The sequence below is a fragment of the Spiroplasma endosymbiont of Polydrusus pterygomalis genome (assembly GCF_964030825.1).
GTDB lineage: Bacteria > Bacillota_I > Bacilli_A > Mycoplasmatales > VBWQ01 > Spiroplasma_E.
This window is the reverse complement of sequence record NZ_OZ034964.1, coordinates 519,043-576,713: the sequence shown is the minus strand read 5'-3', so window position 1 is coordinate 576,713 and position 57,671 is coordinate 519,043. Positions and strand designations below refer to the sequence as shown.

The 57,671-nt window shown below is 23.4% G+C and carries 61 protein-coding genes (1 of these 61 running past the window's edge); 13 read left to right on the top strand and 48 right to left on the bottom strand.

Annotated elements, in window-relative coordinates; all coding sequences use genetic code 4:
- Positions 1-441 precede the first annotated feature (441 nt).
- Entirely contained in the window at positions 442-1,230 is a 789-nt protein-coding gene (locus tag ACQH25_RS02870) for a hypothetical protein (protein WP_425381728.1), read from the top strand.
- Positions 1,231-1,412: 182 nt separating this feature from the next.
- On the top strand, positions 1,413-3,710 hold the full coding sequence (locus tag ACQH25_RS02865) for a hypothetical protein (RefSeq protein ID WP_425381727.1): 2,298 nt from the start codon (positions 1,413-1,415) through the stop codon (positions 3,708-3,710).
- Positions 3,711-3,986: 276 nt separating this feature from the next.
- Here the strand turns inward: ACQH25_RS02865 and ACQH25_RS02860 are convergent, their stop codons facing one another.
- The 20 genes from ACQH25_RS02860 to ACQH25_RS02765 form a co-directional block, all read right to left on the bottom strand.
- Complete coding sequence (locus tag ACQH25_RS02860) at positions 3,987-4,922, bottom strand: DHH family phosphoesterase (protein ID WP_425381726.1); 936 nt, start codon at positions 4,920-4,922, stop codon at positions 3,987-3,989.
- 20 nt (positions 4,923-4,942) lie between these two features.
- The gene (locus ACQH25_RS02855) at positions 4,943-5,881 is read right to left on the bottom strand and encodes a DHH family phosphoesterase (protein ID WP_425381725.1); all 939 of its coding nucleotides are present in this window, start codon (positions 5,879-5,881) and stop codon (positions 4,943-4,945) included.
- A 17-nt stretch (positions 5,882-5,898) separates the two neighbouring features.
- Positions 5,899-7,272, bottom strand: a complete 1,374-nt coding sequence (locus tag ACQH25_RS02850) for a PhnE/PtxC family ABC transporter permease (protein ID WP_425381724.1) — start codon at positions 7,270-7,272, stop codon at positions 5,899-5,901.
- A gap of 47 nt (positions 7,273-7,319) precedes the next feature.
- A complete protein-coding gene (locus ACQH25_RS02845) occupies positions 7,320-8,720 on the bottom strand; it encodes a PhnE/PtxC family ABC transporter permease (RefSeq protein WP_425381723.1) in 1,401 nt (466 codons plus the stop codon).
- Positions 8,713-9,504 carry a phosphonate ABC transporter ATP-binding protein gene (gene phnC, locus ACQH25_RS02840; RefSeq protein WP_425381722.1) on the bottom strand — a complete coding sequence of 264 codons (792 nt, stop codon included), beginning with the start codon at positions 9,502-9,504 and terminating at the stop codon, positions 8,713-8,715. Before phnC ends, ACQH25_RS02845 begins: the two co-directional genes overlap by 8 nt.
- Before the next feature lie 103 nt (positions 9,505-9,607).
- A complete protein-coding gene (locus ACQH25_RS02835) occupies positions 9,608-10,075 on the bottom strand; it encodes a PhnD/SsuA/transferrin family substrate-binding protein (protein ID WP_425381721.1) in 468 nt (155 codons plus the stop codon).
- 17 nt (positions 10,076-10,092) lie between these two features.
- On the bottom strand, positions 10,093-10,824 hold the full coding sequence (locus ACQH25_RS02830; protein ID WP_425381720.1) for a hypothetical protein: 732 nt from the start codon (positions 10,822-10,824) through the stop codon (positions 10,093-10,095).
- 144 nt (positions 10,825-10,968) lie between these two features.
- The gene (locus tag ACQH25_RS02825; RefSeq protein WP_425381719.1) at positions 10,969-11,145 is read right to left on the bottom strand and encodes a hypothetical protein; all 177 of its coding nucleotides are present in this window, start codon (positions 11,143-11,145) and stop codon (positions 10,969-10,971) included.
- On the bottom strand, positions 11,139-11,264 hold the full coding sequence (locus tag ACQH25_RS02820) for a hypothetical protein (protein ID WP_425381718.1): 126 nt from the start codon (positions 11,262-11,264) through the stop codon (positions 11,139-11,141). The genes ACQH25_RS02825 and ACQH25_RS02820 overlap by 7 nt, the downstream gene beginning before the upstream one ends.
- A gap of 60 nt (positions 11,265-11,324) precedes the next feature.
- Positions 11,325-11,462, bottom strand: coding sequence for a hypothetical protein (locus tag ACQH25_RS02815; protein WP_425381717.1), 138 nt, complete (start codon positions 11,460-11,462; stop codon positions 11,325-11,327).
- A 39-nt stretch (positions 11,463-11,501) separates the two neighbouring features.
- A complete protein-coding gene (locus ACQH25_RS02810; protein WP_425381716.1) occupies positions 11,502-12,131 on the bottom strand; it encodes a hypothetical protein in 630 nt (209 codons plus the stop codon).
- Positions 12,132-12,319: 188 nt separating this feature from the next.
- Positions 12,320-12,463, bottom strand: a complete 144-nt coding sequence (locus ACQH25_RS02805) for a hypothetical protein (protein ID WP_425381715.1) — start codon at positions 12,461-12,463, stop codon at positions 12,320-12,322.
- Positions 12,464-12,503: 40 nt separating this feature from the next.
- Complete coding sequence (locus ACQH25_RS02800; protein ID WP_425381714.1) at positions 12,504-14,489, bottom strand: hypothetical protein; 1,986 nt, start codon at positions 14,487-14,489, stop codon at positions 12,504-12,506.
- A 461-nt stretch (positions 14,490-14,950) separates the two neighbouring features.
- Positions 14,951-15,235 carry an HNH endonuclease signature motif containing protein gene (locus ACQH25_RS02795; protein ID WP_425381713.1) on the bottom strand — a complete coding sequence of 95 codons (285 nt, stop codon included), beginning with the start codon at positions 15,233-15,235 and terminating at the stop codon, positions 14,951-14,953.
- A gap of 86 nt (positions 15,236-15,321) precedes the next feature.
- A complete protein-coding gene (locus ACQH25_RS02790; protein WP_425381712.1) occupies positions 15,322-17,721 on the bottom strand; it encodes an extracellular solute-binding protein in 2,400 nt (799 codons plus the stop codon).
- A complete protein-coding gene (gene potB / locus ACQH25_RS02785) occupies positions 17,721-18,818 on the bottom strand; it encodes a spermidine/putrescine ABC transporter permease (RefSeq protein WP_425381711.1) in 1,098 nt (365 codons plus the stop codon). The genes ACQH25_RS02790 and potB overlap by 1 nt, the downstream gene beginning before the upstream one ends.
- 1 nt (position 18,819) lies before the next feature.
- The gene (gene potA / locus ACQH25_RS02780) at positions 18,820-19,872 is read right to left on the bottom strand and encodes a spermidine/putrescine ABC transporter ATP-binding protein (RefSeq protein WP_425381710.1); all 1,053 of its coding nucleotides are present in this window, start codon (positions 19,870-19,872) and stop codon (positions 18,820-18,822) included.
- Positions 19,873-19,893: 21 nt separating this feature from the next.
- Positions 19,894-20,427 (bottom strand): helix-turn-helix domain-containing protein, encoded by a 534-nt coding sequence (locus ACQH25_RS02775; protein WP_425381709.1) that lies wholly within the window; start codon positions 20,425-20,427, stop codon positions 19,894-19,896.
- A 335-nt stretch (positions 20,428-20,762) separates the two neighbouring features.
- Complete coding sequence (locus ACQH25_RS02770) at positions 20,763-21,767, bottom strand: NAD(P)-dependent oxidoreductase (protein ID WP_425381708.1); 1,005 nt, start codon at positions 21,765-21,767, stop codon at positions 20,763-20,765.
- 33 nt (positions 21,768-21,800) lie between these two features.
- A complete protein-coding gene (locus ACQH25_RS02765; RefSeq protein ID WP_425381707.1) occupies positions 21,801-23,009 on the bottom strand; it encodes an AEC family transporter in 1,209 nt (402 codons plus the stop codon).
- Positions 23,010-23,814: 805 nt separating this feature from the next.
- On the opposite strand from ACQH25_RS02765, the gene ACQH25_RS02760 reads away from it, so the two are divergent.
- Positions 23,815-23,982 carry a hypothetical protein gene (locus ACQH25_RS02760; protein ID WP_425381706.1) on the top strand — a complete coding sequence of 56 codons (168 nt, stop codon included), beginning with the start codon at positions 23,815-23,817 and terminating at the stop codon, positions 23,980-23,982.
- Positions 23,983-24,241: 259 nt separating this feature from the next.
- Here ACQH25_RS02760 and ACQH25_RS02755 read toward each other — a convergent pair whose 3' ends face one another.
- Positions 24,242-25,363: an Mbov_0401 family ICE element transposase-like protein gene (locus ACQH25_RS02755; RefSeq protein ID WP_425381705.1), complete on the bottom strand. Its 1,122-nt coding sequence runs from the start codon at positions 25,361-25,363 to the stop codon at positions 24,242-24,244.
- A 339-nt stretch (positions 25,364-25,702) separates the two neighbouring features.
- On the opposite strand from ACQH25_RS02755, the gene ACQH25_RS02750 reads away from it, so the two are divergent.
- From ACQH25_RS02750 to ACQH25_RS02740, 3 genes are read left to right on the top strand one after another with little or no spacing between them, the layout of a single operon-like run.
- The gene (locus tag ACQH25_RS02750; protein WP_425381704.1) at positions 25,703-27,151 is read left to right on the top strand and encodes a hypothetical protein; all 1,449 of its coding nucleotides are present in this window, start codon (positions 25,703-25,705) and stop codon (positions 27,149-27,151) included.
- A gap of 44 nt (positions 27,152-27,195) precedes the next feature.
- Positions 27,196-27,351 (top strand): hypothetical protein, encoded by a 156-nt coding sequence (locus ACQH25_RS02745; RefSeq protein WP_425381703.1) that lies wholly within the window; start codon positions 27,196-27,198, stop codon positions 27,349-27,351.
- Between the two features lie 20 nt (positions 27,352-27,371).
- Positions 27,372-27,536 (top strand): hypothetical protein, encoded by a 165-nt coding sequence (locus ACQH25_RS02740; RefSeq protein WP_425381702.1) that lies wholly within the window; start codon positions 27,372-27,374, stop codon positions 27,534-27,536.
- On the opposite strand, the gene ACQH25_RS02735 is transcribed toward ACQH25_RS02740, so the two are convergent.
- The 24 genes from ACQH25_RS02735 to ACQH25_RS02620 all read right to left on the bottom strand — a co-directional run bounded on the left by ACQH25_RS02735 (position 27,533) and on the right by ACQH25_RS02620 (position 44,681).
- Positions 27,533-29,548: a hypothetical protein gene (locus ACQH25_RS02735; RefSeq protein WP_425381701.1), complete on the bottom strand. Its 2,016-nt coding sequence runs from the start codon at positions 29,546-29,548 to the stop codon at positions 27,533-27,535. The genes ACQH25_RS02740 and ACQH25_RS02735 overlap by 4 nt on opposite strands.
- Positions 29,549-29,780: 232 nt before the next feature.
- Entirely contained in the window at positions 29,781-30,740 is a 960-nt protein-coding gene (locus ACQH25_RS02730) for a hypothetical protein (protein WP_425381700.1), read from the bottom strand.
- A gap of 16 nt (positions 30,741-30,756) precedes the next feature.
- Positions 30,757-30,879, bottom strand: coding sequence for a hypothetical protein (locus tag ACQH25_RS02725; protein ID WP_425380804.1), 123 nt, complete (start codon positions 30,877-30,879; stop codon positions 30,757-30,759).
- Between the two features lie 4 nt (positions 30,880-30,883).
- The gene (locus tag ACQH25_RS02720; RefSeq protein WP_425381699.1) at positions 30,884-33,385 is read right to left on the bottom strand and encodes a hypothetical protein; all 2,502 of its coding nucleotides are present in this window, start codon (positions 33,383-33,385) and stop codon (positions 30,884-30,886) included.
- Between the two features lie 3 nt (positions 33,386-33,388).
- The gene (locus ACQH25_RS02715) at positions 33,389-35,086 is read right to left on the bottom strand and encodes a hypothetical protein (protein WP_425381698.1); all 1,698 of its coding nucleotides are present in this window, start codon (positions 35,084-35,086) and stop codon (positions 33,389-33,391) included.
- A 14-nt stretch (positions 35,087-35,100) separates the two neighbouring features.
- Positions 35,101-36,282 carry a hypothetical protein gene (locus ACQH25_RS02710; RefSeq protein WP_425381697.1) on the bottom strand — a complete coding sequence of 394 codons (1,182 nt, stop codon included), beginning with the start codon at positions 36,280-36,282 and terminating at the stop codon, positions 35,101-35,103.
- 18 nt (positions 36,283-36,300) lie between these two features.
- A complete protein-coding gene (locus tag ACQH25_RS02705) occupies positions 36,301-36,678 on the bottom strand; it encodes a hypothetical protein (RefSeq protein WP_425380725.1) in 378 nt (125 codons plus the stop codon).
- Positions 36,679-36,691: 13 nt separating this feature from the next.
- Entirely contained in the window at positions 36,692-36,886 is a 195-nt protein-coding gene (locus ACQH25_RS02700) for a hypothetical protein (RefSeq protein ID WP_425380726.1), read from the bottom strand.
- Between the two features lie 17 nt (positions 36,887-36,903).
- A complete protein-coding gene (locus tag ACQH25_RS02695; protein ID WP_425381696.1) occupies positions 36,904-37,719 on the bottom strand; it encodes a hypothetical protein in 816 nt (271 codons plus the stop codon).
- An 11-nt stretch (positions 37,720-37,730) separates the two neighbouring features.
- Positions 37,731-37,967: a hypothetical protein gene (locus ACQH25_RS02690; protein ID WP_425380728.1), complete on the bottom strand. Its 237-nt coding sequence runs from the start codon at positions 37,965-37,967 to the stop codon at positions 37,731-37,733.
- A complete protein-coding gene (locus ACQH25_RS02685; protein WP_425380729.1) occupies positions 37,967-38,221 on the bottom strand; it encodes a hypothetical protein in 255 nt (84 codons plus the stop codon). Before ACQH25_RS02685 ends, ACQH25_RS02690 begins: the two co-directional genes overlap by 1 nt.
- Positions 38,214-38,339: a hypothetical protein gene (locus tag ACQH25_RS02680; protein ID WP_425381695.1), complete on the bottom strand. Its 126-nt coding sequence runs from the start codon at positions 38,337-38,339 to the stop codon at positions 38,214-38,216. The genes ACQH25_RS02685 and ACQH25_RS02680 overlap by 8 nt, the downstream gene beginning before the upstream one ends.
- Positions 38,340-38,450: 111 nt before the next feature.
- Positions 38,451-38,744, bottom strand: a complete 294-nt coding sequence (locus tag ACQH25_RS02675; RefSeq protein WP_425380730.1) for a hypothetical protein — start codon at positions 38,742-38,744, stop codon at positions 38,451-38,453.
- The gene (locus ACQH25_RS02670; RefSeq protein ID WP_425380731.1) at positions 38,734-39,171 is read right to left on the bottom strand and encodes a hypothetical protein; all 438 of its coding nucleotides are present in this window, start codon (positions 39,169-39,171) and stop codon (positions 38,734-38,736) included. Before ACQH25_RS02670 ends, ACQH25_RS02675 begins: the two co-directional genes overlap by 11 nt.
- 193 nt (positions 39,172-39,364) lie before the next feature.
- Entirely contained in the window at positions 39,365-39,526 is a 162-nt protein-coding gene (locus ACQH25_RS02665; protein WP_425381694.1) for a hypothetical protein, read from the bottom strand.
- Between the two features lie 725 nt (positions 39,527-40,251).
- Positions 40,252-41,007, bottom strand: a complete 756-nt coding sequence (locus tag ACQH25_RS02660) for a hypothetical protein (RefSeq protein WP_425381693.1) — start codon at positions 41,005-41,007, stop codon at positions 40,252-40,254.
- 159 nt (positions 41,008-41,166) lie between these two features.
- Positions 41,167-41,298: a hypothetical protein gene (locus ACQH25_RS02655; RefSeq protein WP_425381692.1), complete on the bottom strand. Its 132-nt coding sequence runs from the start codon at positions 41,296-41,298 to the stop codon at positions 41,167-41,169.
- A 23-nt stretch (positions 41,299-41,321) separates the two neighbouring features.
- On the bottom strand, positions 41,322-41,660 hold the full coding sequence (locus tag ACQH25_RS02650; RefSeq protein ID WP_425381691.1) for a hypothetical protein: 339 nt from the start codon (positions 41,658-41,660) through the stop codon (positions 41,322-41,324).
- Between the two features lie 181 nt (positions 41,661-41,841).
- Complete coding sequence (locus ACQH25_RS02645) at positions 41,842-42,060, bottom strand: hypothetical protein (protein WP_425381690.1); 219 nt, start codon at positions 42,058-42,060, stop codon at positions 41,842-41,844.
- A 162-nt stretch (positions 42,061-42,222) separates the two neighbouring features.
- The gene (locus ACQH25_RS02640) at positions 42,223-42,702 is read right to left on the bottom strand and encodes a hypothetical protein (RefSeq protein WP_425381689.1); all 480 of its coding nucleotides are present in this window, start codon (positions 42,700-42,702) and stop codon (positions 42,223-42,225) included.
- Between the two features lie 51 nt (positions 42,703-42,753).
- Positions 42,754-43,089 (bottom strand): hypothetical protein, encoded by a 336-nt coding sequence (locus ACQH25_RS02635; RefSeq protein WP_425381688.1) that lies wholly within the window; start codon positions 43,087-43,089, stop codon positions 42,754-42,756.
- Between the two features lie 394 nt (positions 43,090-43,483).
- A complete protein-coding gene (locus ACQH25_RS02630; RefSeq protein WP_425381687.1) occupies positions 43,484-43,951 on the bottom strand; it encodes a hypothetical protein in 468 nt (155 codons plus the stop codon).
- A 29-nt stretch (positions 43,952-43,980) separates the two neighbouring features.
- Positions 43,981-44,223: a hypothetical protein gene (locus tag ACQH25_RS02625; RefSeq protein ID WP_425381686.1), complete on the bottom strand. Its 243-nt coding sequence runs from the start codon at positions 44,221-44,223 to the stop codon at positions 43,981-43,983.
- 143 nt (positions 44,224-44,366) lie between these two features.
- Entirely contained in the window at positions 44,367-44,681 is a 315-nt protein-coding gene (locus ACQH25_RS02620; RefSeq protein ID WP_425381685.1) for a hypothetical protein, read from the bottom strand.
- 236 nt (positions 44,682-44,917) lie between these two features.
- On the opposite strand from ACQH25_RS02620, the gene ACQH25_RS02615 reads away from it, so the two are divergent.
- The 6 genes from ACQH25_RS02615 to ACQH25_RS02590 all read left to right on the top strand — a co-directional run bounded on the left by ACQH25_RS02615 (position 44,918) and on the right by ACQH25_RS02590 (position 53,470).
- Positions 44,918-45,937 carry a DNA methyltransferase gene (locus ACQH25_RS02615; RefSeq protein WP_425381684.1) on the top strand — a complete coding sequence of 340 codons (1,020 nt, stop codon included), beginning with the start codon at positions 44,918-44,920 and terminating at the stop codon, positions 45,935-45,937.
- Between the two features lie 177 nt (positions 45,938-46,114).
- Positions 46,115-47,632 carry a hypothetical protein gene (locus tag ACQH25_RS02610; protein ID WP_425381683.1) on the top strand — a complete coding sequence of 506 codons (1,518 nt, stop codon included), beginning with the start codon at positions 46,115-46,117 and terminating at the stop codon, positions 47,630-47,632.
- An 81-nt stretch (positions 47,633-47,713) separates the two neighbouring features.
- On the top strand, positions 47,714-48,706 hold the full coding sequence (locus ACQH25_RS02605) for a hypothetical protein (protein WP_425381682.1): 993 nt from the start codon (positions 47,714-47,716) through the stop codon (positions 48,704-48,706).
- Positions 48,707-48,736: 30 nt separating this feature from the next.
- Complete coding sequence (locus ACQH25_RS02600) at positions 48,737-50,098, top strand: Sapep family Mn(2+)-dependent dipeptidase (RefSeq protein WP_425381681.1); 1,362 nt, start codon at positions 48,737-48,739, stop codon at positions 50,096-50,098.
- A 243-nt stretch (positions 50,099-50,341) separates the two neighbouring features.
- Positions 50,342-51,481 carry a tRNA 2-thiouridine(34) synthase MnmA gene (gene mnmA, locus ACQH25_RS02595; protein ID WP_425381843.1) on the top strand — a complete coding sequence of 380 codons (1,140 nt, stop codon included), beginning with the start codon at positions 50,342-50,344 and terminating at the stop codon, positions 51,479-51,481.
- A 198-nt stretch (positions 51,482-51,679) separates the two neighbouring features.
- Complete coding sequence (locus ACQH25_RS02590) at positions 51,680-53,470, top strand: hypothetical protein (RefSeq protein WP_425381680.1); 1,791 nt, start codon at positions 51,680-51,682, stop codon at positions 53,468-53,470.
- Between the two features lie 85 nt (positions 53,471-53,555).
- Here ACQH25_RS02590 and ACQH25_RS02585 read toward each other — a convergent pair whose 3' ends face one another.
- Positions 53,556-54,020, bottom strand: coding sequence for a hypothetical protein (locus tag ACQH25_RS02585; RefSeq protein ID WP_425381679.1), 465 nt, complete (start codon positions 54,018-54,020; stop codon positions 53,556-53,558).
- Positions 54,021-54,696: 676 nt separating this feature from the next.
- On the opposite strand from ACQH25_RS02585, the gene ACQH25_RS02580 reads away from it, so the two are divergent.
- Positions 54,697-54,897: a hypothetical protein gene (locus tag ACQH25_RS02580; protein WP_425381678.1), complete on the top strand. Its 201-nt coding sequence runs from the start codon at positions 54,697-54,699 to the stop codon at positions 54,895-54,897.
- Between the two features lie 228 nt (positions 54,898-55,125).
- Here the strand turns inward: ACQH25_RS02580 and ACQH25_RS02575 are convergent, their stop codons facing one another.
- The gene (locus ACQH25_RS02575; RefSeq protein ID WP_425381677.1) at positions 55,126-55,989 is read right to left on the bottom strand and encodes a hypothetical protein; all 864 of its coding nucleotides are present in this window, start codon (positions 55,987-55,989) and stop codon (positions 55,126-55,128) included.
- A gap of 149 nt (positions 55,990-56,138) precedes the next feature.
- Positions 56,139-57,671: the 3' portion of an APC family permease gene (locus tag ACQH25_RS02570; protein ID WP_425381676.1), read on the bottom strand. 231 nt of this gene lie beyond the right edge of the window; only the last 1,533 of its 1,764 coding nucleotides appear in the window; the start codon falls outside the window, past its right edge — the gene reads right to left on this strand; the stop codon is at positions 56,139-56,141.

Genomic DNA, 57,671 nt, shown 5'->3' with positions numbered 1-57,671 from the left:
AGTAATAATGAAAAAACACAAGAACTACAAAAACAACTAGCAGCAGCAGAAAAACAAATAACAAACCAAGAAAAAGATAAAGCAGAAATTCAAACTAAATTAAATGAAGCCACTCAAGAAATTGAAAAATTAAAAGAAGAAATTAAAGGTAATAAAAATGATGATAAAATAAAAAATAATGAAAAAAAATTAGCAGAATTAGAAAAAAAACTAATAAGTAAAAAAATAGAAATTGAAGAAATAAAAAACGATCCAAGTACAATAGAAAATATTGAAAATCATATCGAAGAAAAAAAAGCTATCGAAAAACAAATTGAAAATATCAAAAATCAAATTAATAACATAATTGAAGAAGAAAAAAATAAAAATCATGTAATTAATTGTCAAGAACTATTAAAACAATTAAATGATATAAAAGATTCAATTAAAATTAATTATGAAATGATAAAAAAACTTAATCAAAAAAATAACAATAATGAATCAAAACAAGAATTTGATGAAACAATAAAATTAGAAATAAAAGAATTATTACAAATATTAGAAAAAAATGAAAGTATTATTAATGAATATCAGAAAAAAATTGAAGAACTTAAAAATAATAAAAATAATTGTGATAAAGAAAATAAAGGAATTGAATTTTATCAAAACTTAATAAATGATAAAAATAATGAAATAGTAAAAATTAAAGAAAGAATTAATCTATTAAAAAATACTAAAAACTGTAATGACAATGAAAATAGCAACAATTGTTGTAAGGAAATTAAAGAAAAACTAACACAATTAATTGATATGGAAAATGATAAAAATAAAAAAATTAATGAAATTTACCAATGACAAAAACAAGAAAAAGAAAAAGAAATTTGAAAAGAAATTGATGAACTAGCAAAAACAATTGATAAACTAAAAATAGAAAAAGATAACGTTATTCCTGAAAAAATAAAAGAAAAAATACTAAAATTTGAAGATATTAATAATCAAATTTTTGATAATAATAATCAAATTTGTTTACTAGAAAAAGAATTAAAACAAGATCCAAACAATGAAAAACTAAAAGAAAAAATTAAAAATCTAACAAAAGAAAATGATAAACTTTCTTATGAAAAGAATAACATTATTAATAAAAATCATGAAAATGAAAAAATTAGTTCACGATTAAAAGAAATTGAAAAAAAACTAACAGAAACAATAAATAGAAAAAAAGAATTAGAACAACAAATAATGAAAAAATAAAACGATTCAAATAAAACTTATAAAAAACACAAGAACATTTATCACACATATACATAAAAAAATAAAGATAAAACGCAAGAATAACTAATAATTACCAAATGCATTAGTTATTAAAGTTAATTAAATATTTACTTTAAATTTGCGTTTTATCAAGATATTTTTCATAAAAGGAGACAAATTTCATGATTAGCAAAGAAAATAATGAAGGTAATAACAATAATAATGAAATAGAATTGCTTAACAAACAATTACAACAAGTAGAAAAAAAACTACAAGCAACAGCTGATGAATTAAAAGAAGTAAGTATTCTTTATGCAAAATGTGTAAAAGAATCACTAGAAAAAGGAAAAAAAATTAAAGACTTTAAAGAACAAAAAAATGAAATGTTTTTAATTAATTGTCAAGAACTATTAAAACAATTAGATAATATAAAAGATTCAATTAAAATTAATTATGAAATGATAAAAAAACTTAATCAAAAAAATAACAATGATAAATCAGAACAAGAATTTGAAGAAACAATACAACAAGAAATTAAACAACTACTACCAATATTAGTAAAAAATGAAAATACTATTAATGAATATCAAAAAAAAATTGAAGAATTTAAAAATAATAGTGATAAAAAAAATAAAGGAATTGACTTTTATCAAAATTTAATAAATGATAAAAATAATGAAATAGTAAAAATTAAAGAAAGAATTAATCTATTAAAAAATACTAAAAACTGTAATGACAATGAAAATAACAACAATTGTTGCAGTGAAATCAAAGAAAAACTAAAACAATTGATTACAAACGAAAATGATAAAATGATAAAAATTGATGAAATTTACCAATGACAAAAAATAATAAAAATAGAAAAAATTGCTAATAAAATTAATAACATCGATAAAATAATTGATGAACTAAAAAAAGAAAAAAATAACATTCTTCCCAAAGAAATAAAAGAAAAAATTTCAAAAATTGAAGATATTAATAACAAAATTCTTGATAATAATCATCAAATTTGTTTATTAGAAAAAGAAATTAAACAAGATCCAAATAATGAAAAACTAAAAGAAGATATTAAAAACCTAACAAAAGAAAATGATAAACTTACTGATGAAAAGAATAACATTATTAATAAAGATAATGAAAAAGAAAAAATTATTTCACAATTAAAAGAAATTGAAAAACAAATTGAACAAGAAAGAAAAGCAAAACAAGAACTAGAACAACAACTAGAAAATCTAAAAAAAGAAAAAAATGATAGTATAACAATTTATCAAAAAATGCTAGAACAAGAAAGAAAAGCAAAACAAGAACTAGAACAACAATTAACAGAATGTCAAGAAAAAAGCAAAAAAATAGATCAACTAGAAAATAATTTAAAAAAATGTCAAGATAAAATGGCAGATTCAGAAAAATGTAACAAAGAAAAACAAGAACTAGAAAATAAATTAGAAAAATATCAAAAAGAAAAACAAGAACTAGAAAAAAATAGTAAAATAAATGAAAATGATATACCATGCAATGATAATGAAATTGTAAATGTTATAATAACAATTCCAGAAATAAAAAATGGTATATATTGTATTACCGGAGATAATAATGACAATATTTATTGCGTTGGAAAAAGTAATAAAGTATTCAAAATTACAAAAAATAAAAAAATTGAAACTATTGGAGAAATAGATGATAATAGTTATGCTATTAAATATGATGGTTTAGAAAACATTTTTATTGGTAGCACTAAAGGAACAATTTATAAATATGATATAAAAAATAAAACATTTACTAATATAAAACAATTTACAGGAGATTTTATCAATAAAATAGAGACTGATAATAATCATAATATTTATATTGGAACCTGAAAAACAGGTACTATTAGGGATCTTCCTGGAAATGGTAATGTTTATAAAATGGAAGTTGGAAATACTAATTTCTCTGAAATTAAGGGAACAGATGGTGTAATATGATCATTTGCAGTAGATAAGGATAATAATATATATGTTGGAACAACAAGGGGACTATTTAAAACAAACAATGAAAATATTTTTACTAAATGTGAAGTAAATATTCCATATGAAAATTCTAATATTCATGCAATAAGGGCTATACTAATAGACAAAGAAGAAAATATATGAATTGGTACAAGGGAAGGAGAACATCTAGGTCATATTTATAAATGTAAAAAAGGAGAAAATAAATTTGTAAAAATACATGAAGCAAGTAATGGAGAAGTTTTTACATTAGCTATTGACAGTAAACAAAACATTTATGCTGGAACTTGAAATAAACCAGGAGAAGGATATTTCCTACAATATTATCCAAAAATTAATTCCTTTGGAATTCTAACTAATATTCCTAAAAATCTAGGTTCTGTTGAAAATATTTTTATTAATAACAAAGATGATATTTATATTGGAACAAAAATAGGACCTGATAATAGTAATGATGGAAGAATATATAAAATTAAAAAAATTTGTATGTAAAATAAAATCATCACCTTAACAATTTATCGTTTAAAAACTAAAAAAATACCAAAACAAATAACTTAAATAAAATATATTTAAAATCATATAACTTAATTAATGAAGAATATAAAATAACTGATAGTAAATTTACTATCAGTTATTTTTTTTAATTACTAAGAATATTTAATTTTTTTCCTAAATTTAATATTTAACTGAAATAATAATTACTTTTTCTCTTTTTCGTAATATTTGTTTTGATTGGCAGTTAAATAATATTTTACAAGATATAATTTACTATTTTACTAATAAAGTATATACTTTAATAATTTCATTAACCTGCGATCAATCTTTAAAACTTGCCCCTGCATAATGACTATGACCACCAGCACCAAATTGCTGAGCAACAGCGTTAACTTTTATATAATTACTCCGAAAGATGCCAATAATAGGACCATTAATTTCAGTTTGTGAAAACATCATTCAAATTTTACTTTCATTAATATTTGCTAATAAATCAACATGCTCATTAGCAGCAAAAGCAGATATTGATAATGGTTTTAATAATTCTGCTTTTAAACAACAAGATATTATTTTTTTATTAAAAATATAATTTTTAAATATTAATGATTTTAATTTCAAAGTATCTACTGTTTGTTCATAATATTTATTATAAATATTAGTCAAATTAATTTGATAACTAGTTAAAAATGCTAGCAGTTGAAAAGTAATACTATTAACAACGGGATAGTGAAAACGATTGGTATCACTAATAATACCAATATAAAGAATTTCGGCAATTTTCTCATCAATTTCTAAATTTAAAAATTTAATTAAAAAAGTAATCATCTCTGATGTTGAACTTGCTTTCTCATCAATTCATTGTAATGCACCATAGTTATCAGCAGAAAAATGATGATCAATTTTAATTATTGATTGTGCTTCAACTTTAAACTCACTATTAATTCTAGCGAATGTTGCAGTATCAGTTACAATTACTAAACTATCTTTAATTATATTTATTGTTTCTTCTTGCAAATATTGATTTCATCATGAAAAACGCTTTGATTTTTCATTGATACAATATACTTTTTTCTTAGGAAATATTTTTTTTATTAATAAATATAAAGCAATTTGACTAGCATAAGCATCACCATCAGGATTAATATGTGCTAAACATACTATCTTATTATGCTTTTTGATCATTGATCAGATTTCATTTATAATAGTCATTTTTATCAATCCTTTAATACTTACAATAATGTTTCTAAAACTTTTATTAGTTTATTAAAATCATTTAAATTTGCTACTTTACATCCAGCAGCACTATTATGACCACCACCACCAAATTGCTGAGCAACAGTATTTACTTTAAACATATTATCACTAGTTCTCAATTCACAACGAATATTTAGATCAGGATATTCAATACCAACAACTCAAAGTGGATGATTAAGAACATTATTAAATATATTAACATGAAAAGCTGCTTTATCAGCACTAATATCTAATTTATTCAAATTTTTATTACTAATAAATAGACTAATAATACCTTTTGATGATATTTGATAATTACTATAACAATACTTTAAAAGTTCAACTTCATTACTATTTTTATAATCAAGTTTTTCATAAATAGTAGTAATATTTTGCTGATACTTTTCTAGTAATTTACTAGTAATTAAAAAAGTACGATTAGTTATTTGTCGTAGCATAAATCTTGTGGTATCAGTAATAATTCCAGTTAATAAACATTTAGCAATCAATTCATCACAAATTAAATTATTAGTAAAAATAAAATCAGCAATCATTTCGCAAGTTGCAGGATAACTAGTGTCTACTCATTGATAATTACCATATTTATCATTATTAGGATGATGATCAATTTTAATTATTGTTTTAGCTAACTTATAACGTTGATCATCAATTCTTGACGTATTAGCTGTATCAGTTACAATTACTAATGCATCTTTATATATATCATTGCTAATATCATCAATCATTCCCAAAAATGTTAAATATTCTACCATTGTTCCAACAGCATAAACTTTTTTCTGAGGAAAATTTAACTTAATTAATTGTTTTAATGCTAATTGTGAACCAATAGCATCACCATCTGGTAATATATGACGATGTAAAATAATAGTAGCATGATCTTTAATAGCATCAATAATTGACTTTCAAATTTCCATAATTAATTCTCCACTTTTTATTCATGACGTAATTTTACACTTTTTCATAAATTTTTAATAATAGTAACATCATTATTAAAATTGATTTTTAAAATTTTACGCTCATTTTTATTCTTTTTAAGTAAATACTGATGTTCTTTTTTTAATTTATTAAAACTATATTGTTCATTTAAATTTGAATTTTTATTATTTTTTTTAAATTTCATAATTTCATTATTAAATCTTATTTGTAATCTTTTATTGTCATCTTTTAATTTTTTAACAGCAATTTTATATCCTTTTTTTTCTGCTTTTATTTTTAAAACTTTATTTTTTGACGATTTTTTTAAATATTTTTTACGACTTTCAATTAAATTTTTAACGGCTATTAAATATTGTGAATTATGTTCTTTCATTGTTAATATTGCATTATCAGTAGTTAAATTAAAGTATTGACAATAATTATTTGCATAAATTTGCTTTCAAGAAATTCAATTTTTAAAATTAAATTTATAACATTGTTTTATTCAATTTTTAAAACTTGCTCTAAAAATAATAATATTTGTATATTTAAACAATGCCTTTAATTCATCAAATGACATGTTAACTGTATTTTTATTTAAAATTCGGCCGTTAATAACATATCAAGGTGATTGATTTCTTTTAAGAAATTTATTAAATTTGTAAATAAAATGTGGGTCTAAACCATTTTTAATTTTATTTCTTAACACATTAATAAGTAATTCTAAAATAATAATTGTCAATATCATACCAAATAGCAATGCACCAAAATCATGATAATAAGCACCACTTCAATATGCATTTAAAATATAACCAAAATTACCAGCACCAACAACTCCCAATATTGCTGCTTCAGTAATATTAATACTAAAACGATAAATTCCTCATGATACTATATTTGCCGAAACTTGTGGTAAAATTCCATAACGAAAACGTTGCAAATAATTGGCACCAGATGCTGTTAATGTTTCTAATACTGTAGTATCAATATCATTGAATGACTCTCTAATATATTTTGCAAGCATGCCAGTTGTGACAATCGCTAGAGCAAGAACACCAGTAAAAGGTCCAAGACCTACTAATGAAATCAAAATAATAGCATAAATATATGAAGGAATTGGACGAATGATGGTAGCAATCATTCAGAAAAATTTAACAACATATTTATTGGTAACTTTATTTGAACTTAACATTCCTAAAATAAAAGCACAAATAAAACCTAAAAAAGTACCAACAATAGCAATCATTATTGTTTCAAATACTAAATAAACAACAGAAAAAGGAACAGTTTTACCATTTCAACCAGTTGTTGTAAATAAAGAACTTCAGGAAATATTAACCATATCTTTAATATGTTGTCAGGTTTCACTAATTTGTTCCTTATTAGCCAAAACAAAATCAATTTGTGAAAAACTATAAATGAAAAAACTTAAAATAATTAATGCAAAAATAATTCTTTTAATATAAGACAGTGGTTTTTTTTGTAAACAATATCTATTGTTAAATTTTTTTTAAATTGTTGATGGTATTCATTAGCAAGTTTTTGCTTTGCTTTTAAAGTCATTAATTTAGTATTAGTTACCAAAATTTGATAATGAATCTTACTTACTTTATCTAATCTAATTTTTTGTAATAATTGTTCATCAAAAAGATAAGTAGCATCATTATTTATCTTTGCATTTTTAAAATTTAATTTATCATTTTTAATATTATTTTTTAACTCTTTAATTTCAGTTTTTAATATTACTTTTTTTTGTGATTGTAAATATGCTAATTGTTTAATAATTTCATCTTTTTCACCAATATTATTAGTATTTTTTAATTTTAACTTTAATGCTTGGATTTGTTGTTTTCAATTTGATAATACAATTTGACTTTTTCAATAAAAAAAATTTGGTAATTTATTTAAAAAAATAGTTTTTCTAGTAAATTTTTGGATTTGTTTTCTGTCAAGAATTTTATCATTATCATTCATAATTCATTTTTTAGTAACAAATGCTGCTAATTCAATGATAATAATTGTTACTATTAGCAAAAATAATAATCATCCAACTTGTGGTCATTGTTGACTATCAACTTTATTTTGAATCATAGCACCAATTCCTACTTTTGCTACTAATCCAATAATAGCACTATAACGAATATTAACTTCTAATGCATATCATCATGTTGAAACAATATGCTTCATTACTTGTGGAAATGCTGCTGCTTGAAAAGAAGTAAATTTATTAGCCCCTGTTGCTGATAATACTTCATAGGGACCCATATCAATTTGTTCAATACGATCATAAATCATTTTTGTTGTCATACCAAAAGTAAAAATAATAATGGCAACGGTTACTGTTAAAATATTAGGTCCAAAAATACCAACAAATATTAACGAAAAAACAAAAGCAGGAATTGTTCTAAATATCGCTAAAATCGTTTTTAATATACCGTTGATTACTTTATTACGAAAAATATTTTTTGAAGCAAAAATAGCTACTGGTAATGCAATTGTTGTTCCCATAATCGTTCCCGCAAAAGTCATAATCAAAGTTTGTCAAATACTCATTAATGATAAATACATAAAACTATTATGAGGTTCAACATTAGGAGATCGAACAGAAGTAAAATCACTAAAATTTCAATTTAATAGTTGTTTAATCCGATCACCCAACGTAGCAAAACCAGTAAAAAAATCATTTCAATCTGGATTAATAAAGTTAAAACCAATAATTACTAAAATAATAACAACTATTAAAAAAGATCAAAAGAAAATTTTTTTTGGAGGACTAGAATAATGATTATTAATAACAAATGGTTTTTTCGAAATAATACCACTTAATTTCCTAAACATTTATGAGATCCACCTGTTCATATTTATTACCATAAATATTTTTTAAAACTTGTGGTGTGACATCTGTAGAAGAACCATCATAGACAATTTCACCATCTTTAATACCAATGATTCTAGTTGCATACTTTAATGCCAATTCAACATGGTGAATATTAATAATAACTGTTAAATTATTATTAACATTAATTTTTTTGAAATCAAGCATAACTTGATTTGCTAAAATTGGATCAAGCGCAGAAACTGGTTCATCAGCAATAATTAAATCAGGTTGTTGGGTTAATGTTCTAGCTAATGCTACACGTTGTTGTTGACCACCAGATAAATTACCACAACGTACATATGCCTTATCTAGAATATCTAATTGTTCTAAAGCAGTTAATGCAATAAGTTTATCTTTTTTAGAAAAAAAACCAAAAAATTGACAAAAAAATGGTAATTTAGCAACTCTAGCATTTAACGTATTTTTCAAAACGCTTTGTGTACCGATATTATTATAACTTTGAAAAATTAAACCAATTCTCATTCTTAATTTTCTTAATTTACGACCAATTAACTTATTTACAACAAATTTTTTAGTTTTGTTATCGTTACCTAATAATTCAATGGTAATATTGCCTGAAGAAATAGTATTCATTTTATTTATTGTTCTTAATAATGTTGTTTTTCCCGCACCAGAAAGACCAATAACGCCAACAAATTCACCTCGTTCAATTTGTAAATTAATATCCTTTAAAGCATGAACACCGTTAGGTCAAACTTTATTGACATTTTCAAACTTAATCATTTACTCATAAACTCCTTATTTTATAATTTTATAATACGCAATAAATAAAAAGAAATAAAGTAATATTAATTAATACCTTATTTCCTTATTTTCTAATAAATACTTACTGACTTTCTTTTATTAATTTAAGAGCAGCTTGTATTTCATTAGTTGCATTATCATAAATTTTATTTTCTTTAACTTCTCATGCTAGAGCTTCTTCTGGTGTTGCATTTTTATCTGGTGTAATATAATTAGTATGCGAATAAACATCAAAAATAGAAGCATTTTTTCGATCTTCAATTAATTCTTTAAATGCTTCACGAATTGCAGCAAGTAATTTTGGATCTTTAATTACTTTTTTTGAATAAGAAATGCCATCATTTGGAACACCACTTGTCAAACCAACCATTGTTGTATTAGCAAAATCTTTTTGTACATGTTCAGCATCAGCACGAATATCAGTATAACCAAATGTAATATCACAACTATCATTAGCAACATATTCTGCTGCCGCTGTAAAAGATTCAACTCGAGCTTGATTTTTTAAAATATTAGCAATTTGCTTTTCCTCAATGCCATTATCTAACATTCATTGCACAGGATAAATTACACCTGCTCCTGATGTATTGCTAATAATCGAATTTTATCTGAACCCTCTGCTTGAGCATCGCTTAGTAACTGTTTAATATTTAGTTTATAACTAGTTTCATCATCAAATAAATGATCAATATCAACTTTACCCTTTTCTCTATCTAAAAATTTATTGCTTACAATCATGGCCGAACGATAAAATGAAGTTGACTTTTTATCTTCAGATTGATGATAAAGTTTTTGATAAGCATCATCATGATCAGTTATTCCAGCAGTGGTAATTCTATTATATTCTTTAATAACCGAGATTTGTTGTTTCGTATCAATTACTCGATCTTTATTTGTTTTATTAGTATTTGTTTCTGGTCGCATTGCATTTCTTTCAGCAACTACTAGTGGAGCTGCATCAGCATAGTTTGCAATATCAATTTCTTGACCACGATAACTAGTATAAGTACCCATTGGTAAAAATGCTAATGCTGTTTTACCATCCTGTAGAGCTTGACCAGCAGCTTGATAATTAGTTGTCGTTGTTATTTTAACATTTTTATTAAATGTTAAATCTAATTCTTTAATTTTATTTTTTAATAAACCTTCCAGGGGTTTTACAATTTTCATTACTTTAATTGGATCTTTTGAAGGAACAAAAGCAATCTTTAATGAATCATCTCGTGAACATGCGATTAATGGCAAAGCAGCACTACTTGTTAAAGCAAGTGTTGCAATTGTAGAAATCAGTTTTTTCATGGAAAATAAATTCCTCCTTGAGATTAAAATAAATACTACTTTTTCACAAAATAGAATTACACGAACATTATAGCACAGAACATTCGAATAATTTTAAAAACTTTTTTCCTTATTTTATTCACAAAAAGAAATAAAAATCACTTTTTAGATACTATCAGGGGTTACTGCTTTCATTTCAAATCATGGCTGTTTCTCTAAAGTATCATAAAATAGTTCCTCATTATTAATTTGTTGTTCTATCACTCTCTTGTTAATATAACTTTTTTTTGAATTTTCAATAATCTTTTCTGCTTCAACAATAAGTTGATTTGTTCTTAACATTTCTTCATTATTTTTTCCTGTAAGATAGTTAATTTATCTAATCATGGTTTAATTTCATTATTGGTTTTTGCTTCTATTAAATCATTTAAGTATCCAAAAGTAATAATTTTTAATATCATATTTTTATATCTTATTTTTTTAATTATTTTAATGTAAAATCATTCTGTTTCGTTTTCTTGTTAGGTTAATGTTACTAACTTTTTTGAATCACCGATAGTAAAAGAAGATTCACTAATATTTCTTTCCTGTGATAAATATTGGTCACTTTTTATAACTGCTAGTTCATATTGATTTTTATCTTGAGATCTGCTATTCATCATCATTCTCCTTCTTTCAAAATAAAAAAATCATTTACTTTAATTATTATTATTATTAAATGTTATATTATTCAATTTAATATTAGAATATGAAGTTGAACCTAAAAAGATAACAGTACTTATATGCCATTTTCAATAAATATTATTGTCATCATGTCAAACTGCTAAATAAAATTCAATGGCAGTGCCAGTACTACCTGGACTATTAGGATCATATCCTGGTCATGTATTGATACTAACTTCAAATAATGAATTATCAACATCTTTTGCTTGAGCAACTTTTATCTTTGTCGTTGCTACTTGCGAATTTAAACATTTAATATCTTCTTTACCCCTAGCAGTTGAAACTTTTAAATATGAATCACTATCAAAATTAAATGTTGAATATATCCTAGTGAAAGTATTTCAATCTTTTGCATAATCAGTTCATTTTACAATCTTATATGGATCAGAATAATTATTAGATATTGAGAAAAATCAATTATATGAATCATTTCATTTATAATTTAATTTATTTTCAATACTTGATTTATTACCTAGTGATAATGAACAATTATTTATTGATGATTGCTTTGTTACCATCATATTGCTATCAACAGTATTAATAATACAATTACTTGTTAAAGTTAATGTGGCGATACTACTTAATGTTATTAAAAATCGTTTCATATTAAACTTTCCTTTCCTTTTTTAAATTTACTAAAATGATAGTATATAACTTATATCTACTCTATAATAAATATACCATTTTAATAAATTTATTTAAGAAAGTTAATAAAGTATTTATTGTAAAGTAATTAAATATTTTATTTTCTTTATTGATTAATAATTATCAATTCTTTAGCAAAAAGAAATTTTTAATTCATACTATTAAAAAATATTGCATTATTTAATTTAACATCAAGTGCAGTAATACCATTATGATTTAAAAATCATTTAAAATAAATATTAGGATTACCAATGTTACCAATGCTATTATTTGTTAAAGTTAATATTGTCAAGGTACTTGTATTAATAATCGTTTCATATTAGTTTTCTTCTTTAACTTTCTAATTGATAATTAAATTTAAAATTAAAGTCATTGAATGTTAAAGTAGCACGTTCACTAACAGTAATAGAAGCAAATTTACTTGATAAATCAAAAGTATAAAGGGTATTATCTTGATCTGGTTCTGCTTCCCTATTAGTAAAAATTAGTTTTACATTTTCAACACTTCAGCCAGAAGTTGTTGAAACATCAGTTTCTAAGTAAATACTTTTAGTGTTAGTAATCAAATCTCAGAAATTAGTTGCTTTACCACCAGTAATATCTTTACTAATATCAGCTGTCATACTACGATTCTTTTGTTCTTTGTCTAATTGACAATTCATGGTAAAGGTTCCACTAAAACTATTAGCAACTGGCTGATAAGAATTATTAATAACTGTATTTAATAAACTTTCTTTACTAGTAATTCAATTATTTAATAAGTTATCTTGTTCATAAAAATGTTGACCTTCTTGTAAAATATTTGCATCTCTACCATCTTTTAATCAAATACCATTTAATCCAAAATTATCTGACGAAGTATAACTCTCAGTAATATTATTCTTATTATGACCATGAATAATAGCTTTGGCATTTAAATTACCACTTAATTTATAACTACTAGTAATAGCTTTTATTGTGATTGCAATATTTTTACCTAATTTATGATTAAAGATATCATCACCAGCCTTTAAATCAGTTACTATTGTATAATCACTAGGTTCAATATTAAGATCTGGATAATTTTTTTGAAAATAACTTTGACAAATTTCTTGTATGCTAATAATAACTTGCTTATTAACAAATTTAACATTTTCTGGTGATAATTTACTATCAGCATTAATATAATTGCCATCTTCATCTTTCTGATTGTCTAATCTAATTTGGAAGTTGTTGTTATCATTATTGTATTGCTCTTCAATTTCGCTAGTTAACTCTTTCATACTATTTAAATTTGCTTTATCATTCTTGACATTAATAGTACATTCCTTTGTTCCAGTAAACTTTCAAGGATTATTATCTAATGAAGTAATTGTAAATTTAACAGCAACAGATTTAGTAAAATCTCTTGTTGTTGAACTATCTTCAAATTCAATTTTATAATAATTCTTTAATTTTTTCTTTTCCTGTTTAATATTTAGTGCGTTTCTTAAAACTACATCAAATTTATTTTGAATTTCAGGCACTAATCATTTATCTTTTATTTGATCAATAGTAGCATATTGTGGCTCATTGATTGAAATAATTTTAGTTGGAAAGGTAAGTGGTAAATCAGAAATATTAATTGCAATCTTATTTTTAATCTTAATATTAATTTGAATATTAACGTTGGTATTGTTAATACCAAAAATTGGCGCTTGGTCATTAGTTGTCATATTCAAAATATACTTTTTAGGTTTATTAAATTTTTTTGGCAGAATAAAAGAATTATTAGTTATTGGTGTTTTATTATTACCAACAGTAAACTTAACTGCTGGATTATAATTAACATTTGCAAAAAAATTAATTGGTAATAATTTTGGATCTGGATTATCATTATCAATATCATTTTCAATCTTAACTTTTTGTAAATTTTGATCAATACTATTTAAAACACTTCTAAAATCAATATTACCATTATCGTTATCTTTTTTAATAACATTAAAAATAATAATATTTTCTGGCTTTTTAAAATAATCATTAGTAGTATCTAAACTAATTGGTGTTGTGTTATGGTGATGCTTTTGATAATACTCCTCTCATAACTTATTATTAGCATTAGGATTAAATTGAGAACTATTAATAGTAGTATTAGTATACAAAAGCAATATTGTAGTAACTGTTGTTGCACCAAATGCTAATAAATATAATGAAAATAGTAAAATTCTTTTTTTCTTATTTTTTTTAAGATTAATTACATATCTTTCGTTAGATTTTATTTTTTTTTGCCTTTTGCTATTAACTACATTCTTACCAGTAGTGTTACTAACATTATCATTATTATTTATTTTATATTTCACTTTAACCATCCTTTCCTAGCATTATTTTTTTAAATAATTAAAATAAAAAAATAAATTTATCATTTTAACTTGCTATTTGCGACGAAAACATTAAAATAGGAAAAAATATTAAAACAGATTAAACCTTAGTTTTAGTAAAATAAAACTAAGGTTTAAGGTAAACTAATTAAATTGAATTTTTATATTTTAATATCAATAATTTTAATAATTGTATAAATTTTGTTATACACCTATTAAAATTATAAGGAAAGAATCAAACTATCCTTAACAATAATATTACACTTATTATAAAAAAAGACAATATTGTTCTTCAAAAAAGATTGAATATTTTTTAATAAAACAGTTAATTTTATAAACAAAATAATAAAATATATTTAATAAAATGATATCAGTTAAATTCTTTATTTAATATCAAAGTTATACTATACTATTTACTAAGACAAATTATTTAATATTAAAAATTAATTTTTTTTAATGTTACATTCAACATGCATTGGTTGTAAGTTTTCTAAACTATTATTTTCTGGATCACCATCAATGTGATCAATATTTCAAGCAAATGCTGAAGTTGGTTGTTCACCTTGATAAGCACCTTTTATCATTGGTAAACAACATCACGGACAAGGAGCTTGCACATTTAATGTTCAAAATTCAGATAATCCTTTAAAATATTTCTCCATTTTTTTAATAGAATAGTTTCATATTTTTTCTTTGTCTTCTTTTTTTCATTTTTTACGACGTGCCACAATGAACTAACCCCTTTCGCATTAAATTATACTATAAGTTACAATACTTTTTTTGATTTTTAAATTTAATATTATAATTTATTTTATTAACGCGCCAATAATCTATTATAAGCAGTTTGCATTTGTGGATCAAAACCACGAGTATATAAACCATTAAAAAATCCTGGTGAATGGTTTCGATCTAATGGATCAACTACTTGTCCATCATTTGGATTATATACATGTTTTCAAATTTCTGGTGGATATAAATTACTAACATCATTGATAGCTACTTGTAAAGGTGAAGTATATCCAAATTCACTACTTAAATCAACTTGTGTTTGCTTTTCCATGATATAGTTAATAAATTTAAAAGCTAAATCTTTATGTGGAGAATTTTTACTAATAACCATATCATCATTTCAAATATTAGTACCCATGTATGGTCTAACAACAAGATATTTACCATTATAAAAATCGGGATTTTCATTAATTGCTGCTAATAAGTCGCCATTATACATCATTGCTACATCTCATTTATCAACTTTACTAATTTCATCAACAATATCATCATTTAATAACTTTGTTTTTTTATTATTAATAACTGGCAATAATCAATCGTTAGCATCTTTGATTTCAGTTGGACTATGAGCATTAATATTATCATGAAATGTATTTCCCACTTGATTAAATTGACCTGAACCAGTATTTTCCTTTCATTGATTTTTATAGTGTAAATCAGTAAGGGCAGTCATAAATAAATTATGCATATCATCATTTAAAACAATACGTTTACCTAATTTTGCAGCATCTGTTAAGATACTTCATTGTGCATTTGAACCATCTGCATTAATACCAAGATCAGTAAGATTATTGCCATTAGTAGTATTAATTACTAAGACAATATCACCTCAAAAATAGGGAATACTATAATTATTTAAACCATTTTTACTAACTGTGCCATCAGGATTTTCAACTTGATACTTTTCCATTAATTGATATAAATCAGAATTAATATCTTTTTGTGGATTAAAATCAATTCTACTATCATACTTAATATTACCTGCATCATCTGTAATAGCAATTGGAAAAAGTCTATCTTCACTTGCTAATTTTGCAACCATATAATCACTAGGTACCATTACATCATAACGAGTAGTGTATAATTTAGCATATAATGACTCATTATCATCAAAAGTTGAATATTTTATTTTAACTTGATATTTATTCTGAAATCCTTTTAATACTTGTGGACTAATATATTCTCCTCAATTAGCAACTGATAAATCATAAACATTAGTATAAATATAAAACGCGCCTAAGCTAATAAAACTTGATAATAAAATAATAGTAATCAGAATTAATTTTCATGGTCATAATAAAAAGCGATATTTTTCTCTTCTTAATTTAGAACGTTCTTCTTTTAATTCTTTTTTCTTCTTAATTTTATTTTTTATATCCTGAATTCAAATTGATTCCATTTCAAGTTTCGCTTCAAGTTTAGAAATTTGAGTAATCAATTTCGGGTGATTTTTAATATTCTCTTGTATTTTAATAATATCCTCTGCAGTTACAATTTCAAAATTACCATCACTATGTAATAATTTTCGTTTGCTACCTTTACTCTTAACTTTTTTAAAGTTAAAACTATTTAACTGTAAATAATATTTAGTTAGTAACTTCTCAGTTTTGATAATTTTTTTATCATGATAAATACCTTTAGCAATATTTTCATTACGTTGTTTAAGTTGTTTTTTACAAAGAACATAAGTATTTCAAGAAATAATAAGGATGGCAATTAATAAAATAATGATTGTTGAAAAAGCATTAATGTATGGCTTAATTCGTTTCAAAGAATAAATAAAAGTTGAAACATTAGAAGTATTACCACCAGTAAAATAAGAAATTAAAAAATCATCAAAACTCATAGCAAAAGCGATGGCAGCACCGGCAATTATTGCCGGTTTAATTGTTGGTAATACAACTTTTCGTAATGTATACCAAGGTGTGGCACCCAAATCCTGACTAGCTTCTAATTGTGCCATATTTATTGATCTAATTTTAGGCAAGACAGTAATAATAACATAAGGAATATTAAAAGAAATATGTGCCAAAATCAATGTTCCTATACCAAAACTAAAACCAAAAGCCATAAATAATAACATCAAAGAAACAGCAGTGACAATATCAGCATTTACTAAAGGAATATTAGTAATACCTAAAGTTAGATTACGTGTTATTTTTTTTGTTTTACTTAAACCTAAAGCAGCAAAAGTACCAATAATAACAGCAACAAAAGTGGAAATAAAAGCAACAATTAATGTGACACTAACTGATTCTCACAGTTCATTTTGTTGAAATAAATCACGATAAGCTTGTAATGATCAATAATTTCAATTACGAACGGAATCACCACCATTAAAAGAAAATAACATTAAAACTAAAATTGGTGTATAAAGTAATAAAAAGATAATAGCTAAATAACTATTTTTAAAAAAAGATTTCATTAAGCAATACCTCCTATTTTTTTACCAGTAGCTCACCGACCAATTGCTTTTAAGGTAAAAATAATAATTAACACAATAATTCCCAAAATAACAGAGATGGCAGCACCATAAGCAAAATTAGCACCACGATAAAAATATGATTCAATAATATTTGCAATTAAAATCGTTTTTCCTTCACCAATATACTTGACTACTACCAATGAAGTCATCGCACTTAGCATCATTAAGGTAAAACCTGAAACAATACCAGGAACTGAAAAACGAAAAGTAATATTTCAAAATGTTTTCATTTGAGAAGCACCTAAATCTTGACTGGCTTCTAATAAATTACGATCTGTTTTTTCTAAAGAATTATAAATCGGTAAAATAACAAAAGGCATAAACATATAAATCATTGCTAAAATAATACCAATTGGAGTACCCAATAAAACATTAGGTCCTAAAATACTAAAGATAATTTGTAAACCAATTGTTCGTAATAAAATATTAATTCAAATTGGCAAAGTAACTAAAACTCAAATATTTTTTGCAGCAATTTTTGTTGACATAAAAGCCATAATATAAGCAATCGGATAACCAAAAATAACAGCAATTAAAGTTGCGACAAATGAATAACCTATTGATCGTAACAAGACCATAACAAAACTGTTTTCTTTAAAAAAATCATTAAAATTGCTAAATGTAAAACGAAATATTCAAGCATTATTAGTGGCTTTAATAATAGCATAGAAAATAACAATTAATAAGGGTAGCACAATTAAAATTACCATTAATAATAAATATGGATAGGCAAGGGTAACTCATGACTTAAAACCAAAATTAACAGATTTATCTTTAACTTTATTTTTAGTATTCATCATTATTTCTTTAGTTTTTTTTCATCATAATAATGGTTTTTTCTTTTTTATTTGCTTTGTTTTTGTTTTACTGTCTTGTCGCAAAGGGATAATATTTTTTTGAAATTTAAATCACTTTTTGAAAATATTCAGTTTTTTTTCTTCATTAGCAACTACTTTTTCCTTTACGACACTATTAGTCATTATGTCTTGCGTTTTTAAGATTTGTTCTTTTTTACTACGTTTAAACAAATTTTTCATTTTACTCTTCAATTTCCTTTCACATAACATGAATATCTTCAACATTTCATTTTAAACCAACACGATTACCTACTTCAAAACCATCAGTAGTATGAACTATTCATTTTCGTTTACTAGCAATAATTTCAATTTCTCATAATAAACCTTTAAAAGCAATAGTTTTAATAGTACCATCAAAAAAACCAGTGCCAGCAGTCACTAAATCAATATCTTCTGGCCGAATAACAATATCAATATTACGTTCTTGTTCACCAAAACCAGTGTCAGAACAAGCAAATTTTTTACCATCAAAACGGACACAATAATCATCAACAAAAATACCATTTTCAATGACATTAGAACTACCAACAAATTGTGCTGTTCATTTGTTTTCAGGTTCATTGTAAATATCTTGCGGCGTCCCAATCTGTTGAATTTGTCCTTGATTTAAAACAACTACCCGATCTGACATAATAAATGCTTCTTCTTGATCATGAGTAATAAAAATAAAAGTAATATCAATTTCTTGTTGAATTTTTTTTAACTCTACTTGCATTTGTTGACGTAATTTTAAATCTAAAGCAGCAAAAGGTTCATCTAATAATAAAATTTTAGGATTAAGAACTAATGCTCTAGCCACAGCCACTCTTTGCTTTTGGCCACCAGATAAATCATTAACATCTTTATCTTCCATGTCACTTAACTTAACTAAATCTAAAGCTTTTTTAACTTCTTTTTTAATTTTTTCACGATTAACTTTTCGTAATTTTAAACCATAAGCAATATTATCAAAAACATTTAAATGGGGAAATAAAGCATAATTTTGAAAAATAGTATTTATTTCTCGTTTATGGATTGGAATTTTGATTAAATCCTTACCTTTAAATAACAATTGACCATTATTTGGTCGTTCAAAACCAGCAATAATTCTTAATAATGTTGTTTTACCACAACCACTAGGACCTAAAATGGTAAGAAATTCACCTTCATGAATATTTAAACTAATTCCTTTTAACACAACCTTACCATCATATTCTTTGGTAATATTACGTAACTCTAAAATATTAACACTCATCATTTACTCCTTTAACTGGTTTTAAAAAATTGGGGGATTTGAAACTCATAAAATAGTAGCAAGCGAATTATTTGGATTTTCTAAATAATGCTTCTCATTACCTTTAATATAAAATGTTTCATTAGTTACTGCTTTTACTCTAGTTCCACCATAATGAACAAATACTGCTCCACTTAATACATATCCGAAGATCTGACCTTGAAATGGTGGAATTTTATTTGAATTACCAAATGGTTTTAAAATTAAAATCACTGGTTCTAATGTTAACTTTTGAGCATTAGGAATAATTCACTTAATTTGATAATCTTTTTCATCACTAACTGTGATATCTTGTGCTTTAAAAACAATTTTTTCTTTTACTTCACCAGCAAAAAAAGTTGATAGTGAACATTCAAAAACATCTAAAATATTTTTTAAAGTTTCAATACTAGGTGAAGAAACATCATGTTCTAATTGACTAATAAATCCCTTTGATAAATCACAACGTTTTCCTAACTCTTCCATTGTTAAATTGTGTTTTAATCTTAAAGTTTTTAACTTTCTTCCAATTTTCATGTTTATTATTTCTCCTTTTGTTTATTTATACTAAACTTTAAGTTAAATAATACAAATAAAATTATATAACATTTTAAAAAAAAAACAATTATTTATTTTTTTTATTAACAATAAATAACATATACTATTTTCAGTGGTTAAATATGTAATAAAATACCTTAATATTTTTATTTTTTATTAAAAATTAAAAACTCATCTATTTGAAAAAATAGATGAACTTATAAAAATTATATTAAGTTTGTAACTTATTACAACACAATAACATTGCTATATAATCAAGTTTATATTATATATAAAACATAAATAATGTAAAAATTATTAAATTATTAATGATTTTAGATTTTATTTTTACATTCTTGTCCTGATAAAATCACTTTTAAGTTTTCATAAGTAATTTCAATCATATTTTTAACAGCTTCATCAGTATATGAACCAATATGTGGGGTAATAATAACACGTGGATATAATGATAATAGTTTATTGGTAATATTATCAGGAGTTGGTTTTCCAGCAAAGTCTTTGAAGAAAACATGACCTTCATTTTCTAAAACATCTAAACCAACACCTTTTAAATGACCAGTTTTAACTGCTTCATAAACTGCTTGTAAATCAACTAATTCTCCACGAGCAACATTAATTAAAATCGATCCAGGTTTCATTTTTGCTAAAAAATTCTTATCAACTAAATGATAATTTTCTTCTTTAATATAGGGGCAATGCAATGAAATTAAATCTGATGCTTTAATTAGAGTTTTTAAATCACAATAAGTTAGAATACTTTTTGCTTGATCAGTTTCATAAATATCATATCCTAATACTTTTGCTCCCATACCATGTCATGCTTTAGCTGCTTGATAACCAATACGACCTGTTCCAATAATGCCAATTGTTGAATTACGAATTTCTTTTGCAAACATAAAATCATCAATTTTAAAATTATGATTTTGTTCGTGGTGAGCACTATAAAATAAATTACGAAGTAAAGCATTACCAATACTTACCCCTAATTCACTAACAGCATTTGGTGAATAACCAGGTACATAAGCCATTTCGAATCCTAATTGATGAGCTTTTTTTAAATCAATATGGTTATAACCAACAGTTCGTGTTAATAAATATTTAACACCATATGCTTTCATTTTTAATAAATTTTCCTCATAACAGTCACAGTTAGCACGAACCATTACTGCTTCATGCCCTTTTACTGTGTCAATATTATCTTTTGTTAAATATTCTTCAATTAATGTTAAATCATAATCATAGTTTTTATTTAATGTTTCAAAAAAAATCTTTTCTGTTTTACGAACACCATAACACACCATTTTAATTTTTTTTGTCATATTTCTTTTTTCCCTTTCCTTATATTAATATTTTTAATTAAATAATGACGTTGCACCAATTGCTGTGGTAATAATTACTCAAAATGGCAATGAAATAATTGAAAATAATGTCGAAATTAATGTTAAATTACTTGTTAATAATGGTTCTTTTTTGTAAGCAATAGAATAAGCGACAATAACTGATGCCGGGGGAGCTGCTAACATAATAACAACAACACCTAGTCCAACAGCATCTAATTTTCATGCTCCCGTTCCTTTTCCAATGGCAGTAACAGCACAAACTAATGCTAATCCAAATAATGGAGCAAAAATAATTTTCATTATCATGCCAAATCATACTTTTTTATCCTGTGTAGCTTCTTTAAAATTTCCTTTTGCTAATGTCATACCAATCGCTAATCATGCTAATGGAGTACACACTGCCTCTAAAGTTTTTGTTACTTTAAATAATGGTGGAAATGTATTATCTAATCGTAATGGTGAAAAATAATGTCCGCTATCAATATTATTTTGATCGGGAACAATTGCAATTCCTGGAATTAATTGCGTAACTCAAAAAACAAATCCAATTATTGTAGCAATTAAAATTGGATTTAAAAAGATTTGTTTTAAATTTTTTGTTAAGTTTTCTTTTTTCATTACTTTCATTTCTGACTTAACTTCACCAACAATATTTTGTTTTACTTTTACATCAACAACAAAATCAGCTCCAGTTTGTCTGATTGTTGCTGCTGCTTTAAGTGGTTTACTCATAACAATAAATCCCAATGAATATAAGAATATTCGGTATGGAATATTAAAAATATTAGCTGGTAAAGTAGCTGCTCCATTATCAAATAATGCTGTTACAACAGGAATTCCAAAAAATGTTGTTGAAGCAAAGACAGTACACATCGCTAATGTATCTTGAACGTCCTTATCATATTTAATATAAAAATACTTGGTAACAATTCCTAAAATCATATAAAATAAAAAACCAACAAGCAAAATAGCAACTTGTGTTTTAACTTGTTCTGTTGTCGTATCTGCCATAAATCCATCAAACGCTAAAGCTGGTAAACCAACAACCATAACAATTTTAATTAAAACTGCTTCTCAATCTTTTTTAAATGTCCCCCTTTTTGTTAAAAATCAACCCAAAAAAATTACAAATATTGTTGCTAAAATTGCACTTCAAAACCCTCAAGCTTTTAATGTATTTAAAACAGCTTGACCAACATCAGCTTGTAAATAAACTTCCATATTTTTTCTTTTCCCCTTTCTTTAATACGAGCTCCTTTCTGTAATCTAAGTATTTTAACTACTTATTTGCAATTATATAATGTTCAAACGAAAAAGAAAACTATTTTACCTAATTTTATTATTTGATACAATTTTATTATTTGATACACATGATATTTAAAAAGTAAAAAAATAAAATAACATTTTTTGTAGTTTAATTTTACTTTTTTAGTGATTATAAAACCATTGTTTTCATAGTTTTAACAGGTGATTTTTTGCTAATATCTTTTCTATTAGAAATGCCATTTAATTTAATTTGATTTTGTTCTTTTTCTAAATTTATTAATTTCTTTTGATATTCTTGAAATTCTAACCATATTGTTTTTGGTTTATAAAAAAAGCCAGGACCAACAATTGACTTATCTTTTTCATTTTTGACAAAAATATCTTTTATTTCTTTGATATGTTCAGATTTTAAATATTTTGAAAATTCAATCTTTTCCTTTCAGTTTTTATTTCATTCGTTAATTTTTTGAACATAAGTTTTAAAGTTTCGGATTAATTCTTTTTTTAATCTTTTAAATGATTTTATTTTATTTATTTCTCCAATTTTTTGTAAACAATTTAAAAATTTTGGGAGATTGTCAAAAATCCGGAATAAATTACTTCATATATAGTCTTATTATGTATAGACAAGAAATAATTAGGATTTTATGTAATTGTATCTAAATAATATAATTTTTTTAAATTAATTGCAACTAAAATACTTATAATTAAGTTTAGTAAGTGCTAAAACTTATTGAATAAAGTTAAGGAGAATTTAAAGATGAAACTCAAAAAATTACAGTTAATAACTGCATTACTATTTATCTTAACTATTTTAATTATGAGTACTGGTTTAATGTTAATCGGTTTTAGTAATTATCATTCACATATGTTTAATTTGCTAACAAAAAGTTATGAAAGGTTAGAAAAAATGGATTTGAAATATTAAGTACAACTAGTATAACTCATATTTTAAGTTATTCTGCGGATTATATATCTCATATTAGTCATAATAATAAAAATTATTATAATTGGTTACAATTACAAGTTGGCATTATTTTTTGTGTAATTCTAACTCCAATTTTAACATTTATAACTACTTCTTTATTATTTTTTAATATTGGTTTAAAAGTAAAAATAAAAAATAATAATTTTTGAGATGCTATACAAAATTGTGAAATAATAAATAATTATTAAATTCATTAAAATTATGTTTTCAAATTTATTTGATTACATTTAAATATAACCATTTTTAAGTAAATAAAAATACTGTATGTTCTATTAGCAATCATTTCTTTTAAAACATGTCAAATATTAGTTTCAGTAAAAGTACCAATATTTCATTTTTCAGATTGATTAACAATACCTTGTTTATTATTTTTAAAATACTGTTTCTTTAACTTTTTATGATTAGCTAATTCTTTATATAAATAGTAAATTAATTCATCATATTGACCATTATTAATTAAATTTTTACAGTGATTATATTCTTTTACATATTTTCCTTTATTTCCAGCCATTATTCCAAGATATAATGTTCTAATTAAATGAAATTTATCTAAAACAAACTCAGCACCTAAATAATCTGCGACATCTTTAATTCATCCTGCACTATCTCCACAAATAATAATTTTTGCTTGTTCAATGTTTTCATAAAATTTTTGACAATGTTCTTTAATAAATTCAGCAGTATTTTTAACTCCAATTGCTGTTCTTGTTGGTCTAATAATTGCTTTTACTCTTTTATTTTGTACTTTGTGATTAATATTATCTGTATATGTTGTTATTAATCTCATAGAATGTTTTGTACCTTTACGTTTAAAATTTCAAAATTTTTTGTGACCATCATCAATTGCTACAAAAATAGGTTGATTTGTTTCTAACTTTACTTTTTTTGGATTTGCTTCAAATACTTCTAAATTTTTAAAAACTCTATGGATAGTACTAAGACTAATATTTGCCTTTTTTATAATATCTCAAATATCTCTATATCTTTTTCCGTCAGCAAAATATTCAATAATAGTTTGTTCAATATCTTCACCAATTCTTTTATATTTAGGTAATCCTAGTATTTTATCAACTAAACAAACACGAACTAATTTTTGTAATTTTTCATTAAAATATTGATAAATTCTTCTTTTATAACTTACTAATCCATATATAGTTTTTCTTGTTCGATATTGATAATCAACAATTTTATATTTCTTTTTATCTCTTGTATTTTTTATTCTTCAATCTCATTTTTCTCATTTCTTTGTTATATGTTCTAAAATTAATTTGTCAATTTTTAAATATTCTTCTCTAAAATTTCATTTATATTTAAAACTCATATTTAATTCTCCTAATCTTGTTTTTGTACCAATCATTAATTTTAATTTACATAAATTTAAAGTGTTAAAATATAATAAATTATATTAATAATCTATTTTGTTTTATTTTATTCACAATAATCCACATAAAAACGTAATTATGATTAAAATAATGCTACTGTGAAAAAAAGCATCTTCACATTTGCCATATAATAAACAAGTGACATAAAATTAATAGTATAGGTCTCACAAAATAAACACCTTTTATTTAGGCGTTATTTTGCGTTTAAATGTATACTTGTAAAAATAATAAAAAATAAGTACAATTTAAAAGTAAAATTAAGGAAAAAGGAGAAAACTATGAAAACTAAAAGAAAACATGTATCCATTCAAAAAAATAAACAATTATACAATTTTAAAAAAAACTATCAAAATGATTATCATCAATTTAATGCTAATGTTATTCAAAAAGTTGAAAATTATAATGAAAATAGTTTAGTAAATAATGAAATTATAACTAATAAAAATAATAATAAAATCTATGATGTACCTAAAGATGGAAATTGTTTATTTTGAGCAATTATAGTTGCATATTTAGAATCAGTAAAAAAAGAAGAAAAAACATTTAAAAAAAGATATAAAGAACTTTTTGGTAATATAAAAAATTGAAAAAAAATCTTTAATTTTTCTAATTTTGATTTTATAAAAAATAATAATTTAGTTTTATTATTTCGAAATCGTGTTGTTAATTTTATGAAAAAAAACAATAAAGATTTTACTTTTTTTATTAGTGAAAATATTAATGATGAATATTTTGAAAAAATGAACAAAAATGGTACATGAGGTGGTGAACCAGAAATTAAAGCAATTTCTGATTTATTAAAAACAAAAATACATGTAAACAAATACGAAAATAATAAATTATTACTTTCAAAAACATATTCAAATTCAGAAAGTTCAAATAATAGTTATGAAAATGAAATAAAAATTATTCACATAAATAATAATCATTATCAAGCTATTTTAATGCAAGAGAAGTTTGGAGATAAAAATGAAGTTTTAAATACCAAACTAACAAATTCAAAAAAAAAATTAGAACACTATACAAAATCTATACCAATTAATATTAACGTTGCTCAAAAAGTTGAAAATTACAATCAAAACAATTTAATAAATAACTTAACTAGTATTTCAACAGAATATATTAAAAAAATTAATAGAGAAAATGAAATAAAAAATAATAAAATTGAATATCTTAATAAGATTTTACAATTAAAAATTCAAAATGTTAAACAATTAAATATAAATGTTTCTTATTTATCTGAACTTATTGAAAGACAAGAAACAATAATAACTAATGATGGGAAATATATTGATGATTTGAATAATAAAGTAAATCAAAATGAAAAAATAGTAGAACACTTATTACAAATAATTGAAAAAAAAGATTTGATCATACAACAAAAACAAAAAGAAATTGAAAAATTAACAACTCAAAATTTTAGTAAGAAAAAAATTAATATTATAGAAGATATAATAATTAACCAATCACAAAAAGAGGTAAGCCAAGATAGTAATTTTATAAATGATTTTTTAAATAAAGCAAGTAAAAAATCTCCAGAAGAATTTTCAAAAAATAAATCCTCAATCTTATTTAAAGATATAAGTTCACCAGAACCTATTACTTTTGATTTGTCTCCTGGAAGTATGAGACTTATAAATAATGAAGAATATATTAATTGTAATATATCAATAGATGATATTATACAAAATCAACCTTCTACAAGTACAGGAATATATCACTCATAACTAATAGAAAATAATACAATCATCATAAAAAGGAGTAATTAAATATGAAAACATGAATAAAAACAAATTTAAGTAAAATAACATTAGCATTAGCACTAACTGGTGCTACAACTGGAACAATAGGATTAATCATGGGGGGGTGCTTACCCATAATCTTAGTGGACTTAAATATTTTTTATCACCAAATAAAAAACCTATAATGGGTGTTCAAAAAATATGAATGTCAGACATTCATAATATATCAGTTGATATTAAATATGAATTTAAAATATATTTTGCTGATAGTCCTGAAAAATCAAAATTTTATAATGGTGGAGAAAACATTGAAAGAATAGATATACCATGAATTAAAGATTATTATCCTAATGGGTATTTTAATAATTAAATTTCTATATTTATATAAGAAATATTTTCATTATATTTATCAAATAAACTAATATTAGTTAAATTTAATTCTTGTTTATCGGTTATTAAAACTAAGTCATAATTTCCAGCACCAAATATACCACTAATTTCTATTCGATTTAAATTATTAATCGGATTTTCTATTTGTAATTCAAATTCGCTATTATTATCAATTTGTAAAATTTCTTTATAAAATTCTAATTTGGAAAATAATTGAGATTTATTTGAACCATACAAATTTAAAGCATTTTCAATTTTATTTTTATTAATAATTGCTCTTGTAAAATATTTACCATATTCACCATTACCTAATGTTCAATCAGCAGGAATTAAAGAAGTTATATTATTACTTTCTAATTCATTTGTAATTGATAATCAATTAAATTGATTATCATCAAGTTTAAATAATTCGTTTTGACTAATATCATTATTTTTTAATTTAATGTTATTTATATCTGTAAAATCAAAATAAACAGATTTCAATATTACTTTTAAATCTTTAAATTCTCAAACTTTATCAGGTGTAGAATGTATTGGATTTGATTTTAACTCAAAATAATAAGGTAATAGTAACTTATAATCATCATTTAAACCTTTATTAATAGACATTGTTGAATAAATATTATTTGATAACATAATAATTAGTTGTTTAAATATTTTCACTTGTTCTAAATTTATATAATTAGGATAATCTAATTTTCATTGTTTAAACAAATTAGTAATTACTTCATCGGGTTTTTGGCCTTCAAATTTTTGCCTTAATGCACCAATTGGTTGTAATTTTTCATTTTTTGGGTCAAAACCATTAAAATTTCTATTATAACTATATGTATAAGTTAACATATCTAATAATACTTTTTGTAAACTATCATTAGTTGGTGCATCTTTTATTTCAATTTCAATATCTTTAAATTTATCATTTGTAGCAACATATACTCCACCAATTTGAGTTAAATTTCAAACTTCTTTATCTTTCAATTCTCTTTCACCATTCAATGGTCATGTACTAACTACATTATCATATCCCAATCAAGCATTAGTTACTCTTGCGTTATTAATGATTTCTTTTCTTGTTTCTTTACCCCCACCAATAGCAATTAAATCTAAAACTGATTTTTCTTGTCCTATAAATTGTTTTGCTAAATTTCAAGGTAATATTTGTTCACTAAATCATTGTTGTAATATTCTAACTTTTGGTTGAGTTTCAATTGGCATTGATAATAAGGGAAATGCTATCTTATCTTTAACAAATAATTTAGGGTATACTTCCATATTGTCAACTTCACCAAGTACCTTTATATTGCCAAAAATCATACTTCTAGGGGCTTTAATTTTTAAACCAATAACTTTTGTATCTTTATCTAATGGTTTTTGTAATTTAATAATTATTGGATAACCATCCCTTGTTTTAAAATCTTTAATTTTAATAATAGTAATACTTTTAGTACTTCTAGTTTTTGGATTTTGATAAGGTTGAGAATAATTATTAATAATATATAAATTATTAATATTATTTTCTGTTAACGGTTCATTAATAGATACAGCATATAACTTAAATTGGTTTAATAATTCTATTTCTTGAAAAATTAAATTTTTAATGTCGGTCATATTATATTCAATTGTATTATCATTAATATTAGTACTTGCTCTTTGATTTAATTGCATAGTAAAGTCAGATGTTTCAACAGCAGTAGTTTTTAAAACTTTTTCAATATCAATAAAACCAATTTTAATAGTATTTGCTGAAAATTTTAAACTATTATTTTCATTATTTTTAAATAAACGTTCAATTTCATAGATATAAATTGTTCTTTTTTTAAATTCATCATATGCTCTATTAATATCTCGATCATTAGTAGCACGCATCATATTAGTAAAGTCATAAGGAATATTATCAATTAAATAATCATTTTCTACATCTGCTTGATTAAGTTTAGTTTGCTTTTGTTTCTGTGGAAACTTCGTTTGTGGTTTGTTGTTGTTGTTTTCCATTGTTTTCTCCTATTAATTGGTTATTTTCGGGATTAAATAATTTTAATTTAACAGTTAAACTATTAATTTCTTGTTCATCATCAATATTAAATGTTTGACTATTTAATAAATCTTTATCTACACTTACTAATAATTGAATAAATTTAAGAATATCAATATTAAATTGTCATAATTTTTGTTCAATATAATTAATAGTTGAAATATTAACTGCTGTACTTTCGGGAACTGATTGTTATGCTGATTTCTTTTGATTTGGAATATGTAAACCACAACGTTTAGATATTTCATTTATTAATCAATCGTATATATCAGTTAAATTCTTGCCTTTAAAATTACTACTAGTCATATTGACACTTTCGTTTTGTTCATTATTATCACCAGCACTTTTAAATATATAGTTTTTAGTAACTAATGTTTTTACTGCTTCTTCCATTAAAGATTGAACATTACCATAAGTTTGACTAAAAATAAACTTCGGTGAGTTTAAAATAGTGTCTAAAACAATTTGTTCAAAAATAACATCTAATGCTTTAATTTTATCCATTACTTTATTACAATCTGCTAACTCATTTGCTTTATTTCGCATAATTGCTATTGGTATATAGTTAATATTTAAGGTTTGTTCTTGTAATAAATTAGGATTATTAATATATGTTTTAAAATCTAATGGAAATTGTTTTTTATTATCACTAATACTATAAATTGCACGATTAATTGTTACTTGTTCATTATTTAATGTATAAACTTCAAATAATCTTACCATTTGTGAATTTTGTTCATAATTATCATAAAAAATAGTACATTCAATTAATTTACCAGTAATATCATAAACTCTTTGTTGTATATCAACTACTTGAAAATATAAATTATCATTCGCAATATAAATTAAATAACCACTAATTCCTAATTTACTTAATTTAAAAATAGAATTTCAATTTTTTCTATAAAATTCTTGTTGAATTAAATATTGTTTAATAGTTTCATTATTAATATCTAATGGAGCATTATATAAATTAGCGTTATTTTCTGCTACAAAATCAGTAAAATAAGTTTCATGGTTAAAATTATTAAAACCAAAATAACTTAAAATAGAAGCATGAGTACTTTTATTTTTATTAGTTAAAAACTTTAATTTTTCACCTTGATTATCAGTAATATTTGTTTTTTCTTTTCTTTTAAAGAAACTTAACATAATATTCACCACCTTTCTAAAATATTTGATTAATTTTTAACATAATTTTGACAATAATAAATATAACTAAAATTGCTGTTGCTGATGATAATAATAAACCAATTAAACCTAAAATAATTTTTAAAATTTTAAAAAACATAATCTTATTCCTGTAATTCTTGTAATTTTCATAAATAACCTTGATCAGTTATTAATTTTATTAATTTATTATTTACAATATTAATATATGAAATTCTTTTTAAACTTGGAAGAAAACATACTCAATTTGATGATGTTTGTGGTTGTCAAAATATTTCTATTATTTGTGTTGGAGTTTTGCCAAATGTACTCGTACTAAAAGGATTCAAATCATAAAATATTTTATAAAATGTATTTGATTTTAATTGATAAGAATGAATAGAATTACCACTTAATGATATTGCTACATCTTTTCATTTTGGATAAGGTGTTGGTGTTGGACTTTCTTTTAAATTTATTTCTCATTCATTTTCTCTAATTTCTTTTGTTAATAAAGTTTTTGAATTAATTTTTATAGGCTTTTCAAAATCTATTACTTCTGGTGATTTTATTTCTAATGTATTACTTTTAATTTCATATAAATCCTCTGCTTTTAATTCTTCAAGCCTATATATTGCTCCACCAGTATCGCCACCATCTAATTTTAAAGTTCATTTTGTATTATCATAAATCATATTTAAAACAGCATCACTATTACCTATTTTTCTTGTAGTAATTTTTCTTATACCAGTTCCAATTGCTTTTGCAGGTGTAAAAAAGATAACTTCTTTATAACCATTTTGTAATGGTACACTTGTTTCACAAACTAAAAATACACGATAAAGAGCATTTAAACTAGGTGAAAAATTACTTCAAGTTCTATCATCAATTCTTTCGCCTATTGTTTTTCATACAACAAGTTTTTTAATTAAATCTTTTATTTTTATTAGTTCATCATCTACATATTTTTTATTTGGAATATCTTTATCATCTGTTACATTAGGATTATTTCTATAAATTAATGTTTTTCCACCAACATTAGTTTTAATAATTTCATTAACTAATCTTGTTGTATTATCTTTATCATCTTTATTATTAAATATTTTATTTTCATCAACTGAACCACCAGTAGCATTAATAACATTATTATCATCAATAGTAATATTAGTACCAGCAGTTAATTTATTTTGTTTTTTATCAATATTAGTTTTATTTTCATTAATAGCACCAACAATAGTTTTATTAGTAGTTTTTAAGTCATTTAAACAATTGTAATTATAAGTTAATCCTTTGCAAAATAAATTACTATCATTAATACTAATTATATTATTTTCATTAATATTAAGAAATGAACCTACTTTTAATTTATCTTGTTTTTTATTTAATAATTCATTAGTTTCAATTTTTGTATAGTAATCATGCTCAGTATTATCTTCTGCTATAAATTCAGTTGGTGTGCCTTTTCCAATATATTGATATATATTATAAATTATTGTTTCATAATATGTTGTAGTACTAGTAGCAGTAAATTTCCTTAAATCAAAATCATATCATAATATTACATCAGCAATATCAACATCAATATTTTCAATTACTATATGATTTTGTTCGGTAGAACCACTAACCCTTACATTAGTTTTTGTTAATTTATTAACACTAGTGAAAATTTGATTATTATCCATAAATGTATATATTCAATCAATGATATATCATTGATTTACTATAATTTCTTCATTATTAATTTTCTTTCATAAAGGACTAGTTGCAATATTAAATCAATTATTTTTAATATCATCAATATTTTCATTTATTTTAATTAATTCACTATTTAATTTGGTAATTTCATTTTCATTGGTAGTAATTCGTTTTTGTTGTTTAGCAGAAAAGTCAGCAGTTGCAGCATGGGTAAAATCACCAACTTGGGGATTATTTTGTAAAGCTTCGGGTGGTAATGTTCCAATTTCATCAGGTCAATCTAAAATCATTGTTTCAGTTTTTGGGTCATATTCAGTTGCTACATAACCTTTATTTATAAAATTTGTAATAGGACCCCTATATATCTCATTTTCATTATCATTAACTAAATAATCATATAATTTTATTTGTTTTGATAATGTAAATGCTTTTTGTTCTTTAATTAATTCATCAACTTGATTTCTAGTATAAAATGCTTTTAAATCAATTTTTTCAATATCTATTTCATCATTATTATAACTTGAAAATATTTGTTTTAATTCTGTTAATCTTGCTCATATTTTCATTCTACTAGGTGCTAAATCTCAAACATTAATACTAGGAATACTATTTGCACTAAATGATGTACCATTATTAAATTGAATAGTAGCATCAACATTAAACTCAATTGGTGTACGATTAAATACTCAATGTTCAACACAAACATAAACCATATCTCTTAATGTTTCTTTAATTAATTCATCTTTAAAACTATCAAAAGGAAATTTAGATAAAATAAAATTAAGATAAGCATTAATATCATTTTGAGCACGAATAGCAAAAGTTGTAAATCAATCCTTAACATTAGGTCATGTATTTATATATTGTTGTGGTGTTTCTATAATTTTTCCAGTTAATGGATATCAGTTATTATAGTTTTCTAAACTGACATCAGTTCAAAGTTTATTAATCATAATTTATCATTCCTTAAAAAATGCTTTTTTATAATGCTTAGTTTTTGTTTTAGTTTTCCTATGCACTATATGAATAACTTCTTTTTGTAATTTCTTTTTACCTTTTGCTACAACTTGACTATATACAAATTTTTCTAAATGATGTAATAATCCTGTACCAAATAATGTATTAACTGAAAATTTTAAACCAACACTTTTAAATGATTTATTAATATTTTCAATAGGATTATTAATAACATTAACTACTTTATGGTAAGTTCTTACTATTCTAAATATTTCTCTATAAACTTTAAAACTATCTCTAATTACTTGTTGAACAACTGGTGGAGCAAATGCAATTGCTTTTAATCATTTATTACGACTAACTCCATAACCAATGTATCAACCACTATATCAGCGATATCAATGGAATGGATGTATTTGAGTGATAAAAGTTTCTGCTTTAAGAATACTATCAATAACTATAATTGGTTTATATTTAGGATTACGATGATAAATAGTAATTGCACATTTACTTAATGATAAAGGTTGAATTTTGCAACCCATAAATACAGGTGAATTTAATGGGATTAATTGTGCATGTTTAATTGCTTTCTTTTCTGCACTAGTAAATAAATCTGTTGCTTTTTCTTTTAATTTATTAATTTTTTCAAATACTTGTTTTTCTAACTTTTCAAATTTTTCTTGTAATTTATATATACTTTCTCGTAATTTTTCAAAATATGGAGTATCTTTTCAAAATTTATTTAAACCTTTTTTTAAATAAAATCTAATATCAAAATACTTAAAAATTTTATTTGCTTTTAAAACAACCTTATGAATTGAACTCTTTTTAAAATTAAATTTAATAGCATTAGCACGAATTTTTTGTAAATCTAAAATTAAAGATTTACCATATCTATTATCTGTATGTATTGTATGAACTAAATTTAATCAATCATGTTGATTCATTTTTAATACTTCTTTTAAATCAGTATTATATTTTTTAAAAAAATTATTTGCTTTTTCAATATCTTTAATTTTAAACTTTGGAGTTAATTGTGGACTTAATTTTATTAATGTATTTTGTAATAATAAATAATCTTTTAACTCTTGTACTTCTAATTTTTGAAAATTATTTTTATATTGTCTTTCAGCAACATAACCTAAATTTTGGATTATTGTCTCACGATTAGGAGCAAAACTATAATTAAATAAATAACGTTTATTACCAATAATTTTATCTGTTAAAATTTCTTTACCACTTACTTGACTAATAATTTCTTGTAAGTTTTTTGCTTCTTTAATACCAATTTGTTCTAATGTTTTAGTTTTTTGTGCTAATTTAATAAATTTAGTTGTACGATAACCACGACTAATTTTATTAAGTCCAGCAAATGCAGGTAAGATATTAAAAAAAGTATTTAATGGTGTTACATTTCCTTTTAAATAATCATAAACTTGATTAATAGTAAAATCAGTTAAAAACTCTACACCAACAGCACTAATACTAGCAAGTAAATCACTTGCACCTAATCCAAGTGCTATACTTTCACTTAATCCACCAGTAAAAGGAGCAAGTGCTACTGCTATTACTTGTACACCAATTATTTCTAAAATTTCTCATCAAAAACTTTTATTTTCTTGTTGTTTACTTATTCTAGTATGTTTTGGTTTATTGATATTTAAAAGTATTGCTGTACTAGTTGTACCAATTGGCATGATATTAATTTCCTTTATTTAAGAGTTATTTTAATTAGATTTGTTGACCCTTTATAATTTATATCATTAACATTGGCAGTAATAGTTATATACAAGTCACCTACTTTTTGTTTTTGATTACTTACATTAGTTTTTCCTTGGACATCACTAAAATATTTAATATTTGGATTTATTAAATTTGGATTTAATGATTTAAGTTCATTAGTACTTTTTATTTCTGTATCTAATTCATTATTATTTTTATTAACATTTGCAGTAATATTTGTTGTTAAACTTGTAATTTTAGTTTTTAAATCAATTTTATCAGTATTAATAATTCCACATAACATTCAACGTGAAGTTTTTTCTTCATCTGTTATATAAGGTATTGCTTCACCAGTTAATTCTCCACCAACTAAATATCTTCTTCCAACTTTACCATCATTTATGTCTTGTACATATACAACTGTATTTTGTAACATATATCTTTTCATTGCTCTTGGTGTTGCTAAGACAAAAGACATAATTTTAGTTTCATTATTATCAGTAAAAGTCATATAGTCATCCATTACAATTTGACATAATACACCTTTGATATATAAATTTGTTCCATTTAATCTTAATTGTTGTGCTATTTGATTATCAGTAATTAAACCTTTATTATCAGCTAAATAAACTAAACTATCATATAAATTATTAGTAATAAAAAATTGACAATTATTACTATTTCTTAATTGAAATAAAGTATTTCAAGCAGATAACATTGATTTTAAATAGCCTACTGGTGTTGTATCAGTAATATCTAATCTAGTTGCATATTTTGCAATTACAGTTGTATCATTATTTGCTAAATAATCTGCTAAATCATTTGCTACTTCATATTGCATTGTATTTAATAAATTTTGTCCATTTTCAGCGTTTAAATCAACATTAGCAATTATTTCACCTGCAACTGCTTCTTGTTTAATTTCTTTTAAAATTTTAATAGTTTCAGCATAACTAACATCTAATCCTTTACTTTTATCATTTCATTTTAATACTTTAATTTCTGAATTTTTTGGTTTTTTAACTATAAATTCAATTTTTGTAGAATTAACCATTTCAATAGGAAAAAAACTTGCTCATGGTGAATTTGATTGTTTATAAAATTCTATAAACTCTGGTGCTTCTACTAATTTTTCGGTATTATCTAAATTTTGATTGAATGGTACTGACATTTTTTCATTTCCTTTCTGTTATAAATTATTTTTCTTTTTATAATCCAATAAAGTACTTTTTATTGAACTTGGTTGATTTGTTATTATTGTTTGTTGTTTACCACCTGTATTTATTATTTCTTTAAATACTGGTTGTTCTTTAATCATTTTTTTAATAGCTTCTTCTATTTTTGAATTTTCTATATTATTAGTTTTAAATTTTAAATAATCATAAAATTCACTTTTAACTTGATATTTTTTAAATATATTAATTATTTCTTTTTCCTTAATTTCGTTATTTAATTTATTTAACTTATTTTCTGCTTCATTAACTTTATTTTCTATTTCTTGTGAAGAATCATTATTTTTAATTAAAGGTTCAGTTGCTTGTTGAACATTATTTTCATTTTCTAACATTTACAGCACCCCATTATTTAATTTCTTTATTAATTTTTTCATTAAGTTTTGCTAATTTTTTTTGATGTTTTATAATTTTATTATTTGCTCTAACATGTTTTGGAGTTGTAATAAATCTTTTTAATAAAACAATAATTTCTCGACAAATTAATATACCTGTACTTATTCCAATTGTTTCAAGTGCTTTTAAAAATTCTTGCATTTCCATATTTTCCTTTCATTTTTTTATAAAGTAAGATTACTATTACTACGTTGTAAAGCATTATTAGCTGTATCATCTCAATCTAATGAAACATTAGAATTATGACTGCCATATTGACTACTTGTTTCACTATTAATAGTAAATCTATCATCATTAATTAATCTTGTTGTTTCATTTGTAAAGGAAGTTTCTTGCATTTCTATACTATGATTTGTTTCCATAGGTAATAAATTATGAATAATTTCACTTATTCCTGCAATAATAGTAGGTATTGCATAAGCATTATTAAAATCATTATTAATCCCCATCGCAACACCACTACTAATTAAACAACCACCAGTTGCCATATTTGCTATTTTTTGTATCATTGCAAATTTATTAGGTATTAACTCAGTTAAACCATTAATAACATTGGCGATACCATAAGCATTTAATGAAATATAAGTATCTCAATCAATTAATGACTGATTTTCTTGTTTATCTAATAATAATCATGGCGGTCCTTCCGTAGTAGTTGGAATTGGTGTTGTTGGAATAATAGGATTAATATTATTTTCAGTTCATTTACTATAATTTGCTAAACCAATTGTTCCTAATCCTAATAATATTTTTTTACTACTATTAATTAATTTAGTTTTAGTGGTTGGTTTTTGATTCAAGTTTCAAATATCTAAACCTAATTTTTTACCAAATAATAAAGAATTAATTGAACCTAATATGGGATTAGCAATTACTTGCCCATAATATGCACTTGTACCAATCATTGCACAAATAGGACTAATTCCCGTTCTTATTAATTTAGTTAAAGTATAATTTGATTGATTTTCTATATTTGGCATTTTAATCTCCTTTAATTTTCTAATTTTTTAATTGTTACTTTAATTCAACCTTGATAAACATCATTATCACCAACTATTAATGCAACATCACTTTCAGGGTCAGAAACAATGATGTGTTTTGATTTAACATTAGGATATTGTCTTAAAATAATTGCTCTAATATCATTACTTGTATGAATTGCTTTGGGAAATGGTGATAATATTTCAATTTCATCTTTATCACCAAATAAAGTAGGTAATATAATCATTAATGAAATTCTCCATTTTCTATAAACTCAATTACTTTATAATAAGCAGTAAGTTTACCTGCTTCTTTTAATGAATCACATAAACAAATACTAATTTGTTTATTTAACCAAATAATTAATTTTTCATTATATTTATTGATTACTTTTTGTTTAAACTCTTCTCTTATTTTTTTTATATTATTCAAATGTTCTTCTGTTATCTCTTTATTACGTTTTTTATTATATTCATTAATAATTTTTTGGTCTTTATTCATTATCAAACTCATCACTTCTTATTTTTTGAACTAAAATATCTAATAATAAGTCTATTTCTGTATTCTCATATTCTTTTTGTGATTTTTTAATATAGTTAATTAATTTTTCTTTATTCATTATTATTCTCCTTATTTTTAGTTAAATTATTAACTATTTTTTCTAAACATTTCAAACATCAATTTTTACTTAATCAAATTCTTTTATTACAATATTTACATTTCTTCATTTTTACTCTTTTCATTTTTTAAATCATTTAACATTAATTGAACAAAATGCACGATTTTTAGGAATATTTAAAGTATTAAAGATTTGACCACTTACTATAATTTCATCATTTTTGTTTAATAAAATACATCGTTTATAAAATTTTGGGTTATTAAAAATTAAAGTAACATAGTTTAATCCATTTCATTGTCCACGAACACTATAATATAATTCTTTATTACCTTTTTCATAATGTTTTGCTTCAATAGTGTTACTCAGTTTTACTGTTAATTTCACATAATTTGATTTATCTTTCATTTTTAAAATTCCTTAAACAATATTGAATATGTTTATATGCATCTTCTTCATGTTTTGTTAATTTTATATTTCCTTTATAATTTTCTATTTTGTTTTTATTTTTTGGATGGTTTTCTAAATAATCTCAATTCATAACATCTTGTACTAACACCATTAATGCACCAATAATTTTAGGAGTTGCTAATGGATTAGTTAATAATTGTTTTGCACTTAAAAAGAAATTTTCTACAATAACTAATATTTTTTTATTATTAAACTCTTGTTTAATCGTTAAAAAGTATTCTTTAAACAAATTTTTACTTTCTAAAACAGTTTCTGCTTTAAATGTTTCATTAAAAATAATATTATTAGTTTCATTTGAATATATAATAATTCCATTACTACCTATTCCTGCTGGGTCAATACCAATAATTAATTCATATTGCATTATTTTTTATATCCCCTACTTAATCTAATATTTAAAATACAGTCATAACAAATTGCTTTACCGTTTTTATCTCTTAAAAAATATTTTCTTGTTTTAATATCATTAGTATTAAAAAATAGATAATCTAATTTATATTGTTTACATGTTCAACAAAAATATTTTTTCATTATGAATTAAAATATTCTTAGTAATATTATTTTCATACAGTAAATGCAGCAATTAAAAGAGCAACAGTTATCATTAAAACTATTGTAGATATTATAACAATAGTAGTTAAAGCAAATTTATTATTATAAATTTTATCAATAAATTTTTCTTTCTTTATTTCATGAGTTTTAATATTTTTTGTTTTCATAATTAATTTTATCCTTTAAATATGCCCTGTTTGCTTTTAGCATAAATGGCATATATTTTTGTTTTTTTTATTTATTAATACTATTAATATTATTTTTCTTAGAAAAATGGGCTCAAAAATAAATTTAAAAAAAAATAAAAAATAAAACCAACACTCGCTCACTAGGGGAGTGGCAAGGTTGGTTAAATAAAAAATAGAATTAATATAATAGGTCCCTACAACAGGTCTATATATACTAATTACTAATTCGCTCCCACCCCAAGAATTACCATTATTTAATGGTTAGTATATTTTATTAGGCATCATCCACTTTTTATTTATCCATGCAAGTCCACATGTTTTAGCTACTATTTTTAACAACTGTGTTATAGTTCACTTTTTTAGTTCCCTAACACGTGTTGATAATAGTGTTAAAGAAGGTTATTAATTATTAACTTTCTCCTACTTGGTCACTGCGTGTAGTAGATATTTAAAGGATGTTAATAATAAAAATTTTAAAATTTTACAATTACAAAAAAAGACAAGATTATTTCTTGTCTTTTTCCTTACTAATTTAATTTGTTTAAAATACGTAGTTTATAAGGGTTAAAGAGATTTTCAGTTGTCTAATTTTTCATTACTTTTAAAATAATTCATTTAGAAATAATTTACTAATATAAAATTAATTATTTCGTAAATTTGACAACCGCCCAAAATTTTTCTTGCATTACTGACAAGACATATGTTTAACTTCAAAACCAGAAGCAGTAATGCAATTCTACTTCTAAAATATTTATTTTATTATTTTGTTCTTCTATTTTTTGTTCAAATTCAATTTGATACTTATCTTTTACCTTTGGAAACATTCACTTTTTTAGTTTTTTAGCAAATTGATATAACTGCTTGATACAAATACCAACAGCAAGACCAGCAATTGCAAAAGGTAATCAAGTAATAACACTAGCTGACACAAATGGAACTATTAATGGCGTAATTATCATCTTCGCAATAATTGAAATAGCACCTCAGGCAAGAAAAAAGATGAAGCCGTGGTACATTTTTCATATTAATCTTTTAATAATTCAATATTTGTCTTCCGTTTCTAATCTAATATTATTTACTTGTTTTTTATTTGCAGTATTTTTTATAAATTCTAAAAATGATGTTCTAATAATAGTTGTATTTCTAGATTCTTGTTTTATAAGTTCTTCATTATTTTCAAAATAAATTATTGACTCTCAAACTTTTCTTTTTTCATTATCATATAATCTTGATATAAAAAATATTTTATTTTTTCTTGCTATTATTTCATCATAAATAAAATAATCTTGATTTCTGGTTTCAATAATTGTTTTAAATTGAAAATATCTTTTATCTTTTGCAATTAAACAATTTTCAAATTTATATGTTTGACCATTATGTCAATTTTCATCATTTTTAGTAAATAAAACTGTTATTTTTTTTCATTCTTCTTCAATAATAGTTTTTACTTGTGAATTCATTTTAATTCCCCCTTATTTATAATAAAACCCATCCGTTTAAAATAATGGGTTTTTATATTTTACACTTATTTTTGTTAAATTTTTAAAATGATGTAATAAACTTTTTAAATCTTAAAAAAGATTACTTTTTATAGTAACGTTACTTTATCAAAAAATTAATTAAGAAGTTATTATAATTTTTGATAAAGCTGACTCATTAATCATCCCCATATTATTAATAGTAAAGATTAATGTCTTTTGTTCTACTTTAATAATACTACTTCAAGCTGCTCAGGGTTTTTCACCAGCCATTCTAATGTTTGTTATAATTTTTTTTAAATCTTAAATTGTTGATTTTTTTGGAAAAGTATGTGTTTTACTAGCTCCAAATTTAAATCAAGGGTGACTATCACTTTTAAAAGCTGTTCTAGGAATATAGCAATATTTTGGTTTAATTTTACTAATAAAACATTACCAAGAGCATTATCACTACCATGATGTAAAACTTGATAAAAATCAACTGCTTTAATATAATTAGCAGTTTTAAGTATTTCGTTTCCTAATTGATTTTCAGTAGCACCACTAATTAAAAATCTTTTACCATAATATTGAAAAGAAATCATATTAGTTTTATTATTTTCCTTTTCATTACTTTTTTCCTTAAGATTTTCCATTCATGTTTTAGCACTATAACTTCAATCTTCAAAAACAATGTCATCAACTAAATAATTAGTTTTAATGCCTTTAGTAATTTAATATTATGAGCTTTTAAATCTACTCCAAACTCATAATTTCACTTATTATATGAAATATTTGAAATAATTCTTTTAATGGAAAAATTAGCAATTACATTTCTTAAGTTACTATAATGATCAGTATGAAAATGTGTAAAAAAAATGCATCTATCGTTTCGACACTAGCAAGTTTTAAACAATCAACTAATGTTATATTATATTGATATTGTTTATTCTTTCAACGTGTTGGGATACCACCAATTCCAGTATCAAAAATAATTGCACTTTTTGATCTTGATAATTTAATAAAAGAAGAAAGATCATTACCAACACTAACCATATAATATTTTAAATTTATTTAAAACAAGCCTAATTAGGCTTGTTTTATTTTCTGAATACTTTTAAAAAGTCATATAAATTTTTAAAACGTGTCTATAAGCAATTTGATTGTTTAAAATTAATTTTAAATATATCAAGCTATTGCTATTGCAATAGCTTGATTTTATATTTGTGGTGAGTTTGGTTGATATCCATTTGTTAAAGACTGATTTGAAATATCTACTAATTTTGTTGAATTAATTTCATTAATATCTAAAATTTTATTTTTAAAAAATTGATTTTTGTAACATTCTAAATATTCTGTTCTTCAATAATGATTTAAAATTTTATCTTTTGATTTGAATTTTGAATAAAATTTATATCAAAATTTATTTATAAGCAAATCTAATTTATAAATATTTTCAATAATGTCATTATTGACATTATGATCATTAAATGCTTTTTTTAAATCTAAAATTGTCTTTTTTAAATTCATTATATTTTTATTTTGTTCAATAATTGCATCTTTAATATTTTCTATTTCTTCATTAGAATAACAATTTTTATTAATGGTAATTTCATCTAAAATTTCATTATTTTTTTTATATAACTGTATTGTATTTAATATTTTTTCTTTAAAAATATTAAAATTTTCTAAAATCATTTTTTCTCCATATCTAAAATTTTTATTTTTTTTCTTCTGCTATTGTTGCATTTATATTGAAAAATCATTTTTATTATCAAATTCTGATTTTGTAACAGGTATATTTTGATTTTCTCAACGATTATTTATATTAATAATTTCTTTTTTTCAATGAATTCTTTTTTCTTGAAATTTTTGTGCTACTGCTTCAAATTTTATTTTTTCCTGTTGACATGCAATATCTGCTAATAGTTCTAAATCTTCTAAATTTTCTTGTTTATTTAATCGTTCTTTTACTTTATGAAAAGAATTTACTTCTACTTGTTCTTTTTCAATAAAATCAATTAATTTATTACCATTTTTATTAATAATTCGTTTTCAAATTATTTTTTTCTTTTTACATTTCATAAAAAATCTTCCTTTCAAAATAAAAACCCATTTACTTTTAAAATAAAGTCATGGCTTAAAAACTGTATTAATTTAATATACAGTATATAGTATAAAAAAATAAAATTTAATTTGTAAATAAATTAAACATTTTTTAAAAAAAATAAAAAAAGTTCCTGTATAAAATAAGGAACTAAAGTTTTTAGCAGTTATTTGAAATTTATGTTTATGTTTAAATTATATTCATTTTTTAAAATTATTTGTTCTATACAAAACTAAGAACAATTTAATGATAACTCTTTTATTTTATATTTTAACACTTATTTATGTTAAATATTTTAATTAAAATTTTACAAGAAAAAATAAAACTGCTAAGTAAATTGCTCAATTTGAGCAGTTGTAAAGTGTTTAAGATTTACATTTTTTGTGTTTTACTACTAGAACTTTGATTATTGCTAGTTGAAGATTGGGCGTTTATTTTTAACTTATCTTTTTCAAATCCAATAGCAGCATCATTTTTTAAATTACAAAGTTTTTCCATTAATCTTAACATGATTGAATTAGTAGTTGTATATTCTTTTAAAAATTTTTCTGCGTTATCAATCGTTTTATCTAATTCAATTTTGTTTTTGTTTAATTTATTTTTTATTTTTTTATTTTTATCATAACAACCAAAAGTCAAAAATTTAATCATAAAATTTTTAAATTTACTTATTTTTTGACTTTCTAAATTAATTCTTTCATCTAATAAAACATTTTTTTTGGCAGTAACTTCAGTTAAATTATCAATAATATAATCACTTATTTTAAATTGTACTTTTTCAATTTCTTCTTCTAATTTATCAATTTTTATTTGCAAATTATTTTCATCTTCTTTTGGCATAATATTTTTTCCTTCTATTTTAATTTTGTTTATAAAGTAATATTCTGTTTAAATTCTTTAATAGCATTATTAGCTTTTGTTTCTAATTCATTAATAAATTTAATATGTTCTTCAATTAAGTTTTTAGTTTGTTTAGATGTAGAAGGTGCTAATTCAGATTTTTGTTTTAATACTAAAGCTTTTTCTTTTTGTACTTTTAAATCTTCTTTTCAACTATTCAGTTTTGTTTCTAATTTTTTGTTATATTTTTGTTCTTTGTTTTTGTTTTCCACTTTCATGTCTCCTTTTTTTGACAATAAAACCCATTTACTTTTAAAATAAAGTAATGGGTTAAAACTTATATATTTGCTAACAACTATATATTATCAAATTTTGGGTATTTTACAATTAATTAAGAATTTTAACCAAAATTGAATTATAAAATATCTATATTATTAAATATTTCAATGTGGTGTTGTTCTAACTTTCAGTTGTGTGATCTGATTTGTTCATCAACAAATTTTTTCATATTTTCATTTGGAACAAGTCAAAGAATATGAATATTTTGTAGTAAATAACTGCGTAAGTTATTTAATTTTAGTTTGAATTTACCTTTTGATTTGCGTGTTCTTTCAAGTTCAATAATCATTTCTTTATCTTTATGATGAATTAGTAAGTTGGGATATCCTTGTCTGCTTTTAGTTCTTTTTCTGTTTGATATGAAATTATGTCATTTTGTTGAGAAAGTCATTTATTGAGCAAATCTTGATGAACTAGTTCGTTGTAATTGATTTTAATTGTTTTATTATCTTATCCTAATTTTTGATTTCCTAAACTTGAAAGTGGGTAAATATTTTTAGTGGTTAATTTATCAACTTTAATTAATCTTTTATCCAATAAAAATCTTAATAAACTATTAATTGCTCCCATTTGCTTATTTAAAAGTAATCTAATTTCTATTTTATTTAAATGTCTTCATTTTCATTTATGATAAATAATAATAATTATAAATCTCAATTAATTGAAGGAAATAATATTGAAGGATTAAAATACATATTGTCTAATTTATGTGGAAAAGTGGATTTAATTTATCTTGATCCACCATTTAATACAAATCAAGTATTTTATTATGATTCAAATAAAATTGGAATGGTAAGTTCGAAAACAAAAACGCAAATTGCTTATGAAGATAAATTTAATCTTGAATCGTATCTTGCATTTATTAAAGAAAGATTACTATTACTTAAAGAATTATTATCTGATGAAGGAAGCATTTATGTACACATTGATACGAAAATGTCTCACTATTTAAAAGTTTTGATGGATGATATTTTTGGTATTGAAAATTTTAAAAATGATATTACACGAATCAAATGTAATCCTAAAAATTTTAATAGAACTGCTTATGGTAATGAAAAAGATGTTATTTTATTTTATGCAAAGAATGGAAAAAGAAATATTTGGAATGAAATAAAAATAAATTTAAATCAAGATGAATTAAAAAAAGCATTTAAAAAACGAGATAAAAATGGGAATTTTTATACAACGATTCCCGTTCATGCACCCAGTGAAACAAAAAAAGGTGCCTCTGGTTCTATTTGAAGAAACATGTTCCCACCAATAGGTAGACACTGAAGATATAATCCTAATATATTGGATAAATTAAATGCTCAAGGGAAGATTGAATGGTCAAAAAATGGAGTTCTTCGCATCATTAAATATGCAAATGAACATAAAGGAAAAAAAATCCAAGATATTTGGAAATTTAAAGACCCTCAAAATCCAAAATATCCTACGGAAAAAAACATTAATATGATCAAAATGATCATCAAACAATCATCACGAGAACAGAGTTATGTGCTTGATTGTTTTAGTGGTAGTGGAACTACATTATTGGCTGCTGAAAATACAAATCGAAAATGAATTGGTATTGATAATTCCCCAATTGCTATTAAGGTTTCTATGGAAAAACTTAAAGAATCAGAGTATGATTTTATCCAACTATAAAATAGACATCCCATAAAAATTAAAGTTAGTTTATTTGTATTTTTTTAACAAAACAATATTGATATTTTAAAAATCATTTGTTTTTCTAGTGTTATTAATTACACGACACTATCTTAATTTTTAATTTGATATAATTATTAAAAGAGTAATTATTTTAAAATAGATTGGGGTATTTTTATGGCAGAACCAAAAAATTCTAGTTCAATACCGGCTACAACTGCAATGAAAGAGCCAAAACTTTATCGTATTGGTCTATACAGCAAATTAACAATACTTATTAATGGCAGCTTAATTGCGGCAAGCTTAATAATAGGTTGAGCTTTATGAGTAACTATTACACGAGATGCAATTGATAATTATATTAAATGATTCAATGATACACAGCAAGTTAATTCTAATTTAAAAATTAATTTTAATGAAATAAGCATCATTGTTTTTATCATTTCTGGTTTAAGTTTAATGTTAGTAGTAGTACCTTTTATTTTTCTAAAAACTAAAAATGGCATTTCAACAATTTTTGGCTTAATAAGTTTTATTTTTACAGCAATATTTATTATTTTTCTTTTTGTTTTCTTTATCTTTCGCTTCAAAACTTTTACTTTCTTAGCCAATAAAGAAGATGGTGAAATAACTAATACTACTGGTAATTTTATCATAACTTTTTTACCATGAATGTTAGCAGTACTATTTGCCCTACTTGTCTTAATTCATAGCCTGTGATTAACTATTAATATTACTTCTAAATATAAATCAAATGCACTATTAATGCCTGTTGCTAAACCAGAAAAAATAAAACAAGAAACATTAATAGTTAAACAAGAAGCTGATAATACAATAACATTACCTGATATGATGTCGGTATCAAAAAATCAAGAACCATCATCAACAATGCCAGAAACTAATACTAATTTACAACAAGAAAAAATAGTTAGTAATCCCCAAACAGAAACTGTTCATTATACTAATCATGAATTAGAAGCAGTACCAATGCAGGGCGCTTATCATGCTGAAGCAGTACCACCAACAGAAGGTGCTCTTAATAATCATAAACCAACATCCAACAGTAGTGAAGAGGAAGAAACCTCAATATCTTCACAATCAAAAGCAGAAGCGATAACAGATACAGCAACAAATGTTAAGATTGATACTAATTATCAACCACAAAATCAAGGTGGTTTTGATATCAAAGATAATAGTGAACCTGAAATTGAACCAGCAGCTCATCTTAACGAAGTAGCAACTCCGCTAGCAACTTCCACAACACAACAAACACCAGAGTCAGCACCAATTGCAACTAAACTGAAAATTAAAAATACTAAACCAGCAATGCCAGCACCAAAAGTTACTAAACATCACTGAACATTAGAACAAATTGAAACAGCCTGAGAAAAAGCTGAAATAATTGATGGTGTTAGTAATAAATTATATCGTAAAGATTATGCTGGTGCTTGAATCTTTCATGATGCATTCACTACTGATTATGCAGCAGCAGATAATATCGAAACTTATTCGTGAACAATTGTTCTTCATCGTCCTATCGGTCAACAAGGAACAACTGAATTATATAATTTAGATCCAATGAACATTGTTAATGCAAAAAGTAAAGGTGAAAATTATCCTTCTTGAAAAACTAAAATTTCTTCAAAAGGAAACAAAAATATCATCAAAGAACAAAACTGAAAAGCAAGAACATAAGTAATAAAAAACTTTATTGGTAAAATAAAGTTTTTTATTATTTACTACAATATTTTTCAATAAATATAGTATCATTTACTTATGAATACCCAAACTACTATTGAACATTTATATATAGAAATACCTAATTTTAAAAACAAAGTAATTACTAGTTATCATTATTTTATTGAAAATATTAATAAACAATTAATATTGCTAACTAATAACTATCAATTAAAATTAAAAACTATTTATTTTGCTAATAAAAGCAAAGCAGTATTACCTATTATTTTTTTAGAACAATTATTAATACTACTTAACCCTTTTAGCCTTACTATTGAACAATATAACTTTGAGTGCACTATTAATAATACTAATGTTATCACTTTACAATTATTGTCAAAATTCAAGATTAATCGTTTAGTTTGAAAAATTATTAGTTTTCAAAATCAATTAAGTAGTAACTATCATTGTCAACAAAGTATTAACTTAATTAATGGTGCTATTAATTTAAAGTTTACTAATTTTTCAATTGATTTAAAATACAATTTACCTCATCAAACAATAATTGATGTTAACAATGATTTACAAATATGTATCCAATTAAAAACCCCTCATATTAGTTATGACAGTTATAATAAAAACCAAAATCTTAACATTAAAAAAAATATTAATAATTTTCTAAAAAAGAAAAAATATGATAACTATGAATACTATAGTTATACTAATAATCCTAATAATCAATCAAAATATATTATTGGCTATTGTTTATTAGAAAACTACTATGGTATTGGTCGCAATGCTGTTTCATATATTAAAACACAAAAGCAAACATTAATAATTAATAATAGCAAACAAAAAATTAATGTTTTATCAGCGAATGAAACTTTAATGTACAAGTTAGGACAAGGTTTATTATTAAAAAAAGGAATACCTATTAATAATAATGATCATTTTTGCCAACAACCATTTATTAACAAATTAATTAAAAATAAACAAATAAAAATAACAAATAATCATTTATCTTGCACAAATAAGTCGTGATTATTGTTAAATGATTTAATAATTGATATTATAACTAATACTATTATTTAAATTTAAATATTAATGAGGAGTGAATTAAGTATGAAATTCAATGAAAAATTACTAAAAGAAGCATATTTTCCGCAAGCACTAACAAAAATAAAAGAAATTGTTAAAATCCAATCATACGCACAACCAGCAACAGCAACAGCACCTTATGGTCCTAACGTTAAAGCAGTATTAGATTATGCCATTAATTTAGGTCAAGAATTAGGCTTTAAAACTTATCGTCATAAAAATAACAAATATGGATACTTAGAATATGGTGAAGGTAAAGAAATATTTGCAATGTTAGGTCATCTTGATGTCGTACCACCTGGTAATTTAGAAGAATGAAAAATTCCACCTTTCTCACCAGAAATTATTAACGGCATTTTATACGGACGTGGTGTACTAGATGATAAAGGCCCAACAATTATTATCTTATACTGTTTAAAATACTTAAAAGATCATGGTTACCAACCAAATCGCCGCATTAGAATTATTTTTGGTTTAACTGAAGAAACAACATGAGATTCAATTAATACATATATGAAAGAAGAAGGCACTCCAACTTTTGGTTTTACTCCTGATGGTATGTTTCCACTAGTATACGCTGAAAAAGGAATTATTAATTTAGATATTATTGGCACAGGTCATCAATCAATTATCATTAATGGTGGTGATGCATATAATGTTACTTGTGCTACTAGTGCTATTAGTGGTGTTGATGTTCAATCATTTGTCAAGATCGCTAATAATAAAAAATATCGAATTGAAAATAATGAGCAACAAATTATCATTCATGGTAAACCAGCTCATGGTTCACGACCAAATGAAGGAATTAATGCTGGATTAAGAAGTTTATTAATTTTAAATGAAATGCAAATTGATCATAATTTAGTTAAATTTGTTGGTGATATTTTACAAGAAGATACATCTTTACGTAACTATTTTGGTGATTTAGATGATGAATCAGGAAGTTTTACCATTAACGTTGGTATTGTTGAAATTAATAATAAAACTTCAAAACTAGGATGTAATATCCGTATTCCAGTTAAAACTGATTTGCAAGAAATTTTAAATAGATTAACAAAAATATTAACACCTTATAACTTAATAATAAAGCAACAACATTATGATAAACCATTATACATGCCACAAAACTCAACAATCGTTGTTAAATTAATGGAAATTTACCAAAATATTACTGGTGATAACAAAGCAAAACCAATTGCTATTGGTGGTGGTACTTACGCTAGAGCAATGCCAAACTGTGTAGCATTTGGAGCAATATTTGATCACAACAATTCTACTGAGCATCAATATAATGAATGTATTAAAGTTGATGAATTATGAAAAGCAATGTTAATTTATGTCCGTGCTATTAGCACACTAGGTAATTTAGAACCAAAAAAACTATAACAATCAAAAAAATAGTTATCAAAAATGGTAACTATTTTTGTTTTATCAACTAAATGGTTAATATTTAAGCAACTAGAATAATATTAAATAATAGTGTTCTTGATATTTGATATTATATTTTTGACTATCTTTAAAATTATCAAAATTTAAAGATGATCTTGATTACTTTTTTATTATATAAATTATACTATTAATAATTATTTTGGTATTTCTGATATTTTTGTTACAATTATTAAGCACTTATTAAACAATCAGGGAGTAACAAAAATGAAAACAAAAAAACGCATTATTGTTGGAATGAGTGGTGGTGTTGATTCATCAGTTACCGCTGCCTTATTACAAGCAGAAGGCCATGAAGTTATTGGTCTTTTTATGCGTAATTGAGACTCACTTTTAAATAATGATCTAGCAGGCAATAATATCCATGACATTTGTCCACAAGAACAAGATTATCTTGATGCTTTAGCGGTTTGTAAAAAACTAAATATTAAATTAGCAAGAGTTGATTTTATTAAAGAATATTGAGATGATGTTTTTACTTATTTTCTTAGCGAATTTAAAAAAAGTCGTACTCCTAATCCTGATATTTTATGTAATAAATATATTAAATTTGATGCTTTCTTAAAATATGCGCAAAAAAACTTACAAGCAGATTATATCGCAATGGGTCATTATGCGCGAATTAATTACAATCCAATAACTAAACAATATCAATTATTAAAAGGAATTGATCAAAATAAAGATCAAAGCTATTTTTTATGTCAATTAACACAAAACCAACTAAAATACAGTTTATTTCCATTAGGTGATAAAACTAAAACTGAAGTTAGAGCACTAGCTAAAAAATATAATTTACCAACAGCAACAAAAAAAGATTCTACAGGAATATGTTTTATTGGTAATCGTAATTTTCAAACATTTTTAACTAACTACTTACCGACTAATCCTGGCAAAATTATTGATATTAATACTAAAATTATTATTGGTAACCATAATGGTGTTTACTATTACACACTTGGCCAAAGAAAGGGAATTAATCTTTCTGGCATGAAAGTTCCTTATTTTGTTGTTGATAAAGATGTTACTAATAACATTCTCTATGTTGCTAATGACAATGAAAATAAATGACTAATGAATAGTGACTGTACTGTTAAATCATTAAACTGAATTAACAATGTTAATTTAAAAAATGATGTACCTTGTTTTGCAAAATTTCGTTATCGTCAAACTGATGTTGCTGTTAATATTAGTGTTATTAATGATGATGAAATTAAAGTCAAATTTTCAGAAAAAATCCGTGCTATTACTCCTGGTCAAACTGCTGTTTTTTATGATGGAGACATTTGTCTTGGTGGCGGAGTTATTGATAAAATATTTCGCTAATCAATTTTAAATAACGAAATATTTTAATATAACTATAATAAATAATGTTGATATTAATAATTAAAGATTATTATTCATTTTTTCATATTTTTATTGATAATTTTATTGCATTTTCCTTTTAATGTTTTTAAAATTTAAATAACTTAAATATAAATTTAAGCACAAATTATAGAAAAAAACAAAAAAAGGGGAATTTTAATGAAAAAAATATTAACAGCATTAAGTATTTTTGCACTGCCAACAATAGGAAACTTAAGTAATAGTTTTAATACAACCAAAAATCATTTAGTTAAAAAAGAATTACTCACAAATAAGCAAACCACTGTTCATGAAAATAATCATGATTTTATTTTTAATCACTGAATAAAAAATCATAAAGATGAAATATTTGCAGAAAGTGATGATGGTCTTTATAAATATAATAATGATAAAAATACATTTATCAAATTGGAAGGCATTAATGAAAAAATAGTAGATTTAAAATTTGACACGCAAGATAACATTTATAGTTTAACAGAAAATGGCATTTACAAATGTCCTGATAACAAAATTAAATTTGTAAAAATGAAAGTATTATCAAATGCTAGTATTTTTTCGTTTACAAATCTGAAAATTGATCAAGCAAACAACATATATGTATGATCTAGTGAAGAAGGTATTTATCAATGTTTAAATAACAATACTGAATTTAATAAAATCGGTGGTATTCATTTAGATCAAGAACATGATTTTAAAATATACTTATTTTTTTCACAAAATAATATTTATGCAATAACTATTGAAAATCCTTATAATAAAAAAATTTATAAATGTTTAGTTAATGAAACCGAATTTACTTTAATTGATTATAAATCAAAACAAAATGATAATCTTACAGCAGAGTCATATCGTTTTACTGTTGATGAAATTGGTAATATTTATGTATTAAGTAAAAATTTTTATAATTTTACGACAATTGTTTATAAATATTCATTTGCAGAAAATAAATTCATAAAAATAACTGGTTTACCAGAAAAAAATGGTATTAATAATAATGTTCAATTAAAAATTGATAGCAAAAATAATATTTACGTATTAAACTTATATAATAAAATTTTTAAATGTTTAGTTAATGAAACCGAATTTAAAGAAATTATGGTACCAAACAATGACAGTATAACTAGTATCGAATTTGATTATCAAGATAATATTTATCTTTTAACAAATAATGGTGTTTTTAAATGTTTAGTTGATGAAATGGAATTTAAGGCAATGACAATAGAGGAAAATTATAAACCAAGAAAAATAGTTATTAATAAAAATAATATTGTTTATCTGATAGATATTGACAGTCATATTTATAAATGTGCAGATAACAACATGGAATTTAAATTAATGACAGGTTGACCAGGAATACCTTGTATTTTAAAATTTGATAAAAATAATAATATTTATGCTCAATTTAAAAATGGAATTTATAAATGTCTAGCTGATGAAATGGAATTTAAAGCAATGAAAGGATTATCAAGATCTATTACTTATACAACATTTGATACAAATGGCAATATTTTTGCCTTAGCTAAAAAAAATTATCCCTATAAATGTGCAACTAACGAAATAGAATTTAAAGAAATTTTCAATAAACAAATATTTAATAATGATAATCAATTTGAAGTAGCAAATCGTACTTTAGCTCATGATTGAATAACAATAAAAATTAGTTATAATACTTTTTTACATATGAAACAAATTTATAAAGATGAAAATCAAGATAAACTTCAAAAATTATTTTATGACATTATTATTAAATTTACACAAGTAAATAACACATCATTAGGTGGTGATATTTTAGAGACAGATTATAATACAGCAATATCAGTAATAATTAATCATTTTCCAGAAATTAATAATTTTTTTTGAGGTTTATCACAAGGTCAAGGGATAAAAATTGTTACAAATAGAATTGGCTCATGAGCCAAAAGTGATTATATGGGTATCTTTAGTCAATAAAAAATAATAAAAATAAAAGATGAAATATTTAAACTTTCTGATTGGACTATTTGATAATAAATTTTGTAAGTTGTAATATACTTTGTTAATTTAAAATGCGTGGCTTAGTTTGAAATCTATTACTCATACTATTAGCACTATCAATATTACTATTAACTGTATTAATAATTGGCTTAATATTTCTATCAAATAAAGTAATATTAGCATTTTTAATAGCAATAAAAAAATTTTTGAAAAAAAGTAATTGTTCAGAAGAAAAAATTAATTCTTGATTAGAAATTGAATTAATAACTTTTTGAATATCATAATTATTTTCATAATACATAACAAAATTATCACATTGATAATTGTTCATTAGCGTAAAGAAAAAATCAGTGGCATCTTTAGCTACTTCTTCAAGTGGTAATGTTTTTAAAATTTTAATTTCACCATCATTATAAGTTGTTGCTACTTTATATAAAATTTGATAATTATTATCAATTTTATACTTTTCTAATTTACAATTTTTTAATTGCTTATTATCATTAGGATAATATGATTTATTTGCCATTTAATTACCACCTTTAAATAAATTCTTTTTCAATTTAAATAACTAAAAAGGGATTTACAAAATCAAGTATTACTTTTTATTTAATTCTACAACTAAATTGATAAAAAATAAAGTAAATATGATAATAAAATACATTATTTTATTATTTATCTAATTTAATAAATAAAATTAAAATTTTATGCTGTAACAGGATTATTCAAAGCAATTATTGGCAAAATAATAGTATCTAAATGTAATTTTAGAAAGGTAGGTTATTCCTAAAAAATTGTTATTTCATTGCTTTGAGTAAGTGAAAGAAAAAATTCATGGTAATAAATGTATTCAATAATTTAATTAAAGAATCAAATTTTGTTTTATGTAACCTTTAATTTGTTGCTTTGATATTAATAGTATAACAACTAACAACTGAACTAGCACTTCTACTAGTCATAATATCAATTTAACAAGCAGCAGTAATTTTAAAGCCAGTTGTATCTGTAATTGCTATTTTGTCTAGATAAAGCATTTTGATTGTTACAGTTAAATCAGCAATAGCATCAGTATCTGTTTATGAATAATCTTGATTTTCATTACCTAATTTAAAACCTAAAGCAACTAAAAACTTTGCAACATCAGCATCTTTTGCTTTAAACTTATTTTCAATAGCACCAGCAATTAATAATTTTTATTTAAAAAGATGTTCTTTAATAATATTAGTAGGATCACCACTAATAAAACAAACTTCAAGTTTATCAAAACTAATACTTCATTAATGTTACTTGTTTTTTCATCACTATATCATCCTAATAAGAAAGCGTATTTACCATTTAAATATGAATTAGTTGGCGTTTTTTCACCATTGCCACAAATAACAATTAAAGTAGTAGCTTCTGTTTAAGGTAAGTGCTCCCATATCAATCTTAATATATTTTTCATATTCATATATATAGTATACACTCAATAATATGATTTAAATTTCACTACAATAATTATAATTTATTACCTCCTTACAATATTATATTGTAAGGAGGCTGCTAACATTTATTAGCTACTATAGCTAATATTTGGAAATAAAAAAATACTCTTTTAATAAGTTTAAAAAGAGTATTAATATTATTTAATAAAATTAAGCAGTAGCAAGTGTTAATGTAGTTTCTGCAGCAAAGGTAACATCACCTGCTTTATAAACTATTTTTAATGTATCATCTGCAGCTCAATTATTACCTGCAGCTGTAATTTCTCCTAATTGAGCAGTAATTTTTAAACCAGTTACTGTGTTTAATGCATTAAATTGTTTTACTACATCTGTTGTTCCCTGAATTTTTATTGCTACTCCTGGTGTTTTTGCTGCTTCTGGAACGGGTTTACCAATTTCAAATTGAATTGCAGTATTATCAGCAACATCGGTATCTGTTGCTTTAATTTTAGCAACTAATGTTGTAAGTGCAACATTAACAACACCTTTTGTACTATCAGCTTTTAACTTAATACTATAAAGATCACCAAGTTTTTCGTTACCTTTTTTAAATTGAAAACTAAAAGTTCCACCAGTAATGGCATAATCTTTATTATCATCCATTTTTTTTAAAGTTGGAGTAATCTGAGTAACTTCACCAGTAATTGCCGTTAATGTAGCATTATCAAAAACTCCATCATCCAATTTTGAACCTGTTTTTGGTTTAACTGTTAGAACATTAGTAATAAAATCAAAACATGATTGATCAGCAGCTTTATCAGCTGTTGTTAATAATTTAGCAGCTGTAATTGGTGTTGCCAAAGCAGGAACAGACCAAATCACTGCATCTGCTTTAGATGATATATCAAGTGTTGCTTCTTGTACACCTTGACCTTTATCATCAGTTAGACCTAACTGTTTTGATACATCAGTGTTCATCGCCACAGATGATTGATCACATGCTACAACTGAAGTAGCAGTTCCTATTGTTAAGGTAAGTGCTCCCATTAATCTTAATATATTTTTCATATTCATATATAGTACCTCCAGTAATATGATTTTGAACCACAATACAATAACCATAATTTAGAATTTTTTTCCCAAATATAATATTGAAATGAATTCAGTATTATTATACATTATATTTTTTCTTCTGCCATTAATATACACTTTAAATTATATTTTTATTCTTCGTCCTCTCGCCATTCGCCTTCTGATATTAGTAATTCTTGCCGAACATTTTTAGCAAATGTATAATTAGCATTTTTATCATTACCATTAATTTGGACATTGCGTATTAAATAATTATCAATTTCATTTTGTAAATTTTTTGCAACAAAAGGTCAATCATCTTTTACTCTAAATTCTTTATCCAATTTTGCTTGTAACTTAGGATCACTAATCATTCTTTTTCTTTGCATTGGTTTATAATAAGCAAAATATCAAATTAAAGCAAAACTAATACTAGCAATTAAATAAACTAATTGTAAAACATTAGAAGCAACAGCAGATATTCCTTTGGTAGTGTCTGCTTTGCCATTAGCAATCATATGTGAACCTGAAATTAAACCATTAATTAATGATCTTAGTCACTCTTCAAATTGTCAAACTAAGAAAATTGATGCAATAAATCAAATAACAATTTCAACAATATTTTTTTTCAATTTCTTTTCAAGAGACAACTTAATAGCAATTGAAAGGACAAAAATATAAATAATAACCATAATAATACCAGCTTCAGCAGTTAATGTTCCATAATTAACAATCGAACTTAAAACTAAATTATTAGCATCATCATAAATAGGATGTATGGTATCAATTATTAATCCAATAATATCAGGTAAAATTAATCATACAAATGCTGAAGAAAAAGTAATAATTAAATTTAATCTTGAAGCTTTAAATGGAATATTATCTTTTGATAATTCTTTATATTTAGGAGAAATATACCCCTCAACTGATAATGGTTCTAAAATGGCACCACTATATAAAGCATTTTGCATTCCAGCATTAGATTTTAATGAAATGGTGCAAATTAACATGATAAGTATCCCAATAATTCCTAATCATTGTGCATTAGCTTTCTCTCCTAATATTTTAAAAATACTCAAGTTGGGATTATCTGAAAAATTACCAGCTACAGCACCAATCATCAGTACTGTTACTATCATATAAAAAATAGTAGATAAAATCATAACAATCACTAGCGAACGACTAATATTTTTTTCAGGATTTCTGACATTTTTACCAATTGTTGAATAAGTTTCAAATCCTAAAAAGAAAAAGAAACACATGGCAAAAGCTTGTGAAAAGTTATTAGCAGTTAGTTGTTGATGAGAAGTAGTCATACTTCAATTTGAAGTACCTGCCATCACAAATAACACAATAGTAGCTATGATTAATAAAAAAGTTGTTCCTCATTTTAAATAACTAGAAATATTTACAAATTTTTTAAAAGCAGCCATTCCTAAAAATAAAACACAAGAAGCTAGACCATAAATTAACATGCCAATTAAATCAAGCCCTAAATGTTGTCAAACCCCCCAATTAGCATACAAAAATGATGTTTGATCAGTAAAATTAATTCTAATCATTGATACAATTTGCGAACTGACAATAACTGGCAATGTTGCATATTGTAAAAAAGAAATTAATCATCCTCAGAAGCGTCCATAACTACTTCTAACATAAATATAGGCAGCACCATTATTACCTGG